Here is a 57,671-nt window from a genome sequence, read left to right as displayed (position 1 = left end):
AATGCGGTGCCTGCAGACAACGACCAGGTTAACGTTGAATAGACTAAGCCACAGGGTAACCACCCCCAAATTATGCCATACGGTAATGCCGATAACGGACTTTTAAAGGGTAAAAAGCGTTTGGACAATGGCTGCAAGCGTTGCCATAAACCGCGCCCGAGTGTTTCGACTTTCGCCAGCCCCCGCCACCATTGCGCCAGGTAAAATGCCATCGCAATCAGCATACAGGCACTAAACAACTGAAACCCGATTAACAGGGACTTTACTGAGCTTTGCGCAATGCTGCCAAGTGCCCCGGTTACTGCACCGGCAAGGGTATAACTGAGTATTCTGCCCGCGTTGTAACTGAAAACAAACGGCGTCGGGGACTTACCTTTTGGTATAGCGGCTGTCAGCGCGCCGGCAAAGCCGCCGCACATGCCAAAGCAATGCACTGAGCCGGCTATCCCTACCATAAAGGCAGACAGTAACGAAAACTCAGTCATGTGTGCTTGTTTTTGTTTGCTGTTCTGCTGGCGGAGCGGATTTGGCGTCTTGCTGCTTAGTTTGTTTGTCGTCAGCCAGATCGTCATCGAACAAGATGCTGTAACCCTGACGCTCCAGGTCGTCAAACTGATTTGAGCGAACCGCCCAGAAAAAGATACCGATAGCCAACGCTACTAATAGAATAGCCAAGGGAATGAGGACGTAGATAATGCTCACAATATGCTCTTATTTCAACAGCCGGGTAGAATTGGTAACCACTATGATACTACTAAGTGACATCCCAATCACGGCCATCCAGGGTAATAACAGGCCGGACACGGCAAAAGGCAGAATTAGCAGGTTATAACCGACTGCCCATAGAATATTTTGGCGAATCTTTGTGCGCGTTTGTTGAGCCAGTTTCAACAAAGGCGGCACAGTACTGAGTGATTCACTCAGCAGCACCACATCCGCGGCATTTCTGGCAACGTCGGTGGCATTGCCAACCGCCAGGGAAACATCTGCACTGGCGAGTACCGGCGCATCATTAATGCCGTCGCCAAGCATCAGCACCTTGTGGCCTTTGGCCTGTAGCGCTTGCACGTGCTGATATTTCTGTTCAGGCGTGAGGCCACCTAGGGCCTGTTGAATAGGCAGGGTTTGCGCGATGGCATCAACATTGTGTTGGTTGTCGCCACTTAACAGCACTATTTGTTTGTCTGCTAATGCCTCTAGCGTTGCTGCGGTATCGGGTTTCAGGCTGTCGCTGACTAAAAACGCGGCAACGCAGTGGTCGCCATTGGTTAAAAATACGTTTGCATTAGGGGCTATGCTATTGGGGGACACGCCAGTAAAACTGGCCGAGCCCATACACCATTGTTGACCCGACACCACACCACTTATCCCACCGCCTGCGGTGACTTCAAATTCGCTGACATTCAGCAGGTTGTCGTGGGTAAACGCTTTGCTGATAGGGTGTTCAGAACGAGACTCCAGACTGGCCGCAACCTGAAGCACCTGTTCTTCGGTGTACCCGTTCGCAACATGGACTTGCTGTAAACTGAACTGGCCGGCTGTCAATGTGCCGGTTTTGTCCAGCGCAATGGTGTCTATGGTAGTCAGTTGTTCCAGTGCATCAGCGCGCTTGAGCAAAACACCTTGTTTATTTAATCGCGCCATTGCGCAGGTCAGGGCAGAAGGCGTAGCTAACCCTAGTGCGCAAGGGCAGGTAGCAACAAGCACAGCAATAGCAATCCAAAACGCATCTTCGTTACCTTGCCAATACCAGAACGCGAACGTGGCTGCTGAGATAACCAGCACCGCTGAAACGAAATAACTGGAAAAGGTATCGGCCATTTGCGCCACTTTTGGCTTATTGGCCATCGCGCTCGATTGCAGGCGAATAATCTGATTAACCAGCGCGTGTTTTAGCGGCTGTTTAACTTTTATGGTGAGGGTAGATTGTTGATTCACGGTACCACCGTACACAACGTGACCAGCCTGTTTGGTGACGGGCTCAAATTCGCCGGTTAACATCGACTCGTCAATGGCACTGACCCCTTCTAGTATCTCACCGTCTACAGGTATGGTTTCACCGGACTTCACAATAACGGTGTCGTCTGTTTGCAGGTGTTTAGCCAAACAGTCTGATAACTGTCCATTTGGCTCCAGTCGATGGGCGGTGACCGGAATGTATTGCATCATATTGGCCGATATCTGGGTAGCCTGATGACGTGAACGGTGCTCCAGGTAGCGGCTAAGCAACAGTAGAAAAATAAACATGCAAATCGACTCAAAGTACACTTCACCCGTTTGTAACAACGTGGCTTTGAGTCCGGCAATATAGGTACCGAATATAGCGATGGTGACGGGCACATCCATATTAACGGTGCGGGCACTGATAGCCTTAATGGCACCAAGATAAAAGGTACTGCCGGAATACAGCACGACGGGCGTCGTCAATACCAGGGCTACCCAGTAAAAGTACTGGCGGGTTTCTGCCTCAATACTGCCAAACAGGTCAAAGTACAGACCGGTCATTAGCATCATGACCTGCATGGTCATCAGACCGGCCAGGCCGACTTTTTTCAGAAACTGTTTTTGCTCTGTCAGGTAGGACGCTTCGTGCTGATCAGGCTGAAAGGGCAGTGCTTTATAACCGATGCGCTTGAGTGCTTTCAAAATGCCGCTTAGCGCGATATTGTCGGGCTCCCATGTAACCATGGCTCGGCGCTCGGCCACATTTACGGCTACCTGACTAATGCCTTGCACCCTGGAGAGTTGTTTTTCTATCAGCCAGCCACAGGCAGCACAGGTTATGCCTTCTACGGTTAGCTGGATCTGGTTGTGTTTACCTTCCTGATAGACAAAGTCTTCCTGCAAGGCAGGATCATCGTAAACAGCGAGTTTATCCAGAGTTTCAAGGATTTCACTTTCGCCTTTTGCTGCGGGCTCAGTGCGGAACTGGTAATAGTTTTCAAGACCATTGTCCACAATGGCTTCTGCCACCGATTGGCATCCAAGGCAGCACAGAACACGAGGCTGCCCCAGCACCGTTGCCTTATAAGGGCTGTCTTTTTCTGCTGGTAGGCCGCAGTGGTAGCAGGGCGTGTTATTACTCATTTACGGAACGAATCGGATTTTATCGGCGCGAGGCAGACCGATTTCCTGTTGTACTTTCCAGCTATCATCAAGCGGGCTTAAGGTAACACGCCATTTGCCACTTAAATCTTGTTCTACAAACCCGCGGTAGATGCCATTGGCGTCCCGGGTAAGCAGCAGTGATACGTCGCGCTCGGCCAGCGTAACATGGTAAAAACTCAGTTTAAGGGCGTTGCCTTCTTCGGGAATACCGCTGTGGAACTCCAGCGCAATCTGACCGTCATTCACAGACAAGTCAGTCATGATGCGCAGCTTGCGCGCGTTTTCGACTTTCTGGTGGTTGACGTTGTAGGCTTTGCCTTCTTTGTAGTAGTCATCGACAACCAGTGAGTCCTGCGTATTGGTAGCAAATTTGACGATGAAATACGCCATAATAAAAGACGAAGTAGGGATGGCAATCAAGAACCAGGGCCAAAACTGCTTGTACCAGGGTTTTACGTCTGATGTTTCCATGAAACTGAATACCTAAGAACGTGAAATTTCGTTTGATTAATAGTGTCGCATAAAAAAAGCCTCGTAAAAACGAGGCTTTATTATTTAACGCTCGATTAGTGAGACAAGCTGTATACGTAGCTTGCTACTACGTGGATTTTGTCTTCACCCAGCGTTTTCTTGAATGAAGGCATTACACCATTACGGCCGTGCGTCAGCGTTTCGGTAAGCGCGCGCTCAGAACCACCGTACAGCCAGATATTGTCGGTAAGGTTTGGTGCGCCAAGCAGTTGATTACCTTTACCGTCCATACCGTGACACGCTGCACAAGCCATGAAGCGTTGTTTACCTGCTGATGCCAGTGCGTCGTGATTTTCTTTCATTTCACGGCCGCTCAGGCTCAGTACGTAAGCTACCGTTTCCTGAATACCTTGTTCACCCATGGCATCAATCCAGGCTGGCATTGCCGCCTGACGACCATTGATCAACGTTTCTTTGATCTTCGCGCCAGTGCCGCCATACAGCCAGTCGTCGTCGGTCAGGTTAGGGAAGCCGGTGTTACCACGTGCATCCGAACCGTGACACTGCGAACAGTTCTGCATGAATAAACGTTGACCTACTTTTACCGCTTCTTCGTTTTTCGCCAGTTCTTCAACCGGGATTTGAGAATAAGCTTCAAAGATTGGGTCGAACTTTTCTGCCGCGTAATCCAGTTCACGATCGTATTGAACGATTAAACCTTCTTCTTTGGCGTCAGCACGTGCCTGCATTGACTCTTCGATAGACTGAACGTTCTGATTAGAACTTCTCCAGCCCAGGAAGCCTTCAAATGCGCCCAGACCAGGGTATAGAGCAAGGTAGAAAAAGCTCCATACAATGGTGATGTAAAACAAGATAGTCCACCAGCGAGGAAGTGGGTTATTGATTTCCACAATCCCATCGAACTCGTGGCCCATCGATTCGCCTTCTGGATGACCTGTGTAGTTGGTTAGGTTCCAACGTAACAGCAGGTAAGTACCAATAATGGAGCCCAGTGTTATCACAGAGATCCAGATTGTCCAAAACATGCTCATGAGTGTTAACTCCCGCTATTCTTCTTTGATTCTTCTTGGTCTTCGTCAGCAAATACCAGGTTAGCGGCTTCGTCGAACTTCTTCTTATTACGACTACTGAATGCCCACCAGACAATGCCTATAAAAATGACAAAGACGATGACAGTAAAAATGCTGCCTACAGTACCCTGGTCCATATTATTTCAAATATGTGCCAAGAGACTGAAGGTAAGCAATAATGGCTTCCATTTCGGTTTTGCCATTTACTGCCGCCTGCGCACCATTGATGTCTTCATCCGTGTATGGCACGCCTAAATCACGAAGTACTTCCATCTTCTTAGCGGTGTGATCACCTGTCAGCGTGTTTTCCATTAACCAAGGGAAACCAGGCATGTTTGATTCAGGTACAACATCGCGAGGGTTGATTAAGTGCACGCGGTGCCATTCATCGCTGTAACGACCACCAACACGTGCCAAATCAGGCCCGGTACGCTTAGAACCCCATAAGAAAGGGTGTTCCCACACTGACTCACCCGCCACGCTGTAGTGACCATAACGTTCGGTCTCAGCACGGAAAGGGCGAATCATTTGGCTGTGACAACCTACGCAGCCTTCGCGGATATAAATATCACGGCCTTCCAGTTGCAGCGCAGTGTAAGGCTTAAGGCCTTCAACCGGCTCCATGGTTTGCTGTTGGAACATCAGCGGTGTAATTTGCACCAATGCACCAAAGCTAATTGCAACCAGAATCAGGATGGTCAACAGACCAACGTTCTTTTCTACTATTTCATGTGGATTACGCATCTGTATCGACTCCTTATGCTGCCTGGCCAGCTGGCTCAGCAGCCAGACTACCTTTCGGTGCACGTACAGTTTTGTAAGTGTTGTAAGCCATGATTAACATACCTGCAACTACAAAACAGCCACCCACGAAACGAACCACATAGAACGGCTTAGAAGCTTCCAGCGATTCTACAAAGCTGTAGGTCAACGTACCGTCAGCGTTTACTGCACGCCACATCAGACCTTGCAGTACACCAGACATCCACATTGCTACGATATACAGAACTACACCGATGGTTGCGAACCAGAAGTGGACGTTAACCAGCTTAGTGCTGTACATGGATTTTTGGCCGAACAGGTGAGGGATCAGATGGTAAACAGAACCAATTGAAACCATTGCAACCCAACCAAGCGCACCAGAGTGAACGTGACCTACGGTCCAGTCAGTGTAGTGAGACAGGGCGTTTACTGTTTTGATTGCCATCATCGGGCCCTCGAAGGTAGACATACCGTAGAAAGACAGAGAAACAATCAGGAAACGCAGAACAGGGTCAGTACGCAGTTTGTGCCATGCGCCAGACAGGGTCATGATACCGTTGATCATACCACCCCAGGATGGCACGAACAGGATCACAGACATCACCATACCCAGTGACTGAGTCCAGTCAGGCAGTGCAGTGTAGTGCAAGTGGTGAGGGCCAGCCCAGATGTACAGTGAAATCAACGCCCAGAAGTGAACGATTGACAGACGGTATGAATAAACAGGGCGACCTGCTTGCTTAGGTACGAAGTAATACATCATACCCAGGAAGCCCGCAGTCAGGAAGAAACCTACCGCGTTGTGGCCGTACCACCATTGCATCATGGCATCTACTGCACCGGCGTAAATTGAATAAGACTTAAAGAATGAAACAGGCAAAGCCATACTATTACCAATATGCAACACCGCAACTGTTAGCATAAAGGCACCCAGGAACCAGTTCGCAACATAGATGTGCGATACGCGGCGGATAACCATCGTTCCGAAGAAGTTGATAATGTAAGCAACCCACACCAGCGCAATCAGAATATCGATTGGCCATTCTAACTCTGCGTATTCCTTACTGGTGGTGATACCAAACGGCAGAGTTGCGACAGCCGCAACGATAACCGCTTGCCAGCCCCAGAAGGTAAATGCAGCAAGTTTGTCACTGAACAGACGAACCTGACAGGTACGCTGAACAATGTAGTAAGAGGTTGCAAACAATGCACAACCACCGAATGCGAAGATTACGGCATTTGTGTGCAGAGGACGGAGACGGGAATAGGTTAACCATGGAATATCGAAGTTTAGCGCGGGGGCAAATAATTGCGCAGCAATAAATACCCCAAGGCTCATTCCCACAATACCCCATATGATGGTCATAATGGTAAATTGCCGAACAACTTTATAGTTGTAATCCGGCTTTGCTTGGCTTATTTCACTCATTGTAATGAATCTTCCACTTCTTTATAAAAAGGGTTTCCAACTGCAATAATTTGAATTTTCAGGTGAGGTTGCGGCCTACACACTGAGCCTGGAGTTTATGACTTATTATCTGCCAGGCCAGTTGGTACCGCGGATAATAAAGTTTTTAATAATAAAAAGATACCATAAACTAGGGCTGCTTGATCTCTGTCAATAAAGAAAAACCACGCTTAACATTAACGTTAAATAAATGAACAAAATATTAACATTTAGTCGACATCCTAAAGTATTGCAAGTACTTGTTTTGCTGTTTGTTGTCGGACTTTTAACCAGTTTGTCATTAGGCATTATTCCTATTAATAATAGCTACAATAAGGCAGATAAAAATTCCTTGTGTATTTTGTCTGAAGGGAAATGTGAATTATCGCTTACAGAAGGGACAATGACGGTGTCGATTGCCGGACAGTTGCTAACGGAAGAGCAACTCGATATTGCGGTAACTTTACCAGATAACCTGACTATTACATCAGCTCGCATTGAAGGTATAAACATGTACATGGGGGTTATCCCTGTTGTGTTAAAACAACAAGGAAATAACGAGTGGGCAGGGTGGTTTATGCTGGGCAGCTGCAGCGAGCCACAGATGCAGTGGCAATTACTCATCCAGTTAAATGGCTATGCCGCCCCCGTGTCTGTGCGCTTCACAACCACGCAGAAGTAAAAATAGGGTTTGTAAAAACAAAAAAAGCGCCAGTGATGACTGGCGCTTTTGGGATTAGTGAGTGTGTGATTTACATCTGTGACTGTAAGTAATTCTGCAAACCCAGCACTTTAATCAACTTGAGCTGCTGTTCTAACCAGTGAGCATGGTCTACTTCGGTATCGTCGAGTAAAACAACCAGCATGTCGCGAGACACATAATCCTGGGCCTCTTCGCAGATAGCGATAACTTCCTTCAGTTTGTCACCCACGTGGTATTCAACGCGTAAATCGCTTTCCAGCATTTCAGGTACGTCTTTACCCACTTTAAAACCGGTCCGTTGCGTCATGTCTGGCGTAAAGCCCAGCATTAACATACGGTCGATAAGCTTAGTGGCGTGACCTTTCTCATCGTCAAATTCATGATTAATGCGCTCATATAACTTGTTAAATCCCCAATCGAGGTACATTTGCGCGTGAATAAAATACTGGTCCATGGCTGCAAGCTCGTAGGCGAGCAGTTCATTAAGACCGTTTAGGACTTTTTGATTACCCTGCATTAGTCGTCTCCCATTACTTGTGCTTGCAGATAGTTTTCAACACCCATGTTATCGATTTGATAAGACTGCGTTTCCAGCCAGTCCAGGTGCTCTTCTTCATATTCCAGGATTGATTCCAGCAGATCACGACTCACGTAATCCTGCTTTTCTTCGCATAGCGCAATCGCTTTGCGTAGCAGCGGCAGTTGCTCTTCCTGGAATTTTTCGTCGCACTGCAGCATTTCTACTGTGTGCTCTCCGATATACAGTTTGCCCAGTGCCTGCAGATTGGGTAGGCCTTCCAAAAACAAAATACGCTCGATAAGATCATCGGCTTGCTTCATGTCTTTGATGGACTTTTTGTAGTTCTTTTCATTGAGCTCTTTCAGACCCCAATTTTTGAACATACGGGCGTGTAGGAAGTATTGATTGATCGACGTCAATTCGCTTGTCAGTACTTCGTTTAATATGGCTACTACGGATTTATCGCCTTGCATAATGAGTTCCTCACCGTGGAATGCTGATTAGTGTAGAACTCATTGTACGACAAATCAAGTTTTTCCTTTAAAAACAACAATATACTAATGAGAATGGTTATTAGTCTGGCCTTTGTTACTATTCGGTACGTACAGCCTCATAATTCACCAGCGACAAACTTTCTTCAGCAAAACCTAAGCCAGCCTCGGTAAAAAAGTTAAACACCTTGTCTACACCGTTGTTTAATAAAGCATCAACTTCATCTTCGTAGCGTGCAATAGCAGCTATTTTGCCCTGGTAACCTGCGTTCTTAAGCTGTTTACTGATGTTCATGGCATCTTCAATAGACGGTAATGCCAGCAACACCAATTCGACGTGTCTGATGTCCAGATTTTCCCAAAGGTCGACATCCTCACCGTCACCCGTGATCACATTTAACCCTTCATCACGCATTTTCTGAACTTTTACGCGGTCGGCATCCATTCCCCACACGTGGTTGTCCATTAGCTTGTTTAACGATGAGAAAGCACCAATGCCAACACGGCCTAAACCGACAACCAGAATTTTGGCATCTGCAATAACCGGGTAGATGTCTTCTTTCAAACGCTTGTCGTTTTCCATGCGCTTTACCGGCTCTTTAATACGCTGATAGATACTGTGGGAATATCGGTAAACGATACTGGTTAGTACAAAGGAGAGGGACGTAGAGATCGCCAGGACCACAAGCCAGTTCTCATTTAGCATGCCGAGACTGACTGCCAGCGCGCCTACGATTAGGCCAAACTCGCTATAGTTGGACAGTACGAGTCCTCCCAAGTACGCAGTTCGACCGCGCAAAGACAGACGTGTAAATAGCCAGAAGAACAACGCCATTTTTACAGGAAGGAGCAATGTGATGACTAAAGCCATTCCTAACATTGCCATGTCAGGCAGCGCCGTTAGTCCGATAGACAGGAAAAAACCAATTAAAAATAAATCCTTAAAGGCCATCAAAGATTTGGCCATTTCGGTGGCTTTTGCATGCTTGGCGAATAACAAACCAAAAATGAGCGCGCCTAGATCGCCTTTAATATTCACCAACTCAAACAAGTGGTAACCGCCCAGCGCGAAAATAAAGCCCGTTAATGGTAAAAGTTCACCGTGACCAGACTGGTTCAAAACCCGGTTTAATAATGGCAGCGCCGGTATAATGAGCAATAGTAGCGGCGCATAGATACTCGGAATCTTCCCGGTGGCGATAACCAGAAACACAACCGCGAAGATATCCTGCATAACCAGCACACCAATCGCCAGTTTACCGTGCCGGGTTTTTGATTCGCCGGCTTCTTCAAGGACTTTGACAACACACACAGTACTGCTAAAAGACAGGGCAAACGCAATAAGTGCTGCGCTTTGCCAATCCAAAGAACCAAAGCTCGCCGCGGCAAGACTGCCGACAAATATTAAAACAGCACCAACAACGACAACCCATAATAAGGTGTGCGCAATACTGCCAAACCAGACTTCGCGCTTCGATAAATCTTTAATGTTCAGTTTCAGGCCAATGGTAAATAGCATTATGGTAATGCCGAGGTTGGCAAGTGTCGTAATCTCTGGTGTGGTTGAATATCCGAAAGCGTGCAGCAAAAAACCAGCGGCCAGGTAGCCAACCAGGGGAGGAATGCCAATTAGTTTTACGCCAAGACCGCAAACAAAGGCAAACAGTAAAAAGATATACTCCATCGTAACTTAATTTATTAGCCTGATTTGCCCATCAAAATATCATGACACGCTGACCGGTGGCAAAAATACATTGCTTTACAACGAACTAATATCTGAAAAAGGGCGTGAAGGGTGTTGAGGCGACGGCGTATAGCCAGCAAATTGTAGCCCTATCAATGAACTGATAGGGCATCGGAACCACTCGCTAGAAAGTAACAGCTTGTTTGTTGTCGTTTTGCTTTTCTTCAGCAATGAGCATGTTCAATTCTTGCAACAATTCATACTCGCGTACTTTAATTGTACCCAATTCAAACGTTATTTCTTTTTTGCGTTCAGTCGGACTGTAGCCTGGCATCTGACGTCGTGATTCAATGCTGGCAATATTGGTTACTTTACCAAAGCCAACATTCCCTTCGTCTGAAGACAGTTGTATACCCGAGCCGTACTCAATTGAAGACTTTTCAAAGTTCATCATCCGCTCTGATTGCTGGGGGGATGAATGACTATTTTGCATAGACTGGTTTTTGTGTGCTTCTATTTCTTCTGCACGATCCATAGCACGTAATTTACGTGCAAAGATTTCCAATCCGACCCTGTTTACCGATACGCCCATTTCAAGGCACTGTTTATAGGTAACATCATTGTTCTTATAGTTATTCGCTCTTACCAAGCTCTTAACTGTTTCTAATTTTTCCATTTTAGCGCACTTTTTTATACCGGATTCAAACAGCGATCTGGTTGGTTTATATGGATATTATTATTTGCTATCGACAAAACGCCGATATTCTGCGTTATATTACTGTTGAATATTTGGTCACACAATACTACGAAAGTCAAACTTTTGACACATTTTGACCGAGTTTGTCAAAAAACAAACATAAATACTGCTGGTCGGTGCAGTTTGGCGCGTATACTCAGTGTACTTAAAGCAAACGAATTAACTAATGAGCGTAACGTGAATAAAGTTGAGCGGTTTACAGCAATAAAACGCGTGCTGATTATTGAAGGGGGTGTAAACTTATTACTTACCCTCACTAAACTGGTAGTTGGGTTGTTAACGCATTCATCCGTTATCCTTGCCGACGCGCTGCATTCACTTACTGATTTATTAAATAATGTGATTGCGTTCGTTGCCATAAGAATCAGCCAAAAACCCGCCGACAAATCCCACCCATACGGACACCAGAAGTTTGAGTATCTGGCTATTTTCTTATTGGCGGTTTTACTTTCTGTGGTGTCGTTGGAGCTGGTCTTATATGCCATTGAGCATCACGGCAATGTCGTTGAACAAAATATTACGGGACTGGTCTTGCTGATAGTGGCAATTGCTGTCAACTTTTTACTGAGTCGCTGGCAATTGCGAAAGGCGTCTGCGCTCAAATCGGAATTGTTGGCAGCCGATGCTAAACATACCTTTAGCGATGTACTTACATCGATAGCAGTACTGGTTGGCTGGCAACTAGCAGCGTCTGGTTGGTATTGGCTGGATACCGTGTTTTGTTTGGGCGTTGCGGTATTAGTTGGTCATTTAGCCTGGGAACTGTTTCAGCAAGCGTTACCCGTGTTGGTAGATGCAAAAGCTGATGATGAGGCCCTGTCAGCAGAAGTGCTTTCTCGTCATTCAGCGTCATTTGAACATATTACCAGAGTAACAGATGTGAGAACCCGCCGAATGGGAGAGCAGGTTAATGCTGACCTTACATTGTTGGTATCACCCGATTTAACGATTACTGAAGCTCACAATCTGGCCCACGAATTTGAAGACTATCTCAAAACACAGGTAGAACTCGATGATGTTGTGATACACATTGAGCCAGACCTTTCATCTCAACGGAGTTAACGTGCGAAACAGGGTTTTGTTTATTGTAACCATCGGCTTGATGTCGGCTTTGCTATTGGCTTTTACCTACAATGGCTACTGGTGGGTTGTTGGTATTTTTGGGTTGTTACTGGCGATAGCTATTCACGACATAGTACAAAAACGCCACTCGCTGCTGGCAAACTTCCCATTAGTCGGCAGGATGCGCTGGATTATTGAGGAGCTTAGACCGTTTGTTCAACAGTACTTGCTTGAAACAGAAACCAGTGGTCGACCCATTAGCCGTATGTTTCGCTCAATTGTGTATCAGCGCGCGAAGAATAGTTTAGATACCGTGCCATTTGGCACGCAAATCAACACCTATCAATCGGGCTATGAATGGATAGGGCACTCGTTATCAGCGCTGAGTGTGGACGAGCTGGACGAAGATCCCCGAGTGGAAATTGGTGGGCCAGACTGCTCTCAACCCTACAAAGCCAGCTTGCTGAATATCTCTGCAATGAGCTTTGGTAGCTTAAGTAAAAATGCGGTGCTTGCACTGAACAAAGGCGCAAAATTAGGTGGCTTTTATCAGAATACCGGAGAGGGTGGTCTTACACCGTACCATCTTGAAAATGGTGGAGACATTGTCTGGCAAATAGGCACGGGCTACTTTGGGTGCAGAAATAAAGATGGCACATTTAACCCGCTTACTTTTCAGGAAAAAGCCCGTCTACCAGCGGTAAAAATGATCGAAATTAAACTCAGTCAGGGCGCGAAGCCGGGGCATGGCGGTATTTTACCTGCACACAAAAATACCCCCGAAATTGCTGAAATTCGCGATGTGCCTGTTGCCACAGATGTGATTTCACCTCCCACACACAGCGCGTTTTCAACCCCTGTTGGGTTACTTGAATTTGTAAAAACGCTGCGCGAACTAAGCGGCGGTAAACCGGTTGGTTTTAAACTGGCCATTGGCCGAAAAAGTGAGTTTATTGCTGTGTGCAAAGCCATGAAGCAGTCTGGGATCACCCCCGATTTTATTACCGTGGATGGCGGAGAAGGTGGCACGGGGGCGGCGCCATTGGAATATTCAAATAGCATTGGTTTTCCATTGCGCGAAGCGTTGGCCTTTGTTGATGACTGCCTGGTTGGATTTGGGCTGCGCGACAAGATCAAAATAATTGCTTCCGGGAAAATCATCACTGCGTTCCAAATGGTGAAAAACTTGTCGCTAGGCGCAGATGTTTGTAATAGCGCCAGGGGAATGATGCTTGCGCTAGGATGCGTTCAATCTTTGTCGTGTCATACCAACACGTGTCCGACTGGTGTAGCTACCCAGGATCCGTCTCTGTATAAGGGGCTGGATATCAAGGATAAAAGCGCACGGGTTGCTATGTTTCATCATAAAACAGTGAAAGCGATGGTGGACATACTGTCTTCCACGGGGCATCGTTCTTCACAGGAGCTCAACCGGACACATATTTTCAGACGCGTAGATCAACAAACAATCAAACGATACGACGAGATTTTCCCTCTTATTGAGCCGGGTAGTTTTTGTGGCGAGCAGGTGCCAGAAGCCTATGCGCTACACGTAAAAGAAGCGTCTGCCACCTCGTTTAAACCTGTAAATATTCTTGCTCAGGTAGAAAATAAAACCCAAACCGTCAGTAGTTCGTAGGAAATGTTGATTAAAATCAACAGTTATTACACAGTGTTGTTCTATACTTACACTATAGAAGACAGCCAAAAGGAGGCTGAATTATGAGTGGTTATAACCGTGTTTTAGTAGCAATTGATGTGTTCTCTAATGAACATGAAGCCGTAGTTGACAAAGCGCTGGCCGTTGCGGGTTCTCCTACAAAAATCAATCTGATTTATGTGGCTTACCCACAAACAAACTTTGAACCTTACGGATTATTCCTGGAACGAGACTTCTCTGAAGAAGTACGCGAACAGGCGCAGAAAAAACTACAGGGCATTGCCGATGGTCACGGAATCCCGCGCACTCACGTTCAGGTAGCTATTGGCTCTGCTGCGGAAGAAATTCACGAAGTCGCGAAAAAGCTCGGCGCTGATTTAATTGTGCTGGGCACACACGGACAAAGTGGCGTCCAGTTATTATTAGGCTCTACAGCCAGTTCTGTATTGCATGGCATCGAGTGCGACTTGTTGGCAGTAAAAGTTTAACTGCCGGTAACAATTACAGCTACAGGCACTGATTTTGTCTGTGTAGGGCAGTGAGCTCCCAACCGCTCACTGCTTTTTTTATTCCTTATTTTCCTCTCTTAATGTGCTGCTTGATTCGTTTTATGAATGCTGAGTTAGTTAGCAATGTTGATTAACTTTCGGACCCAAAATGCCACGTAAATAACTAGGTTTTCTGGATCGATAAAATCGGTATGCATAACGATTGCAGCCCTAAAATGGTTACGCGTAACGATTTTAAGATTATGATATTTAACAATTTTAACTGTGCTTGACGTTTTTATCAGGTAAAAGCTTATTACTGCGAGTAAAGCTTACCCTTGTGATTACTAGCAAGTTGAAACGACTTTTCTGGCACAGCAATAATGAGGTATTTCAACACATAAAAATATCTACTCGACTTTTAAGGCTATTTCTCGTCCAACTGCTCTTGCTGTAAATTGATTGCAGTAATGGGAAAGGGGATCACAATTCCTTCTTTCTGATAGCGTTTATGTAGCGCTTTAATAAACATGGATTTGACGAAGAAGCGATTGAAGTATTCTTTGGTGCGAAGCATAACAGTGAAGTTAATACTGGAATTATCGAAAGTATGATAAACCACGAAAGGTTCGTAGGTTTCTACGCCCCATTCATGCTCAAGCAGCACCTGATTAGCCACTTCCAGTGTTACCTGTTCAACGAACTCTAAATCTGAATTGTAATGCACTCCGACTTCTACTGGCACAGAGAGCTCTTTTTCCGGATAGTAATAATTAATGATTTTTGACTGAGATACCTTTCCGTTGGGCACAATAACGATGTTATTAGGTAACATTTTGATCCAGGTAGAACGCCAGCCGATTTTTTCTACAAAACCTTGTTCGCCGCTTTCCAATTCAATGAAATCACCAATACGGAAGGGCTTATCAATAAGAATCTGAACGCCTGAGAAAAAGTTTTCTAGGGTGGGCTGTAAGGCAAGTGCGACTGCAAGCGAGGTAATACCCAATGACGCAATCAATGGCGTAACAGAAATACCCATTGAGCCCAGTACCAACAGAATGCCCAGGCCAATCAGGCAGGCCCTAATGGCCCCACTGGCGATACTGCGCGTGTTGGTTAACAATGAAGAGCGAGCGGCATAGACCTTTATGGCGTAGGTGACCCAACGTTCGATAAACAAAATAAAGGTAATAATTATTAACGCGCGAATAACGTCTGCAATGACACTACTTTGTTCATAAGACCAGATCCCTGTTATGTCGAGTCCGAAACGAGCCAGCCATAACAGAATCGTGAAGATAATCAGGTTGAGAGGCGCATTGAGAGCGAGGGCGAGTACCTGGTAAAAATGGGTAACCTGACTGTTTTGTGCACGTATTTGATTGCGAAGTCGCACCAAAAACAGGCGTTTTGCCATGTATAGGCACAACACAACCACAATACAGGCAGAGGCAATAAGCGATTGTTCAACGGTTAAAATGTTCGATAAATCCATAGGTTAACGACTCTCCCGGCTACCGGGTAAAGGTTTTGACACACCCGGTAACAGGAAAACTTGCAAATGACACACCAGAGATTCACATTCTCGTCGCATTAGTTTGCTACTATGCGACTCTCGCAGTTACAGGAACACACTATGTTTGTTACGAAGGTCACAGGGTATAAGCGTTTGTATTACGCTACCTGGTATTCTTTAAAAGGGTTAAAAGCGGCTTTTTTAAGTGAGCCCGCGGTCCGACAGGAAACGTTTTTACTGGTTGTGGGTATTGGTATTAGCCTATGGCTCGACGTCACCATAGTAGAGAGAATACTGATGATCGGCAGCCTTTTGATGATTATTATTGTGGAACTGTTGAACAGTGCAGTTGAAGCGGTTGTCGATAGAATCGGCCTTGAGGTTCACGAACTGAGCGGCAAAGCCAAAGATATTGGCTCAGCCGCTGTTTTTATGGCCATTATGCTGGCCTTGTTGTGTTGGGGCGGTATTTTATACGGGCTATTTTTCTAAGCTTGTTAGCCGGCGCAAGTCTTTGAACCAGTAGCCGCCGGCGATTACCACACCGAACGCACAAATGCCTCCCAGCAGCGTTGCATTTACAGGCCCCAATGCGGCTGCAGTACTACCGGCTCTGAAATCGCCCAACTGATTTGATGATGCGATAAATATGGAGTTTGCAGCGCTGACCCTGCCACGCAAAGCATCTGGTGTATTGAGTTGCACAACTGCCCCGCGAATTACCACACTGATCATATCTGAGGCTCCATAAACAAATAGCGCGATGGCGGAAATCCATATATTGGTTGAAAGCCCAAATACCAAAATGGAACCGGCAAATATAAGCAAGGCGTTAAACAAAGTGCTACCGGTCTGTGCGAATTCGGTTTTAAAGCGAGACAGGTAGATCCCCATTAATACCGCACCGGCAGCGGGCATTGCGCGAAGAAGACCCAGTCCCTCTGGGCCTACGTGCAATATGTCTGCAGCATAGACTGGCAACAATGCAACCACACTGCCAAGCAGCACTATAAACAAGTCCAGGCTCAAGCTGCCGAGTACGATTTGATTGTGTTTTAGAAACCGCAGGCCGCCTAATAAATCACGCTTGCCACCGGCTGTATTGGCCGCGCCCATTGCCGGCAACTGTAAAAAACTAATTAACGTGCCACACGCGCCGCACACCAGCAACCAGTAGATATTTCGGTCGAGTAGGGCAATCAGCAAACCCGCTATAAAAGGGCCTATCGTGAGCGCTAAATTCCATACTGTGCTGGTAACTGCCACAGCCTGATTTAACTGATGTGATTTAACCAGGTTAGGAAGGGTTGCTTGCAGAGTGGGTGACATAAACGCTTTTGCACAGCCATAAACACTGATCAGCGACAACAGCCACCATTTATTAAAATCAGGTGTTTGCATAAGCAATGCAAAACCAACCAGTACGGTTAACTGTGCCGTTGCGCCCAGTACCAGGATTTTGCTTCGGGATAAATGATCCACAACCCAACCGGTAATGGGAAAAAGCAGATAGACGGGGACTATTTGAAATAGCCCCACCAACGCTAGGTCGAACGGGTCTTTCGTGAGTTGATACAAATGCCAGGCAAATGCTACACCCATTATGGATTCGATAGTACTGAATACACCCCGGCCAGCCAGGAACCAGGAAAATTGAGAAGAAAACAGTGGAGTCTGTGTCATTCGAGCAGGAAATGAACTAACAAAATGAGATGGTTATATTACCACTATTTACTGTGGCTTGTCTGACTTAAGTTGAGAAATCAACTTGTTTAACGACATCGGTTTCCCAAAATGATAGCCTTGGCCAAATGCAATGCCAGCATCGAGCAGTGCCATTCGTTGCTTATCATTTTCAATACCTTCGGCAACGATATTCACATTGATATTCTTTGCAATATCGACCACATGGGGAATCAATGAAGAACGAATAGAGCCACCTTCCATTTCGCTTACAAAACTACGATCAATCTTGAGCGTATGACAGGTAAACTGGCGTAATTGCCCTAAATTTGAATACCCGGTACCAAAGTCATCAATGGCGACCTGAAAGCCGGATTCGGTTAACGAATTAAGCGTATTCTTGCTGGAGGAGCTCGCCAGTTGCTCACTTTCAGTCACTTCGACGACCAGGTTAATATTCTTCAGTGTGTTTAAAGGGTGAGCTTTAATTGCAAGTACACGGCCGTTATCAATGTCACGGGCAAAGAAGTTAATGTTGACCTTAAAGGATTCGAGTGCTTCACACTCAGGAGATAAATCGCTATAAACGCGATTCATGATTTGAACAGAAAATTCCCATGTTTTATTACTGTCTTGAATAACGGGGATGAATTCGTCAGGAAAGATTGGGCCGGTATTGTCTTTAAATCGTGCCAGGACTTCACAGCCAATGACATGACCGGAACTCAGTGACACGATGGGTTGATATTCACAGTAAAACTGCTTGGTTTTTAGCCCGCGTAACACTCTGGACTTTTTAGAACGCCTGAATCTACTGGCTATCAACAGCCCACCAAACGTCAGGACAGCGGTTAATATTGCAATAATTAACCACAAAACTAGCAGACGTTGATTATATTCCTCAAAATAGCTACGCGGTGTGAGTGTTCCTACGCAATAAGGTACAACATCACTACAGTCAGTCTGATAGAAAAACGCATCGTCGACCTTGTGCTGCGCAGTAACCGGTACCGGCAGGCTTTTGTGTCCGGCAACATGCACATGTTCGCCCTGATAGTGATACATGATCCGCCATTGCACGGGAATGCTAATTAAACTATTGAACTGTTGTTCAGTTATTACTGCATTGAAATTCCCGTTGCGAATTATCATGGCCTTGACCTGTTGGTCGAATAGCTCGATACCACGGTCTACCCAAATTTCCGAACCTTTAGGGCCCTGATAATCGGCAATATCAACATAAACGGGATCTTTAAATATGCCAACACCGGTTGAGCAGAGCATATAGTCGCCCTGGACGTATCCCAGATCTTTAATATATAAAGCGCTAAATAGATGCTGACGCATGGCTAATAACAAGTCTTCGTCACATTCTGAGACGTTGAGCGCATGCAGTGATTGAAAAACTGAATCCAGTTCACCGGTTATTTGGGCAATTTCTTCGAAGGTACTATGAATCTCAGCATGAATAACAGATTCAAAATCATACTCCAGGTATTTTGTGGCACTAAAATGCACAGCCAATCCAACGAGTAAGCTGATACATATCTTAAATAAGAGTGACAATACGTGATAACTGTTAATAGCGGGCATGAGGTGCCAATATCCATAATTCAAGCACGTTCAAAGTATAACATCGATTTGATTCAACACCGAATAACCTGGTTGTAATGACTGAAAAAAGATAGGGCGTTCCAAGTTTTGAATATGAGGGGAGGGGGAGTTAAAGTGCCCGGGTATTAAATGCGAATACCCGGGAATAAAGACGTTTAATACGTTTTATAGGGTAAAAACTTACCTGACATGACAACACTCACCCTGTCACCTTTTGGATCAGGCTCGCGCTGAAGGTCCATTGAAAAATCAATGGCACTCATGATGCCGTCGCCGAACTCTTCGTGAATAAGTTCTTTTAATGTTGTGCCATAAACATTAACCAATTCGTACCAGCGATAAATTAATGGATCAGTCGGCACCGCAGTAGGCAGAGAGCCTTTGTACGGAGCGATTTGTAGCCATGCTACGGCTTCGTCACTTAATTCAAATAAATCGCCCACTTTTTCAGCTTGTTCTTTAGTCATGGCCATTTGACCAAGACACGCTGCTGTACTCCATTCTTTAGACTGACCAATCAGGTCAGCAACATGGGCCCATTTTACGCCTTTCTTCACTTTGGCAGATTGAATCATTGCCGTTACTTGCGTGCGATCAGTGATCATAGCTTGTTCCTCATAATGGATTGAACATCAATAAATTGTGTCAGGTGTAAAAAAAGCAAAAGGCGCCCGTGCTGGCTAATTGCTTAGCCATGCAGGACGCCTTTATCCGATTTAAATTTGTAAATTACTTATGCAAACAACCCAGCAGCATCTTTAGTGCCAAGGCATAAATATTCATAAAAAACAGCGTGTTATTAGCGAATGATAGTGTAGCAAAAACACATATTGAACTAAAGTAGCGCATAAATCGCATTGAAACGCACCAACAATGCACACGCGTATGCAGTGACTAACGCCAATAGTTACCAGCTGTAAATTACCCGACCAACAATATCCTGTTCCGGAACGAATCCCCAAAACCGACTGTCACGACTATTATCCCGGCTATCACCCATAACGAAGTAATGATTAGCTGGTACTTTCCACTCAGTATTGGGCGTACCTAGTTGATTAAAATAAAAGTGAGCAGGGATCTCGCGCTGCATGTTGATTGCAATGTTGTGTTGACGTGAACCTAAGTCTTCCTGAAATATCAATAAAGGTGAACTACTCAACGTGTGTTCTGGCAATGCGATAAGATCCAACGCTTTAAATTCAGCACAGGATTCAGCCTCAGGCAGACAACGAGGTTTTACAGAGACCTGTTTGTTTTCATAACGAATAGTTTCACCGGGCAAGCCGATAACTCGTTTGATGTATAAAATATCTCTTTCCAGCGGATAGCGAAAAACAATGACGTCGCCTCTGTAAGGCATAACAGAAGGCTCGGTCTGATAAATTTCATTAGTGAATAGTGTTTTATTGGCGAATCCAGATTTGCTCACTAGTACATGTGAACCCGGTGTTAGCGTGGGTAGCATAGCCGAAGATGGTATCTGAAATGGTGCTACAACGTACAAGCGTACGAAACCGATTAATCCAAAAACACCAATCACAATAAGTATTACCGCATACCAACGTGCGAACCATTTGCGTTGTTCATCGGCATAGTAATGAGCGAGATACACAGAATGAACGATACAAATCAATGCTAAGGCAATAGACAAAAAGCCATTCTGAGCAAGCGATTGTAATAGCGAGTTCTCATAATGCGCCATAGATGCTATTGCAACAATTAAGGTCACAATAACGTAAACCCAAAACCATCTGGCTTTATTCACATACAAAAACGCAAACGCGTTTAGAAAAAGAGCGAGAATAGCTGTAAGCAGTTTGGAAGGTTTCCATTGGTTGGCATTAACAGAAGCCATATGTTGTCCTTAGCATTTCAAACCTGGTTAAAGCTAACACCTCAGGTTTCTGAATACAAAAAGAAGATATACGTAACTAATTGAAGACTCTGTAATTTTATTGATGTGGAGTAGTACTTGCATTATGGCACCAAAGTACATCATTTAACATAATATACATTATGCGCAATTAAGTATTTGAGTGTGTAGGGGCCTTTTATTTAGCTTTTCTGGCCTTTTACATCAGTAATCGAGAATCTGCGTGCTTCATTTAAATTGCTACTTTCGTGTGGGCTTCTTCCGGTCTACAACTTCAACAAAATGTATTGATACCTGTTTGTTTATGCGGTTTCAATGTTGTATCCGGAACGCTGTAATGCGGCACATATGTTTTGTGCCTATCACAGTGACAATTGTTCTTTTACCTTCGTATCTGTTGGTTGTGCCTATGTTTATTGTTGAGAATGTTGATGTTGTTTGAGTACAGTTTGGTTATGGTGAAAAATGATGGGCTAATTGAAAGGCCTCTTTCTCTTTCAGCCAATCTGTTTGAACGCTGGATAATGCAGATGTTTATGAATGCAGTCACAATTTGTGGATGACATATAGAGGGCTTAAATTTACAACAAGGAAAAGCGACTACTTTTTTGTTGTATCAGATCTTTGATCCTTTCTGATTCGAATATGAGTTAAACCTAACGCAAATGTGGCTTTAGAGACTCAAAGTTTATTCGTAACTAAACTGAGGCACCGGTAACTTAGTTGCTACTTGCCCATCAGTTAACTCGTAGAGTCAATTGGTAATTAAATATTATGTTAAATTATGCATTTAAACTGTTTTTTACGTGACTTATACCCCATATCGCTGAAAAATTTATTTATTCATTCGTCGTGTAAAAACGGTTTAAAGACTAACGCTACAGTGAACAAAGACAACGTAACAATCGTTGCGGGAATTAATACTAAAAACCAAAAGCTCGCTTTGAGGAACGTTTTCATAATGCTTAGCCTACAAATGGATATATACAGAACCAACTACCTGGCCAGTAATTTGTAAGTTCTCATTTTTTTCGTTGGTTCCCCATAGGGATTTCCCCCTAACTTCCCGTTATACGTCATAGGCTAGTTATGTACATAAATGGGCAAGTTCATTGTCTGAGGCAGTGCCAGTATCGACGATGAATTAAAAATAAAAGTGACTATCGTAAACACTTTGATGAATCAGCAGAATTAAGTGCCTGATGGCGTTTTTTGCCTTTGTAGTGCCGCACTTGATTTAAGTTGATGACTATAAAGAGAAAATCTGTTTGTTAGTGTGAAGGTTTGGGTGCAAGAATGGTTATGCGTTACGCTTCGTGACTTACATTATGGAGCAAAATCTTAGTTGCCAGGTAAGATAGATGCCTGCTAGCTGGCAATCGTTATTGCAAGCCAACAGACACCACGACTAATGCAAAATTGCATTAACAAGAGACTACTTATTTACATCTACCACTACTCTGCCCTGCACTTGCCCAGACAGAAATTCTGGCGCAATGGCTAACGCTTCTGCCAGTCCGACGTTTTTGGTAATACTTGCCAGGCTTTCTGGTGGTAGGTCAGTCGCTATTCTTGACCAAGCTTTCTCACGTACTTCCAGTGGTTGTGTAACACTGTTGATACCCAATAACTTTACACCTCGTAAAATGAAGGGCGCAACGGTAGCCGGGAAGTCCATGCCCTGAGCTAACCCACATGCAGCGACTGCGCCTTCTGACATGGTAGCCGCACAAGCGTTGGCTAATGTATGGCTGCCAACTGAATCAACAACACCAGCCCAGCGTTCTTTGGCCAATGGTCGGCCGGGTTCGCTCAGTTGTGCTCTGTCGATAACTTCTGAAGCCCCTAAGGCTTTGAGTGCGTCGGCTTGCTCTAGTCTGCCTGTAGAAGCGACCACGGTGTAGCCGAGCTTCGCTAAGATAGCGATGGCTGTCGTACCAACACCGCCATTTGCGCCAGTGACTAAGATCTCTCCTTTGTCCGGCGTAATGTTTTGTGATTCAAGTGCCATTACACACAACATTGCGGTATAGCCGGCTGTGCCAACATTCATGGCATGATATGCACTAATAGTTTCTGGCAGCGCCTGAACGAAATCTGCATTGATAGCGGCTTTTTGTGCAAGTCCGCCCCAATATTGCTCGCCAAGACCCCATCCATTTACCAACACTTTGTCACCAGCTTTAAATCGAGGTGAGCGGCTTGATGACACCGTACCAGCTAGGTCGATACCTGCTACCATTGGAAAGGTCCGCACTACCGGGCTTTTGCCAGTAACCGCCAGTGCATCTTTATAGTTCAGCGTACTGTATTCAACATCGATCACCACATCTTCATCTGGCAGCGCGGAAGTATCCAAGGCCTGAATGTCGGCTTGGTATCCCTTGTCATCTTTTGTAATGTAAATTGCGTTAAACATAATGCCTCCTGTTTAGGATTTGTAGGGTGTATTGATGGGCATGTTTGGTGACGTTAGCTGAGCAAAGAAGCCGTTAGCAAATTTGTGCATGGGCAATGCGGACTGCATGACTTTTGCACTCAATATGGCACCTTCCCAGCCAATCCAAAAATATTCAGCCTGCGCATCACAATCAATCGAGTTGTTGATTTGTCCGATAGATTGCGCCTGTCTCAGGTTTGCAGCTAATAACTCCGTCCAATGTTGCAAACAATCCGTCAGTGGTTGCTTAAATGTCTCGGACAAGATAGGCATTTCCTGACCAAAATTGCCTATCAGACAGCCGCGGGTAAACCGGTACTTCTGCATACCGTCCACCGCTTCATCAACAAACCGTTTCAGGCCCATTAAAGGCATTTCTGGTTCGCTATTAAAACAGCGTCGTAGCTTGGCGCAAAAATACTGGTCGTAGTACTGAATAACCTGTAGGCCGAAATCATCTTTGTTTTTAAAATAGTGATAAAACGACCCTTTGGGGACGCCTACCCGTTTTAAAATGACATCGATACCGACGGTGTTGAAACCGCGCTCGGTCAGAATAGCCATACCAGCAAGTAACAATGCCTGTTTTGTATCTTCAAAGTTTCTGGGTTGTTTTGGCGGCCTGCCCCGCTTAGCTGTATTCATGAATTTCTGTGTTTTAGTAAGTTTTCACTTATTATTATAGACCGGTCGTCTATAAATCAATGTTTATTTTAGACTGGTCGTCTAGATTGTTGTTTTTACTTTAAATAAAGTTTTAAGCATAAAAAAGCCGTGATGCAAATGCGTCACGGCTTTTTAGTTGAGAGATTAAGTTAAGGTAAATTAAAAGTACTGAGCATTTACCGCTTTGTGAATGTTCAGCAGTCCCTGTTGAATGTCATCAATCACTTCGTGTAAACGGCTTTGCATTAACTCATGCGTATCCAATTTAGACAATTCGTCTGCTAATGCATCAACCTGTTTTTCAATCTCGTCTGACTTCGGCAGCTCTTTTAAACATTTGCCCATTTGCTTAAGGCCATGAATGAGAGAGCGAGGAAATTGTTCATTGGTTAACAAAAATTCCAGTACATCAGAGCGGTTAATTCTGATCCGCATTTCCTGGCGATACATCTGATAAGCCGTTAGAGACTTTAACACGCCCATCCACTGAATATTTTCGAAAGCGGAATGCTCAGGAGACAAATCAGGCAGCAAGGACGCCGAGCGCACATCTATGATCCTGGATGTCATGTCTGCGCGTTCCAAATGTCTACCCAAACGCAAAAACGCGTAGCCTTCACCACGTAACATGGTGCCACCCAATAGCCCTGTTATTGTCTGATTAGCAACAATGATTTTATTCAGGCAATCAAAGCGGTGACGTCTGGTTAGTACACTTTGCCCGTCAGCTTTTGCGGTTAGGTGCAGGTTATTAATGTGCTCCCAGGCTTCTGACGGAATAATTTCACGAATAATCCGGGCATTTTCCCGGGCAAACGCTAGGCAATTAATAATAGAGCCTGGGTTTGCAGTATCCGTTACCATGAATTTGATGACGCTGCGTTCGTCGGCCTCTTTGTAGTTTTCATAAAAGGTATCCCGAAACGATAACATGTCGATTATTGGTTCCCAGCCCAGGGTAACATCACGGGGTAAGTCCAATAACAGGTGCGTATTTACCTGAATCAGGCGCGCAGTGTTTTCTGCTCGCTCCAAGTACCGTTCCATCCAATAAATGTGATTTGCGACACGTGACAACATAATTATTCACCCTCCATGTCGACTATCCAGGTGTCTTTACTACCACCACCTTGCGAAGAGTTAACAACGGTTGAGCCCTTACGCATAGCAACCCGGGTTAGTCCACCAGTGGTAACTTTGATGTCTTCGCCACTGAGTATAAATGGCCTCAAATCCAGATGCCGCGGCTCAGCTTTAGTGCCAACAATGGTCGGCGCTGTGGACAGAAGCAGCATGGGCTGAGCGACGTAATTGCGCGGATCCCGGCGTATCAGACGTACGAATTTTTCCCGCTCGGCTTTGGTTGCATGAGGGCCGATCAACATACCGTATCCGCCCGATTCGTTAGCCGGTTTAACCACCATTTTGTCGATGTTCTCTATGACGTAATCCCGCTCATCTTTGTTCACGCACTTGTAGGTCGGTACGTTTGGGAGTAATGGTTCTTCGTCAAGATAAAACTTAATGATTTCTGGGACAAAAGCATACACCACTTTATCGTCTGCTACGCCCGCACCGGGAGCATTGGCAAGACCGACATTGCCTGCTTTCCAGGCTCGCATTAAACCGGGAACACCCAGCATGGAGTCTTTTCTGAATGCCTCAGGATCTAAAAAAGCATCGTCGATGCGGCGATAAATTACGTCGACCCGGGACAATCCATCAACCGTACGCATATACACTTTGTCTTCATCGTCTACCACCAGATCGCTGCCAACAACCAGTTCTGCCCCCATTTGCTGGGCCAGATACGCATGTTCAAAGTACGCTGAGTTGTAAATACCCGGCGTAAGCACCACTATCTCTGGCTGTTCAATATCTCTGGGTGAAAGCTGACACAGCATGTCATAAAGCTGAGACGGGTAATCGTCTACCGGTAGTATGTTGTACCGTTCAAACATATCCGGGAACACACGCTTCATAACATGGCGGTTCTCGAGCATGTAAGACACGCCAGAAGGTACCCGAAGATTGTCTTCTAACACATAAACGGTGCCATGGTGATCTCTGACTAAATCAGAACCACAAATATGCGCCCAGACGCCATTTTTTGGTTTGACGCCTTTGCATTCAGGCAGGAAATTCTTTGACGCTTCCAGCAGGCTTTTGGGAACAACGCCCGCTTCAAGAATGCGCTGTTCGTTGTAAAGGTCGTCAATAAACATATTCAGCGCTTTAACGCGCTGCTTTAAGCCTTTTTCGACTTCCAGCCATTCTTTCTTGTCGATAATGCGTGGAATAATGTCAAACGGCCATGCCCTGTCTATAGAGCCTTCTTCTTCGCTGTAAACGGTGAAAGTAATCCCCATTACATGGATAGCCGTACTGGCTGCGGTTTTATATTCTTCGAGTTCTTTGTCGGAGAGGTTGCGTAAATATTTGCAGATTTGTTCGGCAGCTGGGCGGGGTTTATTCGCTACGCGAATAAGTTCATCGTAAAAGTCCCCTACCCGATAATTACCCCATCTGATTGCCATGCTCAGGTCCCTAGATCGTTGTTATAAAATGTACAATCCCATCTAATCGGCTTTTCAGCGAAATTGCAATCCTAAAAATGTCAGTTTAATGACAAAATATTGTGGAAAATTGCGCGTAATCAAGACATTCTATTCGCATTGTTCACATCTACAACAACGAGAACGACTGTGACTTATTGCTTAGCAGTTAAAGTTAATCGAGGATTGGTCTTTGCATCAGATTCACGCACAAACGCCGGCGTGGATTACGTAGCGACCTACAGCAAAATGCGTCGCTATTGCTGGCCGGGAGAGCGAGTGTGCGTGCTGCTTACTTCAGGTAGCCTGGCAACGTCTCAGGCGGTTATGAATGCGATTAACCGCGATTTACAGGACCCGGACGCAACGTTCAACTTACGCTCAGGAAAGCAGCTTTATGAAGTGGCGCAGTACATAGGTAAACTGAGTCAGGAAGAACAGCAACGTCACGCCAAAGCCATGGAGAAATCAGGTAGCAGCGCCGAATCTAATTTCATATTTGGCGGCCAGATCGCGGGTCAGCCACCTGAAATTTTTCATGTCTATCCGCAGGGCAACTTTATCAGCGCGTCAGATGATACGCCTTACCTTCAAATTGGCGAAAACAAATACGGCAAGCCTATTCTGGACCGCATTATTGCCAAAACCACGTCCCTGGAAGATGCGGCGCGCTGCGCCATGGTGTCGCTGGATTCAACTATCCGAAGCAATATTTCTGTTGGCCCGCCAGTTGAACTGGCAATGTTGCAAACCGATAACATCGATGAGCCGTTTCACAGCACCTATACGCTAAATAGCCCTATGTACAAGTCTATGCAGAAGCAATGGACACAAGGGCTAAAACGCGCATTTAACCGCCTGCCCCGTTTTGATTGGGAAAAACCAGAGCGTTAACCGGCGTTTCGCACCAGTAAATGGATAAAATGTAACTTTTCGCGTGCCCGTGGTGGGATCATAAACGGGTACGCATCGTCCAGCCCCATACTTCGATTCAGCGCGTTAAGCAGCGTAGTGAGCTTTTCCCAGTCGTCCAGTAACGTGTGAAAACTGTCTTCACTATAGCGCAATGTATGTGGCTGACCACTGGATAGCGGGTTAGACAAAGCCCGGTTTTCTAAACTGGCGTCGTATTCATTGGCTGTTTCCAGAGTGTCTACCATGTGTAGGTAATGCGCCCAGCTTTCTGCCCAGTCTTCCCAGGGGTGCATGCTGGCATACGCGCTGATACAGTGCTGATGCCAATCTTGAACCGGCCCTTCAGCGTAATATCGTTCCAGCGATGCCTGATAATCCTGTCTTTCATCACCAAACAAGGCTCTGAAGTCGTCAAGTTTGTTGCTGTCTTTTATTAATCTGTCCCAGTAATAGTGGCCTGACTCATGGCGAAAATGCCCAATCAACGTTCTGTAACGTTCGTTCATCATTTCACGCATTTTTATGCGCTTGGCCGCTTCAGCTTCTTTCAGGTTAATGGTGATCACACCATCGCTATGGCCGGTCATCACTAACTTTTTGATCGTCAGTTCCTGGCCGTACAAGGCTTCGACTTCATCTTCTAAAAATCGAAATGCTAATCCCTCGCTGTCTACAGATTTACCGCTTATCGGCAATTCAAGTTTGTTGAGGGTGTACAGCAAGTGCCGTTTTGCCTGTTCCATTTTAAACCACAGTTTGAGGTTCTCAGGCTTCGACAAGTCCGGAATTGTGTCAGTTAATGCACACGACGGGCAGTAAGCTGATTCATCTGCCGCGGGTACCAGCCAGTTGCAAATATTGTGCTGTGAATAATTTTTACAGGGACGATAGGCCTTGCGGTTATAGCAGGCGACCCAATTGCCCAGGTCGTCAATATCACAGGCCGAAATCACCTGCTCATCACTCAGGAACCCCACTACGCGCTGGCAGCTGAGGCACTGACTGTTTACAAAATACAGCGTATTTCCACACTCACAGGAATAAGTTTTCAATTCGCAGACTTCTATTGTTGTAAGCACGCTGGCATAGGGATTTACCAACTTTATAAGCGATGCCGGATAAATTTATATCCTAATAGTAGCAAATGTTTTCGTAACAGAGGAATGAATGATTTGTGAAGGCGTGCGTCCCCGGCTTATCGAGTGACCGGGGATTGCATATTGCGCTGTCCGCTGCAGCGCTTGGAACAGTATTTAACGTCGTCCCAGTTTCGTGCCCATTTCTTACGCCACGTAAAAGCACGCTGACAAACCGGGCATACTTTACTGGGCAGATCCGACTTTTTCATTATGCGGAATCCAGTTTGCTCAAGAGTGCCTGAGCCTGCTCTTGCATGGCAGCAATATTGTCTTCAGACATGCGTCCCAGACTCTTATATATCAGTGCCATGCGGGGATTCTTTGCCAGTTTGTCCTGGTGTTTTATGAGAAAATCCCAGTACAGGTAGTTGAACGGACAGGCTTTGGGGCCTGTTTTCTTCGACACAGAATAGCCGCAGTTTTTACAGTAGTCTGACATGCGATTAATGTACTGACCACTGGCAACATAGGGCTTGCTGGCGAGCTTACCGCCGTCGGCAAACAGGATCATACCGCTCACGTTGGGCATTTCTACCCACTCGTAGGCATCGGCATACACCAGTAAGTACCACTCGTTCACCGCCACAGGGTCAAGGCCGGCCAGCAGACTAAAGTTACCGATGACCATTAAGCGTTGAATGTGATGGGCATAAGCGTGTTGTTTTGTATCGCTTATGCACTGTCGCATACAATTCATGTTGGTGTGGGCAGTCCAGTAAAATTCCGGTAACGCCCTGGTATGCTCAAAGTAATTGTCTTGTTGTAACGTAGGCATACAGTGCCAGTAAAAACCGCGGACGTATTCTCGCCAACCCAGAATCTGCCGGATAAACCCCTCCACGGCATTCAGTGGCGCAGCGTTGTCAAAATAAGCCTGTTCAGCCATTTGCATGACTTCTAAGGGCAGCAATAAACCACTGTTTAAATAAAATGACAGGTGTGAATGGAACAACCATACGTCCCCTTCCCGCATCGCATCCTGATAGTCACCAAAATTAGGCAATCGTTGTTCGATAAACTGCTTTGCCACTTCAAGTGCCTGTGAACGCGTCACGGCATAGCTGAAATCCGTCGCCTTGCCCATATGGTCAGGGAATGTGTTCTCAACAAGCTTTATGACTGCCTGAGTGATTTCATCCGGTTCCACAGTGTAGGGTTTAGGTGGCTGAACGTCAGATGGCATGGACTTACGGTTGTCGTGGTCAAAATTCCATTTGCCGCCAATTGGCTGGTCACCTTCCATTAGCAGACCGGTTTGCCTGCGCATGTCACGGTAGAAATATTCCATGCGCCATTGTTTGCGTCCGTCTGCCCATTTACTGAATTGTTCCGGCGTTGAGATAAACCGATCGTCAGGCCGGATCTCTACGCTCACGCCCAGCACTTGTTCCCATTGTTGCATACTCTTAAGCAGTCTGTATTCGCCAGGAAAAGTAGCCACGACATGTTGCAAATTGTGCCGTTGAAGCGCTAATTTCACTTCATTCAGCAGTGAACCCTGGTTGTCTTCATCGTCATAGTAGCGATAAGCCACATTGAAGTTGGCATCGCGCAGCTGGCTGGCAAAATGGCGCATAGCAGAGAACAGCAAAACGATTTTCTTTTTATGATGCTTTACGTAAGTGGCTTCTTCTCTTACTTCTGCAATAAGCACTACATCATTTTGCTTATCGCAGTCTGACAAACTGGAAATTTGCTCGTTTAGCTGGTCGCCCAATATGAGTCGTAATGCCGCCATCTACTTACCCTTTGTCTCTGCATAGGCATCCAGTGCACGTTGCCTGCTGGCCTTTAGGTCAGCAATGGGTTTGGGATAGTTCTTACCCAGCACAACGCCAGCGTGGGCCAGAATATTTGCTGGCGCGTCCCACGGCTTATGGATGTATTTGTCTGGCATCCTGGCTAATTCCGGGCAGTATTTCTTAACGTACTCCCCATGCTTGTCGAATTTTTCCCCTTGCAATACCGGATTGAAAATACGGAAGTATGGCGCGGCGTCGGCACCGGAACCTGCTATCCATTGCCAACTGGCTGAGTTACTTGCTCTGTCTGCATCTAACAGACAATCCCAGAACCACCGCTCACCTTTACGCCAGTCTACCAACAAGTTCTTCACTAGGAAGGAACCAACAATCATACGCACTCGGTTGTGCATATAGCCGGTTTGCCATAATTCGCGCATGCCGGCGTCGACTATTGGAATGCCCGTTTGGCCTTTGGTCCATGCGGTAAACTCATCCTCTTTATTGCGCCAGGTAAAATGGTCAAACTGCCCGTTAAAATTTTGAGTGGGCAATGACGGAAAATGGAATAACAAATAATAGCTGAATTCACGCCATCCTAACTCACTGAGATAACAATCAAGATGTTTATTGTCAGGTTGCTCAAACGCATCGATAAGCGCATACCACACCTGATTCGGTGATATTTCGCCAAAATGCAGATGCGGCGAAAGCCGTGAGGTGCCTTTTACTGAAGGAATGTTTCGTTGATCTTCATACCCTGAGGCGGCGTTATGTATAAAATCGCTCAGGTGTTTCGCTGCGCCCTTTTCACCGGGTTGCCAGTGATTGGTGAAATCAGCTGCCCAGTCAAGTGTGGGCAACAAATTGAGTGACGAAAGGCTGCAACCTATATTGTCGACGCTGCTGTATGTAATTCGTTCGGGCGATGGGACGGGATAGCGTGGACTGGAAGCTTGTAAACAGCCTTTACGATAGTAGGGCGTAAATACTTTGTACACTCCCCCATCCTGTTTGCGAATGCTCATTGGCTCCCATAACAGTGATGCATTGAAACTGGAAACCGCGCAGTCTGTTTCTTTCAATGACTGTTTTATTTGCGTATCCCGCTCGATTGCCGCTGGTTCATAACATCGGTTCCAGAACACCGCTTTTGCATCAAACTTTTCCACCAGTTCTGGAATCAGTTTTTTCGGATCCCCTTCAAAAAATTGCAGGTGGCCGTTCAGTCGATCGTTCAACGCGGTCAGGGAATGATGCAGCCACCAGTTAGCAGCACCACCAGGTTGTTCTTCGGCATCAATAGAGGTGTCTTTAATGAAGATAGGTACAACAGTACCGAAGTCATTTGCTGCTTGCAGTGCCGGGTTATCTTTTACGCGGAGATCTTGTCGAAACCAGACCAGGCTAACAGGTTGTGTCACGTCTTGTCCTTCAAAGTTATTGTTTTATTCACTTTACAATACGTTCAGACAGGAAAAACGATCGTCGTTAACCAACAAAAAAACAGTACGTGAAATCCGAAGTACACTTTACGTCGTATGACGGATATGAATACACATAATCAAACAGGTCTGTACTGGTTTCGGCACGACCTCAGACTTCACGACCAGCCGGCACTGGATGCGTTAGCAGAACAGTGTGACAAGCTTATTTGCCTATATACAGTCGACCCTGAATGGTTTAGTCCAACACCATACGGCACTACCTCTATAGGCCGGCACCGTCAGCAGTTTCTGTTCGAAACACTGGATAGTTTGAATACTCAACTCCAAAGCCAGAACCAGTTGCTGCATGTCGTTGTGGGTCGTCCGGTAGAAACAATTCAGGCGTTAATCAAACAGCATCAGGTGTCTATTGTTGGCATCGGCGAATATCAGGGCTTTTATGAGCGCCAGCAAGTGCAGCAGATACAGCAACTCAATAAAAACCTGAAGTTAATCTCTGCGCACAATGCAAGCTTGTTTACACCTGAATCGCTGCCGTTTTCACTTGAAAACATGCCTGACAGCTTTACGCCTTTTCGCAAAAAAGTAGAAAAGTACTCAACACCAGAAGAAATACCTTCGCCAGTATCTTTTCTCCCACCACCACCAGTACTAGCGCGAACAGACTGGGAAGCATTACCTCTCCAACGCGGCACGATTTCGGCATTTCAAGGCGGGGAAGAGGCTGCGCTAAAGCAATTGCATTATTACCTGTTCGACAGTGGTCAGGTGTCGGTTTATAAAGAAACCCGTAACGGGCTGGATGGCTGGGATTATTCCAGTAAATTCTCTGCATGGCTTGCTCACGGCGCATTGTCTCCACGACAGGTGTATTCAGAGCTTAAACGCTATGAGCGAGAGCACATCGAGAATGACTCTACCTACTGGTTGTACTTCGAATTACTATGGCGTGAGTTCTTCTATTGGCAGCAGGCTAAACACGGCCGGAACTGGTTCAGACAAACGGGCATTAAGGGCAGAATACCGGAAAATACGCCAAATCCTCACATTATTAAACAATGGCAACAGGGGCAAACTGACAACCCCTATGTGAATGCCTGCATGACCCAATTAAACGCAACAGGCTACATGTCGAATCGCGGCAGACAGTGGGTTGCCAGCTATTTCGTGAATGAACTGGCTCAGGACTGGCGGTACGGTGCTGCGTATTTTGAACAACAACTCATAGACTATGATGTTGGCGCGAATTGGGGAAACTGGCAATACCTTGCAGGTGTTGGCAGCGATCCTCGTGGACAACGCCAGTTTAATTTAGCCAAGCAAGCACAAATGTACGACCCTCACGGCGAATTTCTGGCCTTATGGGGAGAAGGTGAATCAAGTGTGGCATAAAACGTCGCATCTAACGCTTGTGGTCTTTTAACCACTCGTTCAGCAGTTTTATTTGCCCGCATTTATAGGCTGCAAACATCAACCGGATGGAATTAGACAAGATCTCACTGTCGCTCCATCCGGTTTTTTGTTGGATTTCCTCATAGCAACTTAGTGCCTCAGGACTGACATATCCCCTAACTTGTTTCTTTCCTGCTTCCTTTTGGCGTTCGCGAAATCGTTTTTGCTTTTCTGCGTTTACCCGCGGATTCTTTTTCGGTTGTGTCATGAATTAGCTTTACACTCAATAGATGATGAATTTTGGTGTTATGCCGAGATGGCAAAGTGCACAACACGTCTTTTGCTTATTGTTTTATTGTAGCACGACGATAATATGCAAAAAAATTACTGTTCAGAGTTGTTTAGCTTACAAGTGTTCGCTAAATTACACGGGAATTTTTATTTCGATGGGAAAACAATGACAACTAAACAATCAAGTTTCACCAGAGAGGACTTGCTAGCCTGTAGTCGCGGTGAAATGTTTGGCCCGGGTAACAGTCAGTTACCGGCCCCGAATATGCTAATGATGGACCGTATTAATTTGATCGCTGAAGAAGGTGGCGAATTTGGTAAAGGTCAAATTATTGCTGAACTGGATATTACCCCAGACCTGTGGTTCTTCGATTGTCACTTCCCGGGCGATCCAGTAATGCCGGGTTGTCTGGGTCTTGATGCTATGTGGCAACTCGTCGGATTTTTCCTGGGCTGGAGTGGTGGTCCGGGTAAAGGTCGCGCACTGGGTGTTGGTGAAGTGAAGTTTACCGGTCAGATCTTACCGACAGCCAAAAAAGTAACTTACAAAATCCAAATGAAGCGCGTTGTTAAACGCCGTTTGTTTATGGGTCTGGCTGATGGCATTGTTGAAGTCGATGGCCGCGAGATTTATTCTGCAAAAGATTTGAAAGTTGGTCTGTTCCAGGACACCAGTTCTTTCTAATTCAGCGTCCGCTGTAATGTAAAAAGCCCCTTAATTGGGGCTTTTGACTAAAGAGATGTTAACGAACCGTCATTCCTAATTGACGGTCTTCCATGGCCTCTCTCCACCCACCTAACCACTGCGAGCGAGCATCACTCGCTTGAAACGGACAAATTTCCTTAGAGCGACCGCTGATTCCAGCTTGATAACCTTTTGCATGGGCGCGAGTCAGTTTATCTCTTTTCTGTCTTTTCATTGATTAGCCTCTTTAATTGGATTAAACCAGTGAACATATCCAGGCCAACGACTCAATTCTCGTGTTAATGCAGACGTGGCAATTAATTTGTTCACCTATACTGTGATAGTGCAAGTGGCCAAGTGGTTCAAGAAACTTTATTTTTATTTGCTATTGACAATTTATAAGCTAATGAAACGCTTTTGAATTTTATGTTACATTTTTTTTGCATAATTATTTCAGCTTTTAAAATCAAACGCTATAAGCACAATGTGACTTAATAATTAAGAAATTAGACCCAGTTATTAAGATCGCCGCGCATAAAAAAGCCCCGACTAAGCAGGGCTATTTTCATTCATAACGTACGCGTTTATTTAGCGCGTCTGACACATCGTCTAAACAGCGCAAACACGCCTAATGTCAGTAACCCAGAGAGTGGCAGCGAGGCACCTTTACGCTCATAGTTGTCTTCGTTCGACGCGTCACAATCCTCGACGTTTTGCGCGCCTGTTGGCGTTAGTTTTACTGCAATCACGCGAGTAACGTCATTGGTGTTACCTGCATTATCCAGAACCTCTTCACCATTGACATAAACCTGGGGGCTCAAGTACATGGCATTGGCAATGATTTCGTTATCGTCATTAATGTCGTTTGCCGTAACCAACGTATATTGCTCTTGTTGGTCACACGGTAACAAAGTATTCAGGTCGATGAATTCACCCACATTGATGTCATACATGAAGGCGCGCAACTGACGGTCTGTTTGAACGCTCGCGTCATACTCCCCTTCACCAACGATAATACCATTGTTGTTTATTGCTCTGGGATTAACGGCGGAAGTGGCAAAAAAACCATCCGGATAGATAGACTCTCCACTTTCGATGTTATAAGCAAACATCTGTTCTCGAGCTACGCCGTTATTCTCTCGTCTAACATTACCGACTACCCAGCCATCGTTATTGATTGCGTTTGCGCTACTCTGTAGGTTTTCATCCCTAGGCAGTAGTTCAACAACTTCACCATCCATAAAAGCGGTGGCTACAACACCTTGATATCGACCAGCGTTGCCACCAGGAATGGTATAAACTACGGCTTCACCGGTTGATGATTCACCTACTGCAATACCTTGATCGTTAATGTCATTCGCTTTGCTGTAATAGACAAATCGTGAGCTGTCATCTTCTTCTGGCGTAAAGACCATGCCATACGTTTGTGTATTAACAACATCGCCTTGTGTATCTAATTCCCATATAGTCGCTCTTGTCTGAGCAACTGAATTCAGGGTTGTTTCATTGGAGATTAAATTATACTGACATACCTCTACTGGTATATCGCCACGCTCTTCATCATCGTCACAGTTTTCTGCGGCAGTAATGTAATCATCTGAGAATACTGTACTGCTGTAACCGGCAACCTGTAACTGGTTGTTTATTGCGAATGCCTCGCCGAATCCGCCGAGCGGCTCTGTGGTGCTTGCTGGCAGAAATTTTGCCTCGCCATTAACCTGAACTATTGCCTGTTTAGGCAACGCATTAATAATAAAGGTGTAATCAGTACCGTCTTCATTCGTATAATCCAGCTCAAAAAACGCCCCATTACCGGTACCCACAAAGAAATCACCGTTAAGCGAATCGCGTATCAGGCTCAATGAACTGCGACTGTAGTCATCGAAATCTTCGCTGTAGACATCAAACCCAGGGATCAGATCTAGACCAACCATGTCTGTTTGATAGCTTCGTAACGTTTCGAGTTTCTGGCCAAGAATACTGCTTTGTCTCACTTGCAGAACATAGGAGTAAAGAATATTGTAATCAACATTACTAAAAACGCCCTGCTCCACGGCATCAGGATCTTCAAATTGCGCGGTAAAGAGTTCATTCTCAAAATCGAATAAGCTCAGGTCTATAGGCGGGTTGTATTCTACGGAAGTGTTTATTACCAACGTACCTGAGTTATCAATAGATTGAGCATAGTTTGCAAAAGATAAGTCCTGGGCTGGCGTTGGCGTTAGTGTGTACGTTGCTGCCGTTGCTGACATGCCGGTTGTGGCAAGGATTACTGCAGATGTAAGCTGTTTAAGTTTCATTCAAAATCCTGTTACTGCTGAGTACTATCCAGCAAGCTTTCTAATTCGTCCCATCGCGCATAAGCATGAGAAAGTTTTTCTTCTAATGCCGCCAATTCGTTCAGTATGGCGGTGGTGGTTTCGCTATCCTGCTTAAAAAAGTCCGGGTCGTTCACGCGCTCTTGTTGTTGTTCAAGCTGTTCTTCCAGCGACTCAATGGTCGCCGGTAGCGTCTCTAGTTCCCGTTGGTCTTTATAGGACAGCTTTTTCGGCTTTTTAGCCGGTTGTTTTGCAATCGGACTATTATTTTCCGATTTAGTTTCATTCTTTACAGTTTTTGACGTGCCCGACAAGTAAATCGTCTTGCCTTGCTCGCTGTACCACTGCTCAATGTCGGTGTATCCACCCACAAATTCCTGAATAACGCCGTTGTCGGTAAACAACAAGCTGCTATTCACCACGTTATCGACGAATTCTCTGTCGTGGCTTACCAGAATTACAGTGCCTGCGTAATTTAACAGGAGTGTTTCCAGCATCTCAAGCGTTTCCACGTCCAAATCATTGGTTGGTTCGTCGAGAATCAGTACATTGCTGGGTTTCAGCATCAGTTTTGCCAGCATTAAGCGGTTTTTCTCACCGCCAGACAGCGATTTAACCGGCGCATTTACCCGTTCCGGACTAAACAAATAATCCTGTAAATAGCTCATGACGTGGCGCGGATGCCCATTTACTGTCAGGTCGCGTTTGCCGTCTGCCACTACATCTATCACTGGCTTTTCTAAATCCAGCGCAATGCGATGCTGATCGAAATACGCGACTTCGAGGTTTGCGCCCTGTCGGCAGCTGCCTGTATCTGGCGTTAACTGGCCTAATAAGAGTTTAATCAGGGTACTTTTACCACAGCCGTTAGGGCCAATTAATGCTAGTTTTTCACCGCGTAACACTGTTAAGTTCAGGTTACTCACAATGGTGTTGCCTTCAATGGCATAACTCAAATCGGTAGTTTCGAATACCAGCTTGCCAGAACGGTTGCCCTGGTGCTGTTGCATTGCAACATTGCCAGACAACTCTCGGCGCGCCGCACGTTCTTCGCGCAATTTTTTAAGTGCCCGTACTCGCCCTTCATTGCGGGTTCGGCGCGCTTTAATACCCTGTCGGATCCACACTTCTTCCTGTGCCAGCTTGCGATCAAACTCAGCTTGCTGTGTTGCTTCAACCGCCAGATCGTGTTCTTTCTTTTCGAGGTATTGCTGGTAGTTGCCCGGGTAACTGGTAATCTGACCGCGGTCCAAATCAACAATACGTGTCGCCATCGCGCGTATAAACGCCCTGTCGTGGCTAATAAACACAATCGCGCCTTTGTACTGCTGGAGGCTTTGTTCTAACCATCGAATCATCTGCACGTCGAGATGGTTAGTGGGCTCGTCCAGCAACAGGATGTCAGGCGAGCGAACCAACGCTCTGGCCAACGCGGCTTTGCGTCGCCATCCACCGGATAACGTGGCTAAAGATGCGCTGCCGTCAAGTTGCAGCATGGTCAGCGTTTGTTCTATTTGTTGCTCAAACTGCCAGGCGTTGTGCGTATCCAGCTGTTCCTGATAGGTCTGTAATTTTTTGAGGTTTTGTTCGCTGGGATCGTCGGCCACTAACTGGGTACACTTAAAGTAACCTTTGAGGATGTCGCCCACTTCGGCTAATCCTTCGGCCACATAATCGAAAAGTGCGATATCGGTAGTTTGTGGCGGGTCCTGTTCCAAACGGGCCACAATGGTGTCGCGTTCGATAATTCGCTGGCCATCATCGGCAATAACATCACCGCTGATGACTTTCAGTAACGTAGACTTACCACTGCCGTTACGCCCTACGATACACACCCGTTCGCCCGGCTGGATGACCAGTTCAACGCCATCCAGTAAAGGCGGTGTGCCAAACAAAACTGATACGTTTTTTAATTGTAAAAGACTCACTGCAAAAATAACTCCAAATCCTGCAGGGAAAAAGGCCAGCCCAGTTCTGCATTGTTGTCTTCCCGTTTAAGTACGGGAATGCGCACTGCATACAAATGGTAGTGCTCCGGGTTCTCTCGAATATTGTACTCTGTGAGAGTTATCGATGATGCTTTACTGCTTTGACTGAGTAATGCTTTCGCGTCGTCACACAAACTACATTGCGGGCCGGTGAATAGTGCGATGTTCATGATTGCAGAATCCAGCACTGGTGAATATTACTGTGGCGCTTAAAGTCTTCCGGGATTGTCTGGGCAGAGATATCCTGCGCAGTGAGTCCCAGAGACGCCATCGCGTCGTTGTCGAGTTTAAAGCCTCGACGGTTATTCGAAAACATAATGGTGCCGCCGGGCTTCAGACAGCGTTTCGCCTGAGTGAGCAACATGACGTGGTCGCGCTGAACATCCCAGGTGGTATTCATACGCTTTGAATTAGAAAACGACGGTGGATCGATAAAGATAAAGTCATACTGACTGTTGTGCCCTGCCAGCCATTGTAAACAGTCAGCTTGGACAAACTGATAGGCGCCCGTCAGCTTATTCAGTTTAAAGTTGTCACGCGCCCAACTTATGTAGGTATTCGACATATCGACAGTAGTAACCGAGCGTGCACCGCCCAATGCGGCAAATACAGACACGCTGCCTGTGTATGAAAACAGGTTGAGAACGTCTTTGCCTTTCACACGCTTTTGCACTTCCTGGCGGGTGATACGGTGATCCAGGAATAAGCCTGTATCCAGATAATCCGTCAGGTTGACGTAGAATTTCGCACCGTTTTCAAACACTACCTTGCGGTTACCAGTTTGATTTACTTTTTCGTACTGCTGTTTGCCTTTCTTCTGCTCACGCACTTTCAGCATGATCTGTCTGGCGGGCACTTCGGTCACTGCCGGTAGGTATAGCAACACTTCCTGAAGTCGGCGTTTGGCTTTTTCCGCATCAATGGACTTAGGTGGTGCATATTCCTGCACAACCAGACAGTCGTCATACACGTCGATCGCTACGTTGTACTCTGGCAAATCCGCGTCGTAAATGCGGTAACAGTTGGTGTTTGCTTTTTTAATAAACGGCTTGAGCTTTTTCAGGTTCTTTTTCAAACGGTTGGCAAAATCGTTGTCCTGACTGTCGGAGTACTGCTGACAATTCGCTTCATCCAAAGCGTAATTCACCAGTTTACATTCGAGTTTACCGTTCATCAGGCTGTATTCTTTGCCAGCCCGCAGCTTCAGTAACCGCAACAGCTCACGATTACTACTGAGCAGCGACATATTCCAGCCCTGCCAATGTTGTTTAAGCTGTTGCCCCCACTGCGAAAACAACGGGATCAAGGTGGTCATTTCGCCCAGTCGTTCACCGTATGGTGGATTCGATACCAATACACCCGCTCTGTTTGCTGTTTTCGGCGGCACAAAATTCAACGCATCACTAACGTTGAAATGAATCAGATCAAATACCCCGGCTTCGTTGGCGTTGTGTTTAGCCATGGCGATGAGCTTGCGGTCAATGTCGTTGGCAAATAATTTTACATCCGGGGTAATTTGTTGTGCTTCAGCGTCTCTAACCAGGGCTTGCCATATATCGCTGCGATGTCCCTGCCAGTGTGTAAATCCCCAACGAGGACGCTGTAGACCTGGTGCGCGTTGCGCTGCGATGAGTGCGGCTTCTATAACAACCGTGCCTGAACCACACATTGGATCTGCCAGTGGTTGGCTGGTATCACGGGTCCAACCGCTGCGCATTAGCATGGCTGCTGCCACGTGTTCCTTCAATGGCGCCAGACCGGTTTCCTGTCGGTAAGCCCGTTGATGCAGGCTGCCACCGGAAAGCTCGATTCCCAGTGTAATCTTGTCGCGACTCAGGCGCGCGTTAATCACAATATCCGCCTGTGAGCGTTCAACATCGGGTCGGGAGCCACTTTCATCGTAAAAATGGTCTACCACGGCATCTTTAATCTTCAATGCGCCAAACTGGGTATTGTTGATAGCTCTGCTGCTACCGTGAAACTGAACGCTGAAGGTCTCTTTGGTTGAAAACTGCATCGACCAATCGACCTTACTGGCCGTTTCGTACATGGCTTCCGCGCTACTGGCATCGCCTTCATTAAGCACCCAGATAACCCGGTTGGCAAGTCTGGACCATAAGCAGACCCGATATGCATCTTCAAGGCTACCATCTACACGAAGCAGGCCCGGGCTTTGCTTTACGCTCGCCTCGGGACACAATGATGCGATTTCATCTTTCAGCAATTCATCCAGCCCACGGCTGGTTGTCACTAAAAATCCAAGCTGACTCATTAAAGCCCCTGTACCAGTTGTTTAACAAGTTTTGGACCTTGATAAATAAAAGAAGAATACACCTGTATTAATGACGCCCCGGCATCCATTCGCGCCTTACCAGATGCCACATCATGAATGCCGCCGACACCAATGATAGGTAATTTGCCGCCCAATGCCTGATGCAGTTGTTCGGTGACCCACTGACTTTGATCAACCAGTACCTCACCACTCAGGCCGCCGGCTTCTCCCGCGTGCTCAAGTCCCTCAACGGCTTTGCGATCTAATGTGGTGTTTGTTGCTATAACGCCATCCATTTCACATTTGATCAGTGATTCGGCAATGCCCTGCACTTCTTCACCGGTTAAATCCGGTGCAATCTTAATAAACAAAGGTACGTATTTATTGTGGACCTTCGCCAGTGTTTGCTGGGCTTCTTTCAGGCCACTAAGCAGCGATTCCAGTGCCGCACCGTACTGCAGATTTCTGAGTCCAGGCGTATTAGGTGATGAAATGTTGATTGTGATGTAACTGGCATAGGCATAGACCTTGTTTAAACAGATCAGGTAATCGTCCAGTGCATTTTCTTCCGGCGTGTCTTTGTTCTTACCGATATTAATGCCCAGTGCGCCGTCATAACGGCTGGCTTTAACCTGTTCAACCAGATAGTCCACACCTTTATTGTTGAACCCCATGCGATTAATAATGGCGTGCTTTTCAGGGAGGCGGAACAAACGTGGCTTTGGGTTGCCCGGTTGTGGTCTGGGGGTCACGGTTCCGACTTCAACAAAGCCAAAACCCATCGCCGCAAAAGCATCGATACATTCACCATTTTTGTCGAGACCCGCGGCCAATCCCACCGGGTTTCTAAACATGACTCCGGCTACGGTAACCGGTTTATCTTCGGTTTTTTCCGTGTAGAGCGCCGACAATGGCGTACGTTGAGTGCGGTGCAACCATTTAATTGTGAAATCATGGCTGTTTTCTGGTTCGCATTTTAATAAGGCTTTTTGAATAAATTCGTACATGAAGTGCTATAACACCGTGTTAAAAATGGCTGCCCCTGTCTGACAACAACTAAAAATCACCAGTTCACAGGTGGCAGAAAGCCCCGACAAGCGGGGCTAACTAAGTCAATTCTGTATCAGCGCATGTTGCGCTGATACCGACAATCCCGAGATTGCGTAGTTTACTGGCTGGACTTCATGCTTAAAAGCATCAATTCGCGCAGCGCGACTGAAAACTTCGCAAAATCGTGGTTTGAACTGGTCTTAAATTCGCTCATCATATGATACCAGCGTTTTAACAGACCTTCATTGTTTTGCATCCAATTGGCCAGAATTGCATCTGCATCCGTGGAGTCACCGTTGCTACACAATAAATTCGAGACAATGGAACGTTGCTGCCAGTCAAGCTCCTCGCGATATGATGCACGAGCAAGCGCCTGCCAGTGATTGCCCACAGGCTGATTGGTGATTTGCTCGAGGAACCAGTGTAATTCCAGCTTCGAACCCATCTGGTAGTACAGTCGCGCTGCAACATCAATATTGTGACTGTCCTGCTCAACGATTTGGGTTAGGTCCAGTGCACTAAATACGTTACTGAATGCAGCTACTCTGCTGGCGATGTCCTGTGGTACACCTTTGTCGATCCATTTTGCAGTGGCGTCTTCCAGCTGTTTGATTTCTGATTTCACCAAATAGTTAGACAAGTTATTACACAAGTCATCAACCGCTGGCTGATATTTCAGAATAGACTGTTCTATGTCTGCACTGGTATCGCCATGACGAATATACCAGCGTGTACCGCGACGCATTAATCGTCTGGCACTTTCCAGCATGGAAAGCTGCGCATCAGCATCGATTTTGTTGTCGAGGTCTTCAATGGCTTCCCACAACTCGCCGATACCAAATACACCTTTTACAACACTGTAAGCGTTGGTGATCTCTACGATATCGGCCCCGGTTTCTTCCTGCATACGGTACACAAAGTTGTGTCCCATATCGTTCACCATGTTGTTAGTTAACTTGGTGGCGATAATTTCCGCTCTCAGCGGGTGCTGCTGCATTTGCTCAGCAAAGCGCTCACGAAGTTCCTGCGGGAACGCACTGATTAACAGCTTTCCATGGTAGGCATTATCAGTTAAGGCCGGAATGTTAAGCTGGTCCTTCAGTACCATTTTACCGTAGGCGGTTAACACACTCAGCTCCGGGCGGGTTAAGCCGCGATCTGATGCAGCGCGATCTGAGATCTCATCATCGGTAGGAATAAATTCCAACTCGCGATTTAAAGCGCCATCGCGTTCCAAGCCGTGAATGAAACGCAGCTGTTCTTTTATTGAAGAGACGCCGGTACGTTCACTGATTGAAATTGCCTGTGTCTGTCGGTAACAATCCTGCAGTACAATCGTAGCAACGTCGTCAGTCATGTCATACAGCAGATTGTTACGCTGTTTCACTGTCAGATCGCCATTGCTTACCAACTGGTTCAACAGGATCTTAATGTTAACTTCGTTATCTGAGCAGTCCACACCACCGACGTTGTCGATAAAGTCGGTGTTCACGCGACCGCCATTAGCCGCGTATTCCATTCGACCCAATTGAGTGAGGCCCAGGTTACCGCCCTCACCCACGATTTTCGCTTTGATATCCATTCCATTGACACGCAGTGAATCATTCGCGCGATCGCCCACATCACTGTGGCTTTCTTTCTTGCTTTTCACATAAGTGCCGATACCGCCATTCCAAATCAAATCGACCGGCATTTTAAGGATGTTGTGAATAAGCTCGTTAGGCGTCATGGTGTTCTGACGCGTACCCAGCCAGGTCTTCATCTCAGGCGTGAGTGTTATTGACTTCGCAGAACGGCTAAATATACCACCGCCTTTAGAAATCAGTGATTTGTCGTAGTCTTCCCAGGACAGGCTTGGGTTTTCAAACAAGCGCTTGCGCTCTTTGTAAGTTTTAGCCGCATCCGGATCAGGGTCGAAGAAAATATGCAGGTGGTTAAAGGCCGATATCAGGCGCGTGTGTTCAGACAACAGCATACCATTACCGAATACGTCACCTGCCATATCACCAATACCCACACATGTGAAATCCGTAGTTTGACAGTCGATTCCGATCTCTCTGAAGTGACGCTTAACTGATTCCCAGGCACCACGTGCCGTGATCCCCATTTTCTTATGGTCGTAACCCACGCTGCCACCAGATGCAAACGCATCACCCAGCCAGAAGTTGTATTCTTCTGAAATGCCGTTGGCAATGTCAGAAAATGTCGCTGTGCCTTTGTCTGCCGCCACAACTAAATAAGGGTCGTCTTCATCAAGACGGACCACATCTTTAGGTGGCACGATTTCACCATTTACAATGTTATCTGTGATATCCAGTAAGCTGCGAATGAAGGTCCGGTAGCAGGCCTTGCCTTCTTCGAAGATTTCCTGACGGCTCGCGCCACTTGGCAGCTGTTTACAAACGAAGCCACCTTTGGCGCCAACCGGCACAATCACGGTATTTTTTACTTTTTGTGCTTTTACCAGGCCCAGGATTTCCGTTCTGAAGTCTTCCTGGCGATCTGACCAGCGCAAACCGCCACGCGCAACGCGTCCACCACGCAGGTGCACACCTTCCACTTTAGGGCTGTATACAAAGATTTCGTATTTTGGCAGCGGTAACGGCATCTCCGGAATGTTTTCAGGCATGAGCTTGAACGAGATGTAGGGCTTTTCGCTACCGTCTTCGGCTTTCTGATAAAAGTTGGTACGCAGCGTGGCGTCGATCATGTCCAGATAACGACGAATGATCCGGTCGTCATCCAGGTTGCTCACTTTATCCAGCGCTTCGTTGATCTTATTAACCAGGGTCTCCAAACGCTTCTTACGAGACTTACGGGCAGGATTAAAGATTTCGTCAAAATAACTGATCAACAAACCGGCAATCTGCGGGTAATTCGACAAGGTATTGGCAATGTAATCACGGCTGAAACTGCTGCCTGTCTGGCGCATGTACTTCGCAAACGCGCGCAGAATAGTGACATTGCGGCCGGTAAGCTCAGCGCTTAATACCAGGCGATTAAAACCATCGTCTTCCAATTGGTTGTACCATACCTTGGCAAATGCGTCCTGGAATAACGCCTGGGCCTTTTCCATGTCTAAATCATGGCCGCTTTTGTGGAGCATGGTGAAATCCATTACCCACTTAACTTTGCCGTCTGCACAGTTTATTTTGTAAGGGCTTTCGTCGATAACGCGCAGACCAAAGTTCTCCAAAATCGGTAACACGTCAGACAAGTGAATGGGTTCATGCAAATGAAACAACTTCAGTTTCACGATTTGACTGTCAGACTGTTCTTCCTGTGGGCGGTAGAACAACATACCCATGTTGGCGTCTTCTGATAATTGCTCGAGCTTTTCGATATCTACCAGAGCTGCAGTCGGTAAGTTATGCTCTGTATACGAGCGTGAGAACGCATTGACATAGTTGCGTTCAAGGGATTTTGCCGTTGCTTCGCCATAGGCTGAAGACAGGGCTGACGACAACCGGTCGTTCCAGGTTTTGGTCAGCTCAATGATATTCTGTTCGATTTCCTTCACATCAAATTCCGCATTGTTGTCTTCGACCCGAGCGATATAGTGCGTTCTTGCATACACAGATTCAGAGAAAAACGTGGTGAATTCGACTTCACCGGTAGCACCAAATGAATGCTTGAGTAGCGCTTGCGTCTCTTTTCGCAACTGGGTGTTATAACGCTCTCTTGGTACGTACACCATACAGGAAAAGAAACGACCAAAGGTGTCTTTGCGAACAAACAGACGGGTAATGCCGCGTTCCTGCATCTGAAAAATACCGCGGACGATTTCCGCCATATCTTCTTCAGGCGTCTGCAATAACTCATCACGAGGATAAGTTTCAACAATGTTGTTGAAAGCTTTAAACGCATGGGTTTGCGGATCAAATTCAGACAGCTCACAAATCCGTCGAATCTTGTCTGACAGCAATGGGATGTCGCGGGTACTGCTGTTGTAGAAGTTAGCCGAATAAAGCCCCAGGAAGCGATGCTCTCCGATAACCTGCCCTTTGCTGTTGAATTCTTTTATTCCAACGTAATCCATATAAGCCGGACGATGTACCCGTGAACGTGAATTGGTTTTAGTCAGCAGAAGGACCTGCTGGCTGAGTGCAGCCTGACGAGCGCTGGCGGGCAACGCCGACAGTAGTCGCGGTCTGTCACTTACTGAGTTTTTCATTAACCCCAGGCTGGTATCATTGTCGGGAAGCCACTGGTGATCGCCTTCAATAGCATTCACCCGGTAATGGCGATACCCCATCAACGTGAAATTGTGGTCGTTCATCCACTCAAGAAAACGCGTTGTAATGTCTTTGCGATCTTTCTCGATGGGTAATTTAGCTTTCTTTACTTTAGCAGTGATTTCAGCCAGTTTATCGCGCATCATTTGCCAGTCAGCAACAGCCAGAGATACTTCATCCAGTGTTGAAAACAGCTCTTTGGTGAGCGTATCGATATCCGCTTTGCTGGTTTGGCGGTCTACTTCAATAAAAACAACGGTTTCGCGTGACGTCGTTGCACTGTTACCGTCACCGAATTTTACTATCTTATTTTTATCGTCACGGTCGATGTTCATTGGACTGTGGATCAGCATATGCGCAGTGATGCCAAGGCGATTCAAAGCCATGCGAATAGAGTCAACTAGGAATGGCAAATCCCGAATGATCATTTCGACGATAGTGTGACTCGATTTCCAACCGTGTTTGTCGATTTCCGGGTTGAATACACGCACATAAGGACGCTTGCCGTCGTAATCAGCAAACGCATTCCACAAACTTAACGTGGCGCCGTATAAATCGCTGTCGTTGCGATGTTCAAGGTCGTCCAGTGGAATGTTTTTGAATAAATGTCGTCCGAACGTGGTAATTAACGTTCGATTTTGGTTATCAACTTTCTTGTCGATTAACGAAAAAACGTTCTCAAGCAAAACTGAATAGCGCTGAGAGCTGACTGTCATGTGCCTACCTATAGAGTATTTTTGTTTAAGTATAGAATGTACAAGCATATTTTCGCTAAATAACCGAAGAAATAAAAGCGCTTGTTTTACATCTTTTTTACATTTTGGATAACTATGCAGATAATGCAAATAAAAAGGAGCCTTAATGGCTCCTTTTTTGGTTACTTATGCGAAAAAAAGTTTTTTGCTAGTCATTGGTGCGGTTGAACCAGAGAAGTCGCGCCAATGCCGGTAGTACAACAATGGCACCGATCATATTCACCAGGAACATAAAGGTAAGCAGAATGCCCATGTCTACCTGGAATTTCAGTGTTGAAAATACCCAGGTGCTCACACCTATTGCCAGGGTAACACCGGTAAATAATACCGCGCTGCCCCGCTCTTTAAGCGCTTCCAGGTATGCCTGATTGACTGACATGCCCTGTTTGATCAGTATGCTCATTGTCGACAGGATATAAATACCATAGTCGACACCAATTCCCACGCCCAGTGCGATAACTGGCAGTGTATAAACGGTTAAGCCAATGTTGAGATAAGTCATAAGCGCTTGAGCCAGCACGGATACCACATAAAGCGGCAATACCACAGCAATGGTTGAGCGCAACGAACGGAAACTCAACAAACACAAAATAATCACCGCGCCGAACACATACACCATCATTGGCGTTTGCGCAGCCTGCACTGCTTCGTTGGTTGCTGCCATAACACCTACCGGACCAGAAGCCAGACTGAACTTCATATCGTCGGTCTGATATTCTTCACGGAACGCTTTTACCGCATCGACGACACGAGTAATAGTTTGCGCTTTGTGATCTTCCATAAACAGGATGATCGGCATCACAGAGCAGTTACCGTTTAATAAACCAGATGAGGTTGGCACACGGGAAATAGCCTGCACCAATGTTTGTTGGTTACGCGGCAGTACCTGCCATTTTGGATTTCCTTCGTTGTAGCCCGCATTTATCACTTTGGCGATAGATGCGAGTGAAACAGCCGACTGTACACCGGGTACGTTGGTCATTTTCCACTGGAAATCGTCAATTGCGCGCATTACGTCGTATGACGTACAGGCTTCAGGAGTGGTTTCAACCAACACAGAAATGTAATCTACCGTGACCTCAAAGCGGTCCGTAATCAAGGCGGTATCCTGATTGTAACGAGAGTCTTCGTGCAGAACCGCAGCACCGGCCTGGATATCACCGATTTGCATTTGTTTAGACTGTACGAATCCAATTGCAAACAGTATTGCCGTCACCAGCACTATTACAATTGCGGTGCCTTTTTTAGTGCACACATCCAGCACATGCCACATGCCTTCTGATTTAGCTTCTTTACCCGCAAATTGGTCGAGATAATGTTCTGGGAAGCGTATGTAGCTCATCAGAACAGGCAGCAGAATCAGGTTAGTCAGAATGATAACAGCCACACCCAGACTCGCTGTAATAGCCAGTTCACGAATGATACCAATATCAATAACCAGTAAGGTCAGGAAGCCAACTGTATCTGACAGGAGCGCAATACCGCCAGGAATTAGCAGCGCTCGAAACGCAGCCATAGCGGCTTGTTTCGCGTTGTTACCTTTAACAATGTTCTTTTCGACCGCATTGATCATTTGTACGCCGTGGCTCACCCCAATCGCAAAGACCAAAAACGGCACTAGGATTGACATGGGATCCAGACCAAAGCCCAGTGAGGTCAACAAGCCCATCTGCCAAATGACTGCAATCACTGAGCAGGCAATAGGCAAAATAGTAAGCATGATATTACGAGAGAAGAAGTACACCATGAGTGCGGTGATGACGATGGCAATAGCGAAAAACAACACGACAGATTTTGCACCCGTAGCGACATCACCAATCATCTTAGCAAAGCCGATGATGTGAATGCTGACATCGTCGTTTTCAAACTGTCCACGAAGCTTGTCTTCCAGCTCCTGTGCTAACGCCAATGTGTTCAACTGCTCACCGGTTTCAGGATCCAGCTCAAGTAACTGCGCTGTGACCATGGCACAACGGTAATTATTTGACACCTGACGACCCACGATTTTGGCCTTTTCAATGTTGGCAGCAACGGTGTCTAACGCTTTGGGGTTCGATGAGTTGAAGTCGGCTGGAATGACCGGACCGCCCGCAAAACCACCTTCAACAATTTCAGTAAAGCGAGTTGATGGTGAATAGAGGGATACAACCAATGAGCGGTTAACGCCGTTGATAAAAAACAGCTCATCATGGACGTTTTTCAGCGTATCAAAGAAAGGCTTGTTAAAAATATCACTGTCGCGATCACACACGGCAACTAAAACATTGTTAGCTCCACCAAAATCCTTGCGGTGTGCCATGTAGGTTTGCATGTATTCGTGATTAAGAGGAATGTTCTTTTCAAAGCCAGCATCCAGCTTCATACGAGAAGCCTGGAATGCCAGTACCAACGTAGCAAACACGAACAGCATGATCACCACTGCCCGGTTATTGAAAATCAACCTTTCCGAAAATTGACTAAATGAAGACATATAACTGATTTAATCCAAAGAAAGTGAATAGATGCCATCGGCGGCGGTTACCAGGGTTTCCCCCTGCACGGTCGCTGCATTCAATAATGCAGACTTGCTTTCTGTCGTCGTTACAGCCACGCCGTCTGCTACCGCGCAGCTTGACGTTGAAGCGTAAGGGTCATAGTCACTCACAGAAAGCGGTAAAGTCGCATTAACAACAACGCCGTTGTTGCCAATAAATGCCACCCCTTGTTGCGTTTCGATAATGGAGTTGAGCGTAGCCGTATTACACGTAGACAGATACATCCACTGCTCGTCTTGCTGCATCACAAAAATATTGCCTCGCAAACCCGCTGCCACTAATGAGCCGTCTGCCAGCATTTTTATATCGAAAAACGAACCTGTGTATTCAATGTCAAAGCGTTCCCAGCTCTGGCCTAAATCGGTACTTACTGCAAGCAAACCCGCTTCGCCTGCCAGATACAATGTGTTGTCGCTTGCCACGCTGACTCTGTTGAGGTGCGGTAAGATAGACTCCAGTTCCTGTTGATAGAAGTCTTCGTCTTCCTTGCGAATTTCTTCGAGGTATTCGCGATCATAAGGATTCAAAAAAGACGCATGTCTAACCGATTCCCAACTTTCTCCGCCGTTACTGGTTTGATAAAACAAGCCATAAGCACCAATGGCCAGACCTTGATGCTCATCAAAGAAAACAATATCAAGGAAAGGACGTTCTAATTCTGGCGCATTGTGCTGAATTTCCCAACTCTGTCCACGGTCGGGAGAATGAATAATAATGGCGTCATGACCTGCAGCCCATATATTGTCGCCAACAATCGTTACTGCGGTCAGGGTTGCCTGGGTCGGCACCTCAAGTTGGGTGAAGTCCTCTTCACCTTGCTTGAGCAGAATATGACCACGTTCTCCCACCGCCACAGTGAAAGCGCCGGTATCAATATCTAATAGTAGTGACTCTCGCACCAAAGGTGCCTGGTATGCTTGCTCTGCCTGACAAACCAAAGAAAAAACGAGAAGTAGCACGGAAGAAATCAATTTGTGCATTAAAGGTTTAAACCTCCGGATAAAGTACACGCGCTGAAGGCATGTTACTGCTGTGTAAGCAACACGATTACCCATTGAAACACAGGGCTTATAATTGTTAGTGATGAGTTGCTGATTATGATACACAGTAATGTGTATCGGTTTATTAAAACAATGAGGTAGCAAGCTCACACTGACTACCTCATTCGAACAAACGGGCACAATGAATGTGCCCGCTTAAATTACTTATCGCGTACCTTCGCGACGCAGTGCCTGAGGAGTAAACTCCGCTTCTCTTGGACGAACAGAGAAATCATACATCTGCTCTTCGTTGTCCAGGCCAATCGCCAGGTAACGACGAGAGTTCAGGTCGTGGTATACGTCCAGCGTAGACCAATGTGTAGGAACTTCGTAGTAGTTAACGCCGTATGCCACTGCAACACGATACAACTCACCACGGTTGTCATACATGTCGGCCAACTGAATTTGCCAGCTGTCTTCGTCGATAAAGAATACCCGTTTCTGATAAATGTGACGGAACTCGTCTTTCAACGTCGCTTCTACCACCCAAACACGGTGCTTTTCCCAACGGGTCAGATCCGGATTTACGTGATTTGGCTTCAGAATATCGCTGTAAGTTGCGGTATTGCTGTGCAGCTTGTAGTTGTTATAAGCAACGTACATTTCTTTCTTACCCTTTAACTCCCAGTTATAACGGTTTGGAGAACCATTAAACATATCGAAGTCATCGGTAGTACGCAGGCCATCTGCCGCCGTTCCCGGCGTATCGTAGGCAATGTTTGGTGCCAAACGTACACGGCGCTGACCGGTGTTATAGGTCCATGCCTTACGAGGCTCCTTAATTTGGTCCAGTGTTTCGTGAACCAGCAACGCAGTACCAGCCAGACGCGCCGGCTTAGTAACTTTTTGCTTAAACATAAACAATACGTTGTTTTCAAGCAGCGTTTCAGGCGTAGCATTTTCCTGAGAGTATTGAATCAGTAGCTGTTCATCAAAACCGATTACGTTGTAGTCACCGCCAGCGGTTACTGCTGCCTGACCACCGTTACGCTGAACAGCCTGGCCACGATAGCGTGCAATGTGGTTCCAGATCGCTTCCAGACCGTTGGCCGGAATGGGGAATGGAATACCTACTGCGGCACCTGACATACCGTTACCACCATCTAATAACTCGGCACGAGTCGCATTTGCTTTGGTTGCGTCATAAACAAACTGTGGGTTAGACGCTGAACGATGCGTTTTGTACACAGGCAGTTTAAACGAGTCCGGGTAAGTCTCGAACATTTTAATCAGGCCGTCAGACAAAAACTCGGCATGTTCTTTATAGTTAGCACCAGTAATCGTGAACAGTGGTGCTTCACCAGCATACGGGTCAGGGTGAAAATCACCCTCTGTGTAACCCGCAGGTGCTGATGTTAATCCGCCATTCCAGGCTGGAATAGAGCCATCGGCGTTACCCGCTTTCTCGCCACCCAGTGGCGTTAACTCGGTACCTAACTTGGCAGCATCGGCGCTGCTAACTTTTGCTTGAACTGGTGCTGCAGATAACGCGACAGTTAACGCAGCAGCAATAAATCCAATCTTTTTCATCATAACAATACTACTCTCTGTTAAATTGCGTACTTGATGTTGAACGAGATGAAGTCACGGTCTGACAGCGCGTTAGTGGTACCAATGCCACCCCAGAAACTGCTGTAAGACGCGGTTGCAGACCAACGGCTCAAGTAATCAAACGTGAATGATATATTGGCTGACTTAGTATCTTCCGTGAACAAGAACAGCGGATCAGGCGTAGTACCTTCTACATCATGCGAGAACGTCGCACGAGTACGTAAATTTACACCAGCGAAAATGTTGTTGAAATCAGCAACAGCCAGTAAACGGTAGCCCCATGCATCGTCAGTTGCAAACGGGTTAGTTTCCGGACCGTTAGACAAACCTGTGTGCAAGCCTGTGCGCGGATTGCCGGTTTCTGTTGGCTCCAGCGACGGAGTTCGGGCAGTACCCGGAGCGTTCAGGCGAACTACTGAAGGATCCGGGAAATCAACAATGTTAACGTAGCCCGCTTCACCCAGCAGAACAAAGTTGTCAGTACCAAATGCCGGACCAAATACGTGAGACAATGTAAACTGTGCCTGCCATGTATCAGAGAACACATAGCCCTGAGCAGTCTCGCCTGGACCTACTGCACGGCCGATGTTGTTCAACTGTGAAATGCCCGCTAAATCAGGACGTAATCCAGCGTTTGCTAACTGCTCTGGCATACCCATGTACAACAATTCAACGTCGTCGATTTGCAGAGGCTCATCCTGTCGGTAAGCAAACTCACCAGCAAGCGCCGTGGTACCAATGTTGGTGTTGAAGCTCATGCCGTAAAGCTTGATGTCTTCAGGGTAGTAGAACTTAGCTTCGGTAAACGCCTGCAGCTCTGTGACGTTGTCACGAGTGATATTATTGGTCGCCAAGAATGCCATGTCAGCACCAATGCCTGCGGCCGTGAAGTTAGACGTTTCACCAGAAATCAAAGGACGTTGGCTGTGATAATTAATGTGGTAGAAACTGAACTCAGTTTCATTTAATTCTTCTGCGAAATAGGTAACGCGAAGACCATATTGCCCCTGGTCGTCGGCATCAACATGAGCTTGATCACTATAACCACGAATAGCCACTTTAGTTGGATATGCCAGGTAAGCCTGACTGATTTGCGAAGCATCAGCACCAGCACGCAGCGCATCGCCCAGACCATTGAGTGACGCTAACAGGAAGTCAAGGTCAATGTCCGGGTTGCCGGTAAAGCCTAGCTGAACATTATTCGCCTGACCGCCCTCGCCCGCAAAGTCGTTTGTTGCGAAGTAGCTGCCTGCAACCGGTAACCAGCTGCGTTCCCATTCATATTGATAGTAACCTGAAATACTCAGGTTGTCGGTAATACCCAATGAGGCGTAAACCATACCAACCGGAATAAAGACTTCTTTTAACTCAGCGCCTGGCGTACGGGCGCGAGTCACGTCTACTGGGTTTGTGGTGTTGATACCATGTTGGATGAATGTACTTTCACCCCAGCTGATAACCTGCTGACCAACGCGAACGGTTAGTGGCTTATCACCCACCCACCAATCGCCATAGAAGAAGGCGTCGAGTAAACGAACATCTGCACAAAGAAGCTCTTTGGCTCTGGGGTCGTCACACAATTCTGTTTGCTGACCGGTGATAGGATTGTCCCAAGGACGGTCGCCGTCCATCTGTTCGAAATCATAAAACCAGAAACCGCGAGCAAAGAAACCAATGTCGCCGTAACGAATATCTAATTCATGGTTACCAGACACTTGCGTTGAAAAGGCCTCGCCGGGATCGTGAGCCAGGTTGCCCAAATCACCGTTGCTTGAATAACTTCCGTTTGCCAATGCCCATACGTCGCCGCTTGGGTAGATGACATTGGTCGCTGCGTTGTAACCAGACCAATTGAACTGAGGATGGTTGCTGTTACCAATAAGGCTGTAGTCACGATCTTCCACGCGAATACTGGTAGCCAGTGTAAAGTTTGAGTCGAGTGATATCGACACATCACCTACATCCCAAGAGGCAGCACTTGCCGGCAGCGCTGCGGCGCCAAATAGGGCAAGTAGTCCAGCTGCGATAGGCGATTTTTTGAATGCGCTAGGCCTGGTTATCATAATTTTTATACTCCTGATTCAGCAGTAAGCTGCTGATAAAACGACACACATCGGTTTATTTAACAAAATGATTACATCATTTCACACGGATAGCAAGAACTAATCGTACCAGTTGGGAAAATGCCGTAAACATCATCAAATTGAGTTAGTGAACGTCCTGAATTTAAACCGAATTATTATAAATAACTGATTGATAGTTATAGTACAGAGTTAGCGAATTCGCTCGAAAGATTTGATTTTATTTTCTTGCGTTATAATTAGCCTGAATCTGCCACATAAACCACGACTATCAATGAACTGCCGTACTCTTCCTGCGGGCACCTGAACCCTTGCGCCATTTTCTGCGGTTAACACAGCATGGGGAACCAGGCCACTATAAAGGGCCTGGCAAGATGAATAGGGTTCGTTCAGAGTAAAAAAGTAGATGGTGTCTTTATTAGTCATTGTGACCAAAGCTCAATGCCTTGCTGACTTTTTCATACAAATCTTTGCTCAGATTCTTGTTATCTAACAATCTGGATAACTGGCGCTTCATGAGCGCTTGTCGTTCTCCATTATAGTGCTGCCATTGCGTTAATGGCGTTACTAATCGGGACGCAACCTGAGGATTGGTGGTATCAAGTTCTATCAGATAATCAGTCAAAAACTGATAGCCAGAACCATCATCGGCGTGAAAACCGGTGGTATTGTAGAAAGCAAAGCTCCCTACTACGGCGCGCACCCGGTTGGGGTTCTGCTGACTGAATTGAGGATGCTGACGCAGCAGCGTAAGCTGTGCCAGTATATCGTCTCGCGGGCAAGTCGCATGCAAACCAAACCACTTGTCCAGTACCAGTGGATCGTTATGCCAACGCTGCTCGAACTGTTGCATTAATTCACTAAACAGCTTTAGATCCTGAATTTGCGCAGCTTTTAGGGCACCCAAAGAGTCTGACATATTGTCAGATTGAGTAAATTGTTCGCGAATTAACGAGGCACTATCCTGTTGACGAGCCAGTAGAGTCAACACCGTATTTTTACAGCGACGTGCACTTACCTGCTCTACAGAATATGCATAATCGCCTGTCTGGTTTTGCTCATATACAGTGTTCAAAATACCCGCTAGCTTGTCAGATAAATCACCGACAAACGCCTCTCTGGCGTTGTAGAGAGCATGCACATCAATGTCAGTTCGTGTTTGAATTAATGATTCAAAACTCGGCACAACCAGACATTCAGCTAATAACTCCGGGTTTTGTTGCTCAGCGTCCACCGCTGACACCAGCCCTTGCCAGATTGTGGGACCGACATTTTCCGGTTGATTCGTGTAGTACTGCTCTATTGCCCAATTGTACAGTTGCTGAATTGCGTCCCAACGAGAAAACGCATCGTCGGCAAAACGGAATGCGTGCAGGTACTCTTCCGGAGTAAGATCAGATTGCAGTTTTGCAGGCGCAGAAAAATTACCCAAAGCAACAGGCGTAATCTGACGACCCTTGCCAGTGAACGTTAACGTAACAGCCGGTTTGTCAAGAATACACAGATTATCGCGATACATAGGTGTGTCCGGCAAAACGTGCTCGCCACGCTCATTGATAAATTCAATTTGTAACGGAATATACAATGCTTGCTTTGTCGCCTGATCCGCTGTTGGCGGGGTATGTTGCTTAAGGGTTACGGTAACCTCGCAGCCGGGCTTAACATCGCGTTTAACCGACACAGTTGGTGTGCCTGACTGGCTGTACCATAGAGAAAAATGTGTTAAATCGATATCCGTCGCCGACTGCATGGCAGACACAAAGTCATCACAGGTAACGGCCTGGCCGTCATGGCGACGGAAATATTCATCCATCCCAGCTCTGAAGCCCTCTGCACCCAACAAGGTATGCATCATGCGGATCACTTCAGCCCCTTTGTCATACACCGTCACAGTGTAGAAGTTATTCATCTCAATAACTTCATCAGGACGAATTGGGTGACTCATGGCACTGGCATCTTCAGCGAACTGGTGTTCACGCATTACCCGGACCTGTTTTATGCGGTTACTCAATGGCGAACTCATATCAGAGCTAAACTGTTGATCGCGAAAAACGGTTAACCCTTCTTTCAGGCTCAACTGGAACCAATCACGGCAGGTAACACGGTTACCTGTCCAGTTGTGGAAATACTCATGCGCAATCACCGATTCTACATTGAAGAAGTCTTCATCCGTGGCGCTTTCCTGATCGGCCAGTACGAATTTACTGTTAAATACATTCAGGCCTTTGTTTTCCATTGCACCCATGTTGAAAAAATCAACGGCCACAATCATGTAAATATCCAGGTCGTACTCCAACCCGAATACCTCTTCGTCCCATTTCATGGAGCGCTTAAGCGCTTCCAGAGCAAACACACCACGGTCTCGCTTGCCTTTATCTACATATAATTCAAGCGCAACAGATTTACCGCTCGCTGTAATAAACGTATCTGAAAGCTGGTCAAAGCTACCGGCAACCAATGCAAACAGGTACGCGGGTTTTGGATATGGATCTTCCCAGGTAACCCAATGCGTACCATCGCTGTTTTCACCGCGGGCAATAGGATTACCATTGGCCAACATGGTCGGTAATGTGGCTTTATCGCCTGTTATCGTACAAGTAAATCTAGCCAGTACATCGGGGCGGTCGAGGTAATAGGTAATACGCCGAAACCCTTCAGCTTCACACTGAGTGCAATAAACTCCATTCGATAAATACAGCCCTTCCAATGCTTTGTTAGCTTCAGGGTTAATAACCGTCTCAATGGTAAGGTTAAAATCATCGGGCACATTTGCCAGCGTTAAACCTGTGCCGGTTTTTGCGTAGTCACTGAACGGCTTGCCATCGAGGAGTATGGACACTAATGTTAAATGCTCGCCGTCCAGTACCAACGACTCGGTATGTTCACCCTGTCGTGATACTCGGAGGCTGCTAACTACCCGTGTTGCCGTTGGATGCAATGTTACATTCAAATCAATATCGCTGATTGTGAATGCCGGCGCGCGATAGTCGGCTCGGCGTTTAGCCAGTAATGTCATACACTCTCCTTTACTAAATTATTTTGCAGAAGAAACGGAAGATTCAACCACGGACTCGGGTGGTGTGATACGCAAAATCTTGATACCAAAATACGCGTAAATCATAGCCAGAATTGGGTTAATTACGTTGAAGAACGCGTAAAAGATGTATTCAAACGGATGTACCATTAATACGCCATGCATGTAGGCACCACAGGTGTTCCACGGAATGAGTGGCGATGTTAAGGTGCCCCCGTCTTCCAGGCTGCGGGATAAATTCAACTGATTTAATCCACGCTTCTCGAACTCTTGCTTGTACATGCGCCCAGGCATAACGATTGCCATGTACTGATCAGCTGTAATCAGGTTAGTGCCGATACAGGTAAAAATAGTGCGGGTTACCATTGCACCTGCGGTTTTGGCACCATGTAAAATAGCACTGACCGCACGATTGAGCAGACCTACCCGCTCCAGTACCGCACCAAATGACATGGCGCAAATAATTAACCAGATGGTGTTGAGCATTGATGACATACCACCACGGCTAAGCAAGCTGTCCAGCGTGCCATCACCTGTGTCAAAGCTCACACCATCGAATAACGCAGTCCACACCACCTTAACGGTGCCCACTACGTCTGAGTCTGCT

At 46.3% G+C, this 57,671-nt stretch carries 48 protein-coding genes (2 of these 48 only partly in view); 8 read left to right on the top strand and 40 right to left on the bottom strand.

Going from position 1 to position 57,671, the window contains the following annotated elements; genetic code table 11:
• From BUB81_RS17060 to ccoN, 8 genes are all read right to left on the bottom strand, one after another.
• Nucleotides 1-485: the 5' portion of a sulfite exporter TauE/SafE family protein gene (locus tag BUB81_RS17060; protein WP_073324567.1), read on the bottom strand. 184 nt of this gene lie to the left of the window's left edge; the window shows 485 of its 669 coding nt (coding positions 1-485); its start codon is at nucleotides 483-485; the stop codon falls past the left edge of the window.
• Complete coding sequence (ccoS, locus tag BUB81_RS17055) at nucleotides 478-702, bottom strand: cbb3-type cytochrome oxidase assembly protein CcoS (protein ID WP_073324566.1); 225 nt, start codon at nucleotides 700-702, stop codon at nucleotides 478-480. Before ccoS ends, BUB81_RS17060 begins: the two co-directional genes overlap by 8 nt.
• A 9-nt stretch (nucleotides 703-711) precedes the next feature.
• Nucleotides 712-3,087, bottom strand: a complete 2,376-nt coding sequence (locus tag BUB81_RS17050; protein WP_073324565.1) for a heavy metal translocating P-type ATPase — start codon at nucleotides 3,085-3,087, stop codon at nucleotides 712-714.
• Nucleotides 3,088-3,579, bottom strand: coding sequence for a FixH family protein (locus BUB81_RS17045; RefSeq protein WP_073324564.1), 492 nt, complete (start codon nucleotides 3,577-3,579; stop codon nucleotides 3,088-3,090).
• Nucleotides 3,580-3,674: 95 nt separating this feature from the next.
• Entirely contained in the window at nucleotides 3,675-4,631 is a 957-nt protein-coding gene (gene ccoP, locus BUB81_RS17040; RefSeq protein WP_073324563.1) for a cytochrome-c oxidase, cbb3-type subunit III, read from the bottom strand.
• Nucleotides 4,632-4,636: 5 nt separating this feature from the next.
• Nucleotides 4,637-4,807, bottom strand: coding sequence for a cbb3-type cytochrome oxidase subunit 3 (locus BUB81_RS17035; protein WP_073324562.1), 171 nt, complete (start codon nucleotides 4,805-4,807; stop codon nucleotides 4,637-4,639).
• 1 nt (nucleotide 4,808) lies between these two features.
• Complete coding sequence (gene ccoO, locus BUB81_RS17030; RefSeq protein WP_073324561.1) at nucleotides 4,809-5,414, bottom strand: cytochrome-c oxidase, cbb3-type subunit II; 606 nt, start codon at nucleotides 5,412-5,414, stop codon at nucleotides 4,809-4,811.
• A gap of 13 nt (nucleotides 5,415-5,427) precedes the next feature.
• The gene (gene ccoN / locus BUB81_RS17025; protein ID WP_073324560.1) at nucleotides 5,428-6,861 is read right to left on the bottom strand and encodes a cytochrome-c oxidase, cbb3-type subunit I; all 1,434 of its coding nucleotides are present in this window, start codon (nucleotides 6,859-6,861) and stop codon (nucleotides 5,428-5,430) included.
• A 229-nt stretch (nucleotides 6,862-7,090) separates the two neighbouring features.
• Here ccoN and BUB81_RS17020 point away from each other — a divergent pair, with 229 nt between their 5' ends.
• Nucleotides 7,091-7,561 (top strand): hypothetical protein, encoded by a 471-nt coding sequence (locus BUB81_RS17020; RefSeq protein WP_073324559.1) that lies wholly within the window; start codon nucleotides 7,091-7,093, stop codon nucleotides 7,559-7,561.
• A 70-nt stretch (nucleotides 7,562-7,631) separates the two neighbouring features.
• Here the strand turns inward: BUB81_RS17020 and bfr (BUB81_RS17015) are convergent, their stop codons facing one another.
• From bfr (BUB81_RS17015) to BUB81_RS17000, 4 genes are all read right to left on the bottom strand, one after another.
• Nucleotides 7,632-8,099, bottom strand: coding sequence for a bacterioferritin (gene bfr, locus BUB81_RS17015; protein WP_073324558.1), 468 nt, complete (start codon nucleotides 8,097-8,099; stop codon nucleotides 7,632-7,634).
• Nucleotides 8,099-8,575: a bacterioferritin gene (bfr, locus tag BUB81_RS17010; protein ID WP_073324557.1), complete on the bottom strand. Its 477-nt coding sequence runs from the start codon at nucleotides 8,573-8,575 to the stop codon at nucleotides 8,099-8,101. Before bfr (BUB81_RS17010) ends, bfr (BUB81_RS17015) begins: the two co-directional genes overlap by 1 nt.
• Before the next feature lie 118 nt (nucleotides 8,576-8,693).
• Nucleotides 8,694-10,277 carry a cation:proton antiporter family protein gene (locus BUB81_RS17005; RefSeq protein WP_073324556.1) on the bottom strand — a complete coding sequence of 528 codons (1,584 nt, stop codon included), beginning with the start codon at nucleotides 10,275-10,277 and terminating at the stop codon, nucleotides 8,694-8,696.
• A 184-nt stretch (nucleotides 10,278-10,461) separates the two neighbouring features.
• Nucleotides 10,462-10,953 (bottom strand): hypothetical protein, encoded by a 492-nt coding sequence (locus BUB81_RS17000; RefSeq protein ID WP_073324555.1) that lies wholly within the window; start codon nucleotides 10,951-10,953, stop codon nucleotides 10,462-10,464.
• Between the two features lie 258 nt (nucleotides 10,954-11,211).
• Here BUB81_RS17000 and BUB81_RS16995 point away from each other — a divergent pair, with 258 nt between their 5' ends.
• The 3 genes from BUB81_RS16995 (at nucleotide 11,212) to BUB81_RS16985 (ending at nucleotide 14,244) form a co-directional block, all read left to right on the top strand.
• A complete protein-coding gene (locus BUB81_RS16995) occupies nucleotides 11,212-12,096 on the top strand; it encodes a cation diffusion facilitator family transporter (RefSeq protein WP_245819258.1) in 885 nt (294 codons plus the stop codon).
• 1 nt (nucleotide 12,097) lies between these two features.
• On the top strand, nucleotides 12,098-13,735 hold the full coding sequence (locus BUB81_RS16990) for an FMN-binding glutamate synthase family protein (RefSeq protein WP_073324554.1): 1,638 nt from the start codon (nucleotides 12,098-12,100) through the stop codon (nucleotides 13,733-13,735).
• Nucleotides 13,736-13,818: 83 nt separating this feature from the next.
• The gene (locus BUB81_RS16985) at nucleotides 13,819-14,244 is read left to right on the top strand and encodes a universal stress protein (protein ID WP_073324553.1); all 426 of its coding nucleotides are present in this window, start codon (nucleotides 13,819-13,821) and stop codon (nucleotides 14,242-14,244) included.
• Nucleotides 14,245-14,671: 427 nt separating this feature from the next.
• On the opposite strand, the gene BUB81_RS16980 is transcribed toward BUB81_RS16985, so the two are convergent.
• On the bottom strand, nucleotides 14,672-15,742 hold the full coding sequence (locus tag BUB81_RS16980) for a mechanosensitive ion channel family protein (RefSeq protein ID WP_073324552.1): 1,071 nt from the start codon (nucleotides 15,740-15,742) through the stop codon (nucleotides 14,672-14,674).
• A gap of 141 nt (nucleotides 15,743-15,883) precedes the next feature.
• Here BUB81_RS16980 and BUB81_RS16975 point away from each other — a divergent pair, with 141 nt between their 5' ends.
• A complete protein-coding gene (locus BUB81_RS16975; protein ID WP_073324551.1) occupies nucleotides 15,884-16,255 on the top strand; it encodes a diacylglycerol kinase in 372 nt (123 codons plus the stop codon).
• On the opposite strand, the gene BUB81_RS16970 is transcribed toward BUB81_RS16975, so the two are convergent.
• From BUB81_RS16970 to BUB81_RS16935, 8 genes are all read right to left on the bottom strand, one after another.
• Entirely contained in the window at nucleotides 16,244-17,446 is a 1,203-nt protein-coding gene (locus tag BUB81_RS16970; RefSeq protein WP_073324550.1) for an MFS transporter, read from the bottom strand. The two genes, BUB81_RS16975 and BUB81_RS16970, sit on opposite strands and share 12 nt — an antisense overlap.
• Nucleotides 17,447-17,494: 48 nt before the next feature.
• A complete protein-coding gene (locus BUB81_RS16965) occupies nucleotides 17,495-18,964 on the bottom strand; it encodes an EAL domain-containing protein (RefSeq protein WP_175555830.1) in 1,470 nt (489 codons plus the stop codon).
• 251 nt (nucleotides 18,965-19,215) lie between these two features.
• Nucleotides 19,216-19,665, bottom strand: coding sequence for a cyanase (cynS, locus tag BUB81_RS16960; RefSeq protein ID WP_073324548.1), 450 nt, complete (start codon nucleotides 19,663-19,665; stop codon nucleotides 19,216-19,218).
• A 302-nt stretch (nucleotides 19,666-19,967) separates the two neighbouring features.
• Nucleotides 19,968-20,915, bottom strand: coding sequence for a signal peptidase I (gene lepB / locus BUB81_RS16955; protein WP_084526678.1), 948 nt, complete (start codon nucleotides 20,913-20,915; stop codon nucleotides 19,968-19,970).
• 1,453 nt (nucleotides 20,916-22,368) lie between these two features.
• Entirely contained in the window at nucleotides 22,369-23,352 is a 984-nt protein-coding gene (gene acuI, locus BUB81_RS16950) for an acrylyl-CoA reductase (NADPH) (RefSeq protein ID WP_073324547.1), read from the bottom strand.
• 12 nt (nucleotides 23,353-23,364) lie between these two features.
• Nucleotides 23,365-24,018, bottom strand: coding sequence for an acrylate utilization transcriptional regulator AcuR (gene acuR / locus BUB81_RS16945; protein ID WP_073324546.1), 654 nt, complete (start codon nucleotides 24,016-24,018; stop codon nucleotides 23,365-23,367).
• A gap of 180 nt (nucleotides 24,019-24,198) precedes the next feature.
• Nucleotides 24,199-25,119 (bottom strand): alpha-E domain-containing protein, encoded by a 921-nt coding sequence (locus tag BUB81_RS16940; protein WP_073324545.1) that lies wholly within the window; start codon nucleotides 25,117-25,119, stop codon nucleotides 24,199-24,201.
• 2 nt (nucleotides 25,120-25,121) lie between these two features.
• Nucleotides 25,122-26,576: a circularly permuted type 2 ATP-grasp protein gene (locus tag BUB81_RS16935; protein ID WP_073324544.1), complete on the bottom strand. Its 1,455-nt coding sequence runs from the start codon at nucleotides 26,574-26,576 to the stop codon at nucleotides 25,122-25,124.
• Nucleotides 26,577-26,744: 168 nt separating this feature from the next.
• Here BUB81_RS16935 and BUB81_RS16930 point away from each other — a divergent pair, with 168 nt between their 5' ends.
• Nucleotides 26,745-27,488 (top strand): proteasome-type protease, encoded by a 744-nt coding sequence (locus tag BUB81_RS16930; protein WP_073324543.1) that lies wholly within the window; start codon nucleotides 26,745-26,747, stop codon nucleotides 27,486-27,488.
• Here BUB81_RS16930 and BUB81_RS16925 read toward each other — a convergent pair.
• The 4 genes from BUB81_RS16925 to BUB81_RS16910 all read right to left on the bottom strand — a co-directional run bounded on the left by BUB81_RS16925 (nucleotide 27,485) and on the right by BUB81_RS16910 (nucleotide 31,814).
• Nucleotides 27,485-28,561, bottom strand: coding sequence for a zinc-binding metallopeptidase family protein (locus tag BUB81_RS16925; protein ID WP_073324838.1), 1,077 nt, complete (start codon nucleotides 28,559-28,561; stop codon nucleotides 27,485-27,487). The two genes, BUB81_RS16930 and BUB81_RS16925, sit on opposite strands and share 4 nt — an antisense overlap.
• A 143-nt stretch (nucleotides 28,562-28,704) precedes the next feature.
• Nucleotides 28,705-28,857, bottom strand: coding sequence for a DUF2256 domain-containing protein (locus BUB81_RS16920; protein WP_073324542.1), 153 nt, complete (start codon nucleotides 28,855-28,857; stop codon nucleotides 28,705-28,707).
• A complete protein-coding gene (locus BUB81_RS16915; RefSeq protein WP_073324541.1) occupies nucleotides 28,857-30,386 on the bottom strand; it encodes a cryptochrome/photolyase family protein in 1,530 nt (509 codons plus the stop codon). Before BUB81_RS16915 ends, BUB81_RS16920 begins: the two co-directional genes overlap by 1 nt.
• Complete coding sequence (locus BUB81_RS16910) at nucleotides 30,387-31,814, bottom strand: cryptochrome/photolyase family protein (RefSeq protein WP_073324540.1); 1,428 nt, start codon at nucleotides 31,812-31,814, stop codon at nucleotides 30,387-30,389.
• Nucleotides 31,815-31,940: 126 nt separating this feature from the next.
• On the opposite strand from BUB81_RS16910, the gene BUB81_RS16905 reads away from it, so the two are divergent.
• Complete coding sequence (locus BUB81_RS16905) at nucleotides 31,941-33,230, top strand: DASH family cryptochrome (protein WP_245819256.1); 1,290 nt, start codon at nucleotides 31,941-31,943, stop codon at nucleotides 33,228-33,230.
• A 10-nt stretch (nucleotides 33,231-33,240) separates the two neighbouring features.
• Here the strand turns inward: BUB81_RS16905 and BUB81_RS16900 are convergent, their stop codons facing one another.
• Nucleotides 33,241-33,498, bottom strand: coding sequence for a hypothetical protein (locus BUB81_RS16900; protein ID WP_073324538.1), 258 nt, complete (start codon nucleotides 33,496-33,498; stop codon nucleotides 33,241-33,243).
• A gap of 189 nt (nucleotides 33,499-33,687) precedes the next feature.
• Between BUB81_RS16900 and fabA the strand changes: the two genes are divergently transcribed.
• A complete protein-coding gene (gene fabA, locus BUB81_RS16895; RefSeq protein WP_073324837.1) occupies nucleotides 33,688-34,206 on the top strand; it encodes a 3-hydroxyacyl-[acyl-carrier-protein] dehydratase FabA in 519 nt (172 codons plus the stop codon).
• 58 nt (nucleotides 34,207-34,264) lie between these two features.
• Here the strand turns inward: fabA and rmf are convergent, their stop codons facing one another.
• The 14 genes from rmf to nhaC form a co-directional block, all read right to left on the bottom strand.
• Nucleotides 34,265-34,441 carry a ribosome modulation factor gene (rmf, locus tag BUB81_RS16890; RefSeq protein ID WP_073324537.1) on the bottom strand — a complete coding sequence of 59 codons (177 nt, stop codon included), beginning with the start codon at nucleotides 34,439-34,441 and terminating at the stop codon, nucleotides 34,265-34,267.
• A 349-nt stretch (nucleotides 34,442-34,790) separates the two neighbouring features.
• A complete protein-coding gene (locus tag BUB81_RS16885) occupies nucleotides 34,791-36,506 on the bottom strand; it encodes a DUF3466 family protein (RefSeq protein ID WP_073324536.1) in 1,716 nt (571 codons plus the stop codon).
• A gap of 11 nt (nucleotides 36,507-36,517) precedes the next feature.
• The gene (gene uup / locus BUB81_RS16880) at nucleotides 36,518-38,452 is read right to left on the bottom strand and encodes an ATP-binding cassette ATPase Uup (RefSeq protein WP_073324535.1); all 1,935 of its coding nucleotides are present in this window, start codon (nucleotides 38,450-38,452) and stop codon (nucleotides 36,518-36,520) included.
• On the bottom strand, nucleotides 38,449-38,682 hold the full coding sequence (locus tag BUB81_RS16875; RefSeq protein WP_073324534.1) for a glutaredoxin family protein: 234 nt from the start codon (nucleotides 38,680-38,682) through the stop codon (nucleotides 38,449-38,451). Before BUB81_RS16875 ends, uup begins: the two co-directional genes overlap by 4 nt.
• Nucleotides 38,679-40,784 carry a bifunctional 23S rRNA (guanine(2069)-N(7))-methyltransferase RlmK/23S rRNA (guanine(2445)-N(2))-methyltransferase RlmL gene (rlmKL, locus tag BUB81_RS16870; RefSeq protein WP_073324533.1) on the bottom strand — a complete coding sequence of 702 codons (2,106 nt, stop codon included), beginning with the start codon at nucleotides 40,782-40,784 and terminating at the stop codon, nucleotides 38,679-38,681. The genes BUB81_RS16875 and rlmKL overlap by 4 nt, the downstream gene beginning before the upstream one ends.
• Nucleotides 40,784-41,791, bottom strand: coding sequence for a quinone-dependent dihydroorotate dehydrogenase (gene pyrD, locus BUB81_RS16865; protein ID WP_073324532.1), 1,008 nt, complete (start codon nucleotides 41,789-41,791; stop codon nucleotides 40,784-40,786). The genes rlmKL and pyrD overlap by 1 nt, the downstream gene beginning before the upstream one ends.
• Before the next feature lie 161 nt (nucleotides 41,792-41,952).
• A complete protein-coding gene (locus BUB81_RS16860; RefSeq protein WP_073324531.1) occupies nucleotides 41,953-46,785 on the bottom strand; it encodes an NAD-glutamate dehydrogenase in 4,833 nt (1,610 codons plus the stop codon).
• A gap of 187 nt (nucleotides 46,786-46,972) precedes the next feature.
• Nucleotides 46,973-49,294: an efflux RND transporter permease subunit gene (locus tag BUB81_RS16855; RefSeq protein ID WP_073324530.1), complete on the bottom strand. Its 2,322-nt coding sequence runs from the start codon at nucleotides 49,292-49,294 to the stop codon at nucleotides 46,973-46,975.
• 9 nt (nucleotides 49,295-49,303) lie between these two features.
• Nucleotides 49,304-50,338, bottom strand: a complete 1,035-nt coding sequence (locus tag BUB81_RS16850) for a beta propeller repeat protein (RefSeq protein WP_073324529.1) — start codon at nucleotides 50,336-50,338, stop codon at nucleotides 49,304-49,306.
• Between the two features lie 225 nt (nucleotides 50,339-50,563).
• Nucleotides 50,564-51,931, bottom strand: a complete 1,368-nt coding sequence (locus BUB81_RS16845) for a DUF1329 domain-containing protein (RefSeq protein WP_073324528.1) — start codon at nucleotides 51,929-51,931, stop codon at nucleotides 50,564-50,566.
• A 17-nt stretch (nucleotides 51,932-51,948) separates the two neighbouring features.
• On the bottom strand, nucleotides 51,949-54,012 hold the full coding sequence (locus BUB81_RS16840; RefSeq protein ID WP_073324527.1) for a DUF1302 domain-containing protein: 2,064 nt from the start codon (nucleotides 54,010-54,012) through the stop codon (nucleotides 51,949-51,951).
• A gap of 210 nt (nucleotides 54,013-54,222) precedes the next feature.
• Nucleotides 54,223-54,456, bottom strand: coding sequence for a DUF2835 family protein (locus tag BUB81_RS16835; protein WP_073324526.1), 234 nt, complete (start codon nucleotides 54,454-54,456; stop codon nucleotides 54,223-54,225).
• Complete coding sequence (gene pepN, locus BUB81_RS16830) at nucleotides 54,449-57,046, bottom strand: aminopeptidase N (RefSeq protein WP_073324525.1); 2,598 nt, start codon at nucleotides 57,044-57,046, stop codon at nucleotides 54,449-54,451. The genes BUB81_RS16835 and pepN overlap by 8 nt, the downstream gene beginning before the upstream one ends.
• An 18-nt stretch (nucleotides 57,047-57,064) precedes the next feature.
• Nucleotides 57,065-57,671, bottom strand: the 3' end of a protein-coding gene (gene nhaC, locus BUB81_RS16825; RefSeq protein ID WP_073324524.1) for a Na+/H+ antiporter NhaC. It continues 878 nt past the right edge of the window; 607 of the gene's 1,485 nt are visible here — the last part of the coding sequence; its start codon lies off the right edge, out of view; the stop codon is at nucleotides 57,065-57,067.

Source organism: Marisediminitalea aggregata (genome assembly GCF_900129565.1).
Taxonomy (GTDB): domain Bacteria; phylum Pseudomonadota; class Gammaproteobacteria; order Enterobacterales; family Alteromonadaceae; genus Alteromonas; species Alteromonas aggregata.
Note: the sequence above shows the minus strand (reverse complement) of the source record. Positions and strands in the feature narration are given on the sequence as shown.

Bases quoted from the DNA above. Each gene is read 5' to 3' on its own strand.
- BUB81_RS16885 (WP_073324536.1), bottom strand. From the start codon at position 36,506: ATGAAACTTAAACAGCTTACATCTGCAGTAATCCTTGCCACAACCGGC.
- BUB81_RS16850 (WP_073324529.1), bottom strand. From the start codon at position 50,338: ATGCACAAATTGATTTCTTCCGTGCTACTTCTCGTTTTTTCTTTGGTT.
- BUB81_RS17005 (WP_073324556.1), bottom strand. From the start codon at position 10,277: ATGGAGTATATCTTTTTACTGTTTGCCTTTGTTTGCGGTCTTGGCGTA.
- acuR (WP_073324546.1), bottom strand. From the start codon at position 24,018: ATGAATACAGCTAAGCGGGGCAGGCCGCCAAAACAACCCAGAAACTTT.
- BUB81_RS16855 (WP_073324530.1), bottom strand. From the start codon at position 49,294: ATGTCTTCATTTAGTCAATTTTCGGAAAGGTTGATTTTCAATAACCGG.
- BUB81_RS16940 (WP_073324545.1), bottom strand. From the start codon at position 25,119: ATGTTGTCACGTGTCGCAAATCACATTTATTGGATGGAACGGTACTTG.
- BUB81_RS16920 (WP_073324542.1), bottom strand. From the start codon at position 28,857: ATGAAAAAGTCGGATCTGCCCAGTAAAGTATGCCCGGTTTGTCAGCGT.
- BUB81_RS16975 (WP_073324551.1), top strand. From the start codon at position 15,884: ATGTTTGTTACGAAGGTCACAGGGTATAAGCGTTTGTATTACGCTACC.
- BUB81_RS16840 (WP_073324527.1), bottom strand. From the start codon at position 54,012: ATGATAACCAGGCCTAGCGCATTCAAAAAATCGCCTATCGCAGCTGGA.
- bfr (WP_073324558.1), bottom strand. From the start codon at position 8,099: ATGCAGGGTAATCAAAAAGTCCTAAACGGTCTTAATGAACTGCTCGCC.
- BUB81_RS17000 (WP_073324555.1), bottom strand. From the start codon at position 10,953: ATGGAAAAATTAGAAACAGTTAAGAGCTTGGTAAGAGCGAATAACTAT.
- fabA (WP_073324837.1), top strand. From the start codon at position 33,688: ATGACAACTAAACAATCAAGTTTCACCAGAGAGGACTTGCTAGCCTGT.
- BUB81_RS16860 (WP_073324531.1), bottom strand. From the start codon at position 46,785: ATGACAGTCAGCTCTCAGCGCTATTCAGTTTTGCTTGAGAACGTTTTT.
- pyrD (WP_073324532.1), bottom strand. From the start codon at position 41,791: ATGTACGAATTTATTCAAAAAGCCTTATTAAAATGCGAACCAGAAAAC.
- BUB81_RS17020 (WP_073324559.1), top strand. From the start codon at position 7,091: ATGAACAAAATATTAACATTTAGTCGACATCCTAAAGTATTGCAAGTA.
- BUB81_RS16845 (WP_073324528.1), bottom strand. From the start codon at position 51,931: ATGATGAAAAAGATTGGATTTATTGCTGCTGCGTTAACTGTCGCGTTA.
- ccoN (WP_073324560.1), bottom strand. From the start codon at position 6,861: ATGAGTGAAATAAGCCAAGCAAAGCCGGATTACAACTATAAAGTTGTT.
- BUB81_RS16985 (WP_073324553.1), top strand. From the start codon at position 13,819: ATGAGTGGTTATAACCGTGTTTTAGTAGCAATTGATGTGTTCTCTAAT.
- BUB81_RS17050 (WP_073324565.1), bottom strand. From the start codon at position 3,087: ATGAGTAATAACACGCCCTGCTACCACTGCGGCCTACCAGCAGAAAAA.
- pepN (WP_073324525.1), bottom strand. From the start codon at position 57,046: ATGACATTACTGGCTAAACGCCGAGCCGACTATCGCGCGCCGGCATTC.
- BUB81_RS17045 (WP_073324564.1), bottom strand. From the start codon at position 3,579: ATGGAAACATCAGACGTAAAACCCTGGTACAAGCAGTTTTGGCCCTGG.
- BUB81_RS16875 (WP_073324534.1), bottom strand. From the start codon at position 38,682: ATGAACATCGCACTATTCACCGGCCCGCAATGTAGTTTGTGTGACGAC.
- rlmKL (WP_073324533.1), bottom strand. From the start codon at position 40,784: ATGAGTCAGCTTGGATTTTTAGTGACAACCAGCCGTGGGCTGGATGAA.
- rmf (WP_073324537.1), bottom strand. From the start codon at position 34,441: ATGAAAAGACAGAAAAGAGATAAACTGACTCGCGCCCATGCAAAAGGT.
- acuI (WP_073324547.1), bottom strand. From the start codon at position 23,352: ATGTTTAACGCAATTTACATTACAAAAGATGACAAGGGATACCAAGCC.
- BUB81_RS16980 (WP_073324552.1), bottom strand. From the start codon at position 15,742: ATGGATTTATCGAACATTTTAACCGTTGAACAATCGCTTATTGCCTCT.
- BUB81_RS16900 (WP_073324538.1), bottom strand. From the start codon at position 33,498: ATGACACAACCGAAAAAGAATCCGCGGGTAAACGCAGAAAAGCAAAAA.
- lepB (WP_084526678.1), bottom strand. From the start codon at position 20,915: ATGGCTTCTGTTAATGCCAACCAATGGAAACCTTCCAAACTGCTTACA.
- BUB81_RS16970 (WP_073324550.1), bottom strand. From the start codon at position 17,446: ATGACACAGACTCCACTGTTTTCTTCTCAATTTTCCTGGTTCCTGGCT.
- BUB81_RS17035 (WP_073324562.1), bottom strand. From the start codon at position 4,807: ATGGACCAGGGTACTGTAGGCAGCATTTTTACTGTCATCGTCTTTGTC.
- BUB81_RS16935 (WP_073324544.1), bottom strand. From the start codon at position 26,576: ATGGCAATCAGATGGGGTAATTATCGGGTAGGGGACTTTTACGATGAA.
- ccoP (WP_073324563.1), bottom strand. From the start codon at position 4,631: ATGAGCATGTTTTGGACAATCTGGATCTCTGTGATAACACTGGGCTCC.
- BUB81_RS16835 (WP_073324526.1), bottom strand. From the start codon at position 54,456: ATGACTAATAAAGACACCATCTACTTTTTTACTCTGAACGAACCCTAT.
- BUB81_RS16915 (WP_073324541.1), bottom strand. From the start codon at position 30,386: ATGGCGGCATTACGACTCATATTGGGCGACCAGCTAAACGAGCAAATT.
- cynS (WP_073324548.1), bottom strand. From the start codon at position 19,665: ATGATCACTGATCGCACGCAAGTAACGGCAATGATTCAATCTGCCAAA.
- bfr (WP_073324557.1), bottom strand. From the start codon at position 8,575: ATGCAAGGCGATAAATCCGTAGTAGCCATATTAAACGAAGTACTGACA.
- BUB81_RS16905 (WP_245819256.1), top strand. From the start codon at position 31,941: ATGAATACACATAATCAAACAGGTCTGTACTGGTTTCGGCACGACCTC.
- ccoO (WP_073324561.1), bottom strand. From the start codon at position 5,414: ATGCGTAATCCACATGAAATAGTAGAAAAGAACGTTGGTCTGTTGACC.